We start from the raw sequence: 57,671 nt of genomic DNA on the forward strand, positions 1-57,671 counted from the left end.
CATGTACTAATGGTCCACCTTGTAATCCAGGGAAAATAGCAGAGTTAATTTTTTTAGCAATATCTTCATCATTAGTCATAATCATACCACCTCTAGGACCTCTTAAAGTCTTGTGAGTTGTAGTAGTTACAACATCTGCATATGGGAATGGACTCATATGCTCACCAGCAGCAACTAAACCTGCAATATGTGCAATATCAGCAAAAAGAAAAGCTCCTACTTCATCAGCTATTTCTTTAAATCTTTTAAAGTCAATTTCTCTTGCATATGCTGAAGCACCACATACAATGATTTTTGGTTGAACAATCTTAGCTATATCTAATACTCTGTCATAGTTGATTCTACCATCTAACTCAACACCATAATAAAAAGCTTGATAGTTTTTACCAGAGAAACTAGGTTTAGAACCATGAGTTAAGTGTCCACCATGAGATAGATCCATACCTAAGATTTTATCACCAGCTTTTAATAATGCTGCATAAACTGCACCATTAGCTTGGCTTCCTGAATGAGGTTGAACATTTGCAAATTTACAATCAAAGATTTCACAAGCTCTGTCAATAGCTAATTGCTCAGCTTTGTCAGCAAATTCACATCCACCATAATATCTTTTATATGGATACCCTTCTGCATACTTGTTTGTAAATACAGACCCCATAGCTTCCATTACAGCAGGAGATGTAAAGTTTTCACTTGCAATCATCTCTAAGTGTGTTGTTTGTCTCTCTAACTCTGCTTCTACTATATCAAATATCTCTTTATCTGCTTCTTTTAATCTTGCTTCTGTTATATAGCTCATTGTTTTACCCTTTATTAATTTTCTTCTTCTGCATGTAAATCAATTTCATGCTTAATTGGTTTCATTGCTGGAAATAATAATACATCTCTTATTGAGTGTTCATTTGTTAACATCATAACAAGTCTATCTATTCCTATACCTTGTCCTGCTGTTGGTGCCATTCCATATGATAAAGCATTTACAAAATCTTCATCCATTTCATGGGCTTCATCATCACCTGCATCTTTAGCTGCAATTTGACCTTCAAACCTTTGAAGTTGATCAAGTGGGTCATTAAGTTCTGAGAATGCATTTGCTATTTCTTTACCAGCAATAAATAATTCAAATCTATCAGTTAAGTGAGGTTTTTCATCACTTCTTCTTGCAAGAGGAGATATTTCAACTGGATATTCAGTGATAAATGTTGGATTTATAAGTTTATCTTCTACATATTCATCAAATAATTCACCTTGTAGTTGTCCTAAATTTAAGTTAGTATTTACTTCAAGATTTTTTTCTTTCATATAAGCAATAATTTTATCCTTATCTTCAGTAATATCAGCAGGAACACCACCAATAGTTGTAAGTGACTCAATTAAAGGAACTTCACTAAATTTAGAAAAATCAATTTCAAGGTCACCGTATGGAAGTATAGTTGGTAAATCTAAATGTTCAAAAAGATATTCAAAGTATTCTTTTGTAAGTTCAATCAGATCTTTATATGTTTTATATGCCCAATAAAATTCAATAGATGTAAATTCTGGATTATGAGTTGCATCCATTCCTTCATTTCTAAAGTTTCTATTGATTTCAAATACTGCTTCAAAACCACCTACAATTAATCTTTTTAAATATAATTCAGGAGCAATTCTTAAGAATCTATCAACACCTAAAGAATTATGATGTGTTACAAAAGGTTTTGCATTTGCTCCACCAGGAATTGGGTGCATCATTGGCGTTTCAACTTCTAAGAAACCTTTATCTTCAAAAAATCTTCTCGTAAGACTAATCACTTTTGATCTGATATGAAAAGTTTTTCTAACTTCAGAGTTCATAATGAGGTCTAAATATCTTTGTCTATATCTTAATTCTTTATCTTGTATACCATGATATTTTTCTGGTAGAGGTGAAATTGATTTAGTTAAAATTGTTAATTCATGAACATGAAGAGATAATTCTCCTTTATTAGTAACAAATGGGTATCCTGATACTTCAATAATATCTCCAACCTCTACATTTTTCTTAAATATATCATTATAAAAACCTTCAGGTAAGTTGTCTCTTGCTACATAAATTTGTAGAATGCCTGATTCATCTTCAATTTTAAGAAAAGAAGCTTTTCCCATAAGTCTAAAAAACTTTATTCTTCCTGCAACAGTATATTTTCTATTTTCATCTCTTTTATCTTCTTTTTGGAAAATATCAGTGTTTACATTTAAATATTTACTTATCGTTGTATTTCTTGAACTATCATTTGCATAAGGGTTTACCCCTAACTCTCTTAAAACATTAGCTTTTTCAATTCTTTGTTGTATATATTTATTTTCAAACAATCTTAATTTCCTTCTTCTTTTTTTGATTCTTCTGAAATTGAATTTACAATATTCTCACCAGCTTCTTTTGTGGCTTTTTCAATTTCTTGATTTACTGCTTCTTTTGTAGAGTCTATGGCTTCATTTGTTTTTGTCTTTAGATCTTCAAAAGTTTTTTTAGCTTCTTCAGTTATATTTTGAGTATTAAGGTTTTCATCATCATTAGAAAGCTTTTCTTCTATAGGTTTAGTAAAATCTGCTGGATCAAGTTTAACTATAAAACTTCCTGTATCCACTAATAAAGGGAAAGTCATAGAGTTTGATACTTTTTCATTCATTAAATTTTGGAAAGACTCAATTTGATAAATTGCATAAGTTATAACTGAAAAAATAAAAAACACTTTTGCACTACCAAAAACAAAACCTAAAATTCTATCAAAAATACCAAGTCCACTAGCAGAAAATATATTACTTATTATTATTCCTATTATATATAAAATAATCCAAAAACCAATTAGTCCAACAATAAAACCAATTAAATGAATTGTTGCATTGTTTTCTAAAGCTAAAATAGGTGCAATTAAATTACCAATATCTTCAGACATTCTAGAAGCAATAAAAATACCACCAATAATTCCTATTAAGCCAAAAACCTCTTTTATAAAGCCTTTCATTAAACCTTTAAGCCCCAATAATAGAGTAATACTTAATATCACTATATCAAATGCAGTGAACTCTTGCATATAAATCCTTATATTTATAATCTGGCGCAATTATAACTTAGTTTTTCTAAAATAAAAGTTTAAGAGAAATTAATCTTTTTTTGCTAGAATTCTTTCACTATGAATAATGTAAAACGATATCCAACAAAAAAAATATATGTAGGAGATGTAGCTATTGGAGGAGATGCTCCAATATCTGTACAATCAATGACATATAGTAAGACTTCTGATATAGAAGCAACAGTAGAACAAATAAGAGCCTTGCATTTTGCGGGAGCAGATATTGTAAGATTGGCAGTTCCGGACTTAAAAGCAGCACATGCTTTAAAAAGTATAAAAGAACAAACTTCTCTACCAATTGTTGCAGATATACATTTTAACTATAAGTTAGCTTTAATTGCAGCAGAAGTAGTAGATTGTATTAGGCTTAATCCAGGGAATATTGGAGATAAGAAAAGAGTAACAGAAGTAGTAAAAGCTTGTCAACAAAGAAATTTACCTATAAGAATTGGAGTAAATTGTGGTTCTTTGGAATCTCAATTTGAAGATAAATATGGACAAACAGCACGAGGTATGGTAGAAAGTGCAGATTATAATATTAAGTATTTAGAAGATTTAGGTTTTGATGATATTAAGGTATCTTTAAAAGCTAGTGATGTTCAAAGGACAGTTGAAGCATATAGAATGTTAAGACCTATGAATAATTATCCTTTTCATTTAGGTGTTACAGAAGCAGGAACACAGTTTCACTCAACTATTAAATCTTCAATTGCACTTGGAAGTTTACTTCTTGATGGTATTGGTGATACTTTAAGAGTCTCTATGACAGGTGAACTTGAAAAAGAGATTGAAGTAGGACGAGCAATTTTAAAAGATGCAGGTTTAGTTCAAGAGGGGCTTAATATTATTTCTTGTCCAACTTGTGGAAGAATTGAAGCAGATTTAGTTTCAGCTGTTGCAGAAGTTGAAAAAAAGACAAAACACATTAAAACACCTTTAAATGTTTCAGTTATGGGATGTGTTGTAAATGCTTTAGGTGAGGCAAAAGCTGCTGATGTTGCAATAGCTTATGGTAAAAATGTAGGCTTGATTATTAAAAAAGGTGAAACAATAGCAAAATTACCTACTGAAGATCTTTTAGATAGATTTTTACAAGAAGTTGAAGTTGAAGCAAAAAAAGCAAGTGAAGAGTAAGCGTGGATAGTGTATATAGTATAAATATTGAAAGAGCAGTTTTAAGTTCTATTCTCTTTAATCCAGATGAACTTGAAGATATATTAGGTGTTTTAAAACCAAAAGATTTTTATCTTCCTGCACATCAGAAAATATTTGAAGTAATGGTAAAACTTCATGATGATTCAATGCCAATTGATGAAGAATTTATTAAAAAAAGAGTTGATTCTAAAGATGTTGATGATTCGATTTTATTAGAGATTCTTTCTGCAAACCCTATTACTAACACTTTCGCTTATGTAAAAGAGATTAAAGATAGTTCTGTAAAAAGAGAACTTACTACTTTGGCAACAACTATAAAAAAAGTTTCTTTAGAGGAAGAAATTACTGCAAATGATGCCTTAGATGTAGTTCAAAGTGAATTATATAAAATTTCTACAGATAGTTCAACAAGTGAATTAAAAGATATGGAAGAAATTACAGGAGATACTCTTTCATATATTGAGAGGATGAAAAAACTTGGTGGTAAACATTTAATTGGGGAAACAACAGGTTTTTATGATTTAGATAAAAGAACAACAGGTTTTAATGAAGGGGATCTGGTAATTATTGCGGCAAGACCAGCAATGGGTAAAACAGCACTTGTTTTAAATATGGCTTTAAAAAATGTTGAAGCAGGAAAAGGAGTAATTTTTTTCTCTTTAGAAATGCCTGCTGAACAACTAATGCTTAGAATGCTTGCTGCAAAAACTTCAATACCTTTGCAAAATCTTAGAAAAGGTGATATGGATGATAATCAATGGTCTAACTTAACATCTGCTTTTGAAGATTTAAATACAAAAAAACTATTTGTAGATGATGGGGGAAGTGTAAATATTAATCAATTAAGAGCAAGAGTTAGAAAATTAGCCCAAAATGAAGATAACAATATTTCTTTAGTTGTGATTGACTACTTACAGCTTATGCAAGGAACTGGAAATAAAGATAGACATCAAGAGGTCTCAGATATTTCAAGGGGATTAAAAATGCTTGCAAGGGAGATGAAGATTCCAATTATTGCTCTTTCTCAGTTAAATAGGGGACTTGAAAATAGACCAGATAAAAGACCAATGCTTTCAGATCTTAGAGAATCAGGAGCAATAGAACAAGATGCAGATATTATAATGTTTGTATATAGAGATGATGTTTATAAAGAAAGAGATGAAGCAAGAAAAGAAAAAGAAGCAAAAGATAAAGGAGAAGAGTATAAGTCTACTTTTGTTAATAAACCAGTAGAAGAAGCTGAGATTATTATTGGTAAACAAAGAAATGGTCCTATAGGTACTGTTAAATTAGACTTTCAAAAACAATATACTAGATTTGTGGATAAAGAAAACTCAAATGATGCTCCAATAGAAGTTGTATTTGAGTCTGTATCTGATACAAATAAAGAAACAAATATAGAAGTTCCTGATATATTATAATAATATTTATTATTTATTAAGAAAGCTATTGACATAATTATAAAGTTTATTTTAAAAGGATTTTATAATGAAAAAAGCTTTCTCTTTATTAGAACTTATTTTTGCAATTGTTGTAATAGGAATAATTGCTTCTTATGCTGTACCTAAATATTTAAATACAAAAGATAATGCTCTAGCAACAACAATAAAAAGAGATGTTGTTACGATTATAACCTCTGTTCAAAGTTATTATTTGATTAATGGTACAATAAATAATATTTCAGATGTGATTACTTTAAGTAAGTTAAACTGGGAAGTTTCTGATAATAAAATCACTTTTGCACCAAATGATATTGAATGTATTGTTATGGAATTAGATAATAATGAATTAACTTTAGACATTGATTCTGATTCAAGTAATGTTTGTACAATATTAGAAGAAATGGGTGTTGAGAATGAGACTTTTAATTTAATGTAAATTTAGTAGGGAGAAAGATGGAAAAAGCTTTGTTTTTAGATAGAGATGGCGTTGTAAATATTGAAAAAGAGTACTTATATAAAATTGAAGATTTTGAGTTTTTTGAAGGAATCTTTGAAAGTTTAAAAAAAATACAAAACTTAGGCTATAAAATTTTTATAATAACAAATCAATCAGGTATAGCAAGAGGTTATTATACTATTGAAGATTTTAATATTCTTACTTCTTGGATGATAAAGGAATTTGCTAAAAATGCAATAGAAATATCACAAGTTGAGTTTTGTCCCCACGGTCCAAATGATAATTGTTTATGTAGAAAACCAAAAACAGGAATGATTGATAATATTTTAAAAAACTATGATATTGATTTAAAAAACTCTTGGCTTGTTGGAGATAAAAATTCAGATATTCTTTGTGCTAAAAATGCAGGTATCAAAAATACAATTCAAGTAAAAAGTGGACATTTCTTCTTAGAAAATGAGTCAGAAGCAGACTATATATGTGAAAGTATCAAAGAAATTAATAAAATTATACAAGAATAATATTTCTTTCGATAAAATAATGTTACATTTGTAAAAAAAGTAGTAGGATATTAAATGCAATTAAGTTTAGCAGAAAAAAAAATACTTAGCGATTCCATACGTGATATTAAAGACTTTCCTCAAGAAGGTGTAGTTTTTAAAGATATTACCACTTTATTAAATAATAAAGAAGCTTATCAAGTTTTAATGAATCATCTTGAAAATAGATATAGAAGTTATAATTTAGATTATATTGCAGGTATTGACTCAAGAGGTTTTATTTTTGGAGCAGCGTTGGCTGATAGACTTAAAATAGGCTTTGTTCCTGTACGAAAAAAAGGAAAACTTCCTAGTACAACTGTTTGTGAAAAATATGAATTAGAATATGGTTATGATGAAGTAGAGATTCATCTTGATGCTTTTCCTAAGAAAGATGCAAGAGTTCTTCTTATTGATGATTTACTTGCTACAGGGGGAACAGCAAATGCAGCTTCAAAGCTTATTAAGAATGTTAATGCTAATTTAATTGAAGTTTGTTTTTTATTAAACTTAACATTTTTATCTGGTGCAACAAAAATTGAAAAACATGCACCAGTTTATTCAATATTAGAAATTTAAAGAAAGAATTATGAAAGAAATTTATATACCAAAAATAAGTAAATATGACCCTGACGAAAATGGACACTTTGGTGAATTTGGTGGAAGATATGTTCCTGAAACTCTTATGCCTGTGTTAAAAGAATTAGAAGCAGAATATAAAAAATATAGGTTTAATAAAGAATTTTGGCAAGAAGTAAATGCTTTATTAAAAGATTATGTTGGAAGAGAAACACCTTTATATTTAGCAGAAAATATTTCAGAAGAAATAGGTGCTAAAGTTTATTTAAAAAGAGAAGATTTAAATCATACTGGTGCACACAAAGTTAATAATGTTATTGCACAAGGACTTTTAGCTAAAAAATTAGGGAAAACAAAAGTTATAGCTGAAACTGGAGCAGGTCAACACGGTGTTGCAACTGCTACAATTGCAGCATTATTAGGTCTTGACTGTACTGTTTTTATGGGTGCAAAAGATGTTGCAAGACAAGAATTAAATGTATTTAGAATGAAACTTTTAGGAGCAAAAGTAATTGCAGTTGAAAGTGGAAGTAAAACTTTAAAAGATGCAATGAATGATGCTATTAGGTATTGGGTAACTAATGCTAGAGATACTTTCTATATTATTGGTACTGTAGCTGGTCCCCATCCATATCCTCTTATGGTTAGAGACTTTCAAGCAATAATTGGCTTTGAATCAAGAAAACAGATATTAGAAAAAGAAGGAAAACTTCCTGATTATGTATTAGCCTGTATCGGTGGTGGATCAAATGCTATTGGAATGTTTTCACATTTTTTAGAAGATGAAAGTGTTCAATGTATTGGAATTGAAGCAGGTGGTTTAGGACTTGATACAGATAAACATGGCTGCTCTTTAGAAAAAGGAAGTCCAGGGGTTTTACATGGTCAGTGCTCTTACCTTTTACAAGATGAAAATGGACAAGTATTAGAAGCACATTCAATAAGTGCAGGTCTTGATTATCCAGGAATTGGACCAGAACATTCATTTCATAAGGATAATAAAAGTGTACAATATGATTCTATAACAGATGAAGAAGCTATGAAAGCTTTTGTATGGTTAAGTCAAAAAGAAGGAATAATACCTGCTTTTGAATCAGCTCATGCAATTGCATATTTAAAAAAAGCAAAAGAGAAATTCAAAGAAAAAACAATAATTATAAATTTATCTGGCCGGGGTGATAAAGATATGGTGCAAGCTAAAGAAATCTTGCATTTTGATTAGGAAGATAGATGAAAGACTTTATCCAAAATAATTCAGGCAAATTATTATTTTTATTAGTTGCTTTATTCCTAATCTTTTTAGGTTATAACTTATATTTAGCACCTGTTGAAGGTTTTGAAAATAAATTTATTTACCTTTTAAAAACATACGGTTATATAATTCTTTTTGCTTGGAGTATTTTAGAAGGAGAAATGGGTCTTATTATGGCTGGTCTTTTATCTCATAGTGGACACATGAATTTATATATGGCTATTTTTGTTGCAGGCTTGGGTGGATTTGCAGGGGACCAAATATATTTTTATACAGGAAGATTTAATAAGTCTTATGTGCATAAAAAGTTTAAAGGTCAAAGAAGAAAGTTTGCATTAGCACATATTTTATTACAAAAATATGGTTGGCCAATTATTTTTGCTCAAAGATATATGTATGGTATGAGAACAATTATTCCAATTTCTATTGGATTAACAAGATATAGCGCCAAGACATTTGCTTTTATAAATTTAATTAGTGCTTGGTGTTGGGCAGCTATTACTATTGTTCCAGTTTGGTATTTTGGTGAAGAGATTTTAATTGTGTTAAAATGGGCAAAAGAACACTGGTATTATGCTTTACCATTTGCGATGGTATTCGGTGGAAGCATAGTTTACTATTTCCATGTAATGACAAAGAAAAAGGAGAAATAAATGAAATTAAATTTAATTGAAAAAAATATAAAAAAAGTAAATACTGATTTAGAAATTATAATTGTAGATTCTATTAAAAATTTAAAAGAGAAAGAGATTTTAGAAAACTTAAGCTTCGAAGCAAAAGATGAGGTGTCAGTTTTACTTCCAGAATCAAAAAAGATTTTTGTTGGATGTGAAGCTAATGATTATGATTCTTTAGCAATAGCAATAGCAACAGCTGTTAAAAAATTTAGCTCAACTAAATTTACAAGTGCAAAAGTTAAAGTTGAAAAAGACAGTGTAAAAGCTTTAGTTGAAGGTGCTGCTCTTGGTGCTTACAAATTTGATAAATATAAATCTGAAAAGAAAAAAGAAAAAGAAAAAGAATTAAACTTTTGTATAGAAAAAGTTTCAAAAGCTATTAAGAATAGTTTTGAAGAGTCTTTAGAAATTGCAAAAGCTGTAAATAAAACTAGGGATATGGTAAATACTACTCCAGAGGATTTTTATCCAGATGTTATGGCAAAAGAAGCAAAAGATATTGCAAAAGAAGCAAAATTAGAGTGTGTAATACATGGTGAAAAATATTTAGAAAAAAATGCAATGTTTGCAATGCTAAGTGTTGGTAGAGCATCTAGACATGAGTCTAAACTTATTCATTTATCATATAAACCATCAAATGCTAAGAAAAAAATAGTATTAGTTGGTAAGGGATTAACTTATGATTCAGGTGGATTATCTTTAAAACCAGCAGACTTTATGACAACTATGAAATCAGATAAAAGTGGTGGTTGTGCAGTTCTTGGAATTATGAGTGTTATTTCAAAATTACAGCTTCCTTTTGAAGTTCATGGTATTGTTGGTGCAGTTGAAAATATGATTGGTGGAGATGCTTATAAGCCTGATGATGTATTAAAAGCTAAAAATGGAACTACTATTGAAGTTAAAAATACTGATGCAGAAGGAAGACTTGTATTAGCTGATTGCTTATGTTATGCACAAGATGAAATTAAAGATATTGATTATCTTTTTGACTATGCAACATTAACTGGAGCTTGTGTAGTTGGAGTAGGTGAATATACTTCTGGTATCATGGGTAATAATAATGATTTAGCACAAGAAGTTGTAAATAATGCAAATAAAGCAGGTGAATATGCTACTGTTCTACACTTTAATAGATTTTTAAAGAAAACTATAAAATCTGAAGTTGCAGATATAAATAACATTGCAAGTACTAGATACGGGGGTTCTATTACAGCTGGAATTTTCTTAGAGAAATTTATTGCAAAAGAGAATAAAGACAAATGGATACACCATGATATCGCAGGACCTGCTTATGTAGAAAAAGCTTGGGGATATAATCCCTTTGGTGGAAGTGGTGCAGGAGTTAGAATGACTCTTGAGTTTTTAAAGAATATGAAATAATAATATTGTATACTTTCATTAGGAGAAAAAATGATTAATATAGAGAAGAAACCTAAAATTTTAGTTATTGGTGATCTTATGATAGATTCTTATTTAATAGGTTCTTGTGACAGAATAGCTATAGATGCACCTGTTCCTGTTGTAGATGTAAAAAAAGAAAAATCTGTTTTAGGTGGAGCTGGAAATGTAATTAGAAATTTAGCTTCTCTTGGTGCAGATGTTAGTGTTATGTCAGTTGTAGGTGATGATGATAATGCAAAATTAGTAAAACATCTTTTAGATGAAGTAGGCACAAAATCTTTTTTACTTGAACAAAAGGGACGAAAAACTTCTAAAAAAACAAGAATTCTTGCTGGAACATCACAAATTTTTAGATTTGACCATGAAAGTAAAAATAATATTTCTTTTGAGAATGTGAAAAACCTATATTCTAAATTAGTAGAAAAAATAAATGCTTTTGATGCAATTTTATTAGCAGATTATGGGAAAGGTGTTTTAACAAAAGATTTTACACAAAAAATTATTTCTTATGCTAATAAAAATAATGTAAAAGTTATTGTTGACCCTCATGGAAGTAACTATAGTAAATATGAGGGAGCAACACTAGTTCTTGCTAATATAGAGGAAGCCCAAAAAATTAGTAATATTGAAATTTCGAATGATGATAAGATTTTAGAAGCTCTAAAACTTATAAAAAGTGAATTAAAAACAGAATATGCGATTATAACATTAGCAGAAGAAGGAATTGCAATATTAAATAATGATAAATTATCAGTATTGCCAACAGTTCCTTTAGAGGTTTTTGATATTACAGGTTCTGGGGATACTGTATTAGCTTCATTAGGTTTTGCGTTGGCTTTAAATAATAATATTTATGATTCTGTAGAATTTGCAAACTTAGCTACAGGTGTTGTATTAAGAAAAGCAGGAACTGCAACAGTTTCAATTGAAGAAATACAATCAGATCAAGTATATCTTGATAAAAAACTAATAGAAAAAAATTTAGCTTGTAAAGTAAAATAAAAATATAGGAAGTGATATGAAAAGTAATTATTCGGTTTTATATGCAGAAGACGATGAAAATGTAAGAAAGAACTATGTTCTTTATCTTGAAAATTTTTTTGATAAAATTTATGAAGCAGATAATGGTTTAGATGCCTTAAACTTATATAAAGATAAAAAACCAGATATATTGCTTTTAGATATTACTATGCCTAAATTAAATGGTTTAGAAGTAATCAGAAAAATTAGAGAATTAGATAATACAACACCTATTATTGTATTAAGTGCACATTCTCATAAAGAATATCTTTTTGAAGCAATTAAATTAAATTTAGTAGATTATTTAATTAAACCAATTAATAGAAATGAGTTTAAAGAAGTAATTGAAAATTCGATAAAAAGATTAGAAGATGAATCTTTAAATGAAGATACAAAAGTTGTAATTAATAATAAATGTTATTGGGATTCTAGATCAAGAATTTTATTTTTTAAAGAAAAAATTGTTGATTTAACTAAGAATGAGAGAATACTTTTTGAGTTAATGTTAAATAAAAAGAATCAAATAGTTAAACCTACTGAAATTTCATCATATGTTTGGAATACAAAAAATGATGTAAATGATGCAAGTATTAGAAATTTAGTTAAAAGATTACGAAAAAAACTTCCAGTTGATATCATAGATAGTATTTATGGTAGTGGTTATATTTTAAGTTATTAAATTTGAGATTAATTTAAAAGAGAGTAATATTCGCTCTCAAATAAAGAAATAAAGGTTATTAATGGGATTAGGAGTAGGAATAGTAGGGCTTCCAAATGTAGGTAAATCAACAACTTTTAATGCTTTAACAAAAGCACAAAATGCAGAGGCTCAAAATTATCCTTTTTGTACAATTGAACCAAATAAAGCAGTTGTACCAGTACCAGATAAAAGGTTAGATGAATTAGCAAAAATAGTTGAACCAAATAAAATTCAACATTCTATAATTGATTTTGTGGATATTGCAGGTTTAGTAAGAGGCGCAAGTAAAGGTGAAGGTTTAGGAAATCAATTTTTATCTAATATTAGAGAAGTAGAAGTTATTTTACATATGGTTAGATGCTTTGATGATGGTAATATTACTCACGTAGAAGGTGATGTTAATCCTATCAGAGATATTGAGATTATTGAGACTGAACTTATTTATGCTGATATTACTCAGTGTGAAAAGAAAATTGAAAAACTGAAAAAACAATCAAAAGGTTCTAAAGAAGCAGCAGCTATGTTAGTAGTAGCAGAAGCTTTATTAAAACACTTAGAAGATCTTCAACCTGTTAAAACTTTTGAAGATATTGAAAATGATTTATTTCTTCAAATGGATAAAGAATTAAGATTCCTATCAAATAAAGATGTAATCTATGGTGCAAATATGGATGAAGACTCTTTAATGGAAGGTACAAATGAGTATGTAGATGCTTTAAGAGCACATGCTCAAGAAGTAAATGCAGATGTAATTACTCTTTGTGCTAAGATTGAAGAAGAACTTGTTGGAATGGATGATGAAGAGGCAAAAGAACTTTTAACTGATTTAGGTGTTGAAGAATCAGGATTAGAACAAATTATTCATAAAGCCTTTGATAAATTAGGATTACAATCATACTTCACTGCTGGAAAAGTAGAAGTTAGAGCTTGGACTATAAGAAAAGGAACGAAAGCTCCTCAAGCAGCAGCTGTTATTCATAATGATTTTGAAAAAGGATTTATTAAAGCAGAAGTTATATCTTATGAAGATTTTGTTGCAAATGGTGGTGAATCTAAATGTAAAGAATTAGGTAAATTAAGACTTGAAGGGAAAGATTATATTGTACAAGATGGTGATATAATGCATTTTAGATTTAACACATAATTAGCTATAATAAATATAACTTAATTCATAGGAGAGTAAGTAGTATGAATAATTGTTTAATTGAAAAAATAGAAGCCCTTCCTCCTCTTCCTAAGACAATCTTAGATATTGAAGCGTTTCGACAAAAAAATGAAAAAGAAGCTTTTGAATTATTACAAATTATTGAAAAAGATGCTTTAATAGTTTCAACTCTATTAAAAGTATCTAACTCTGCTATGTTTGGCTTTAGAAGTAAAGTTGAGACTGCAAGTAAGGCTATTAATCTTTTAGGTATAAACTTTACTATTTCAATAGCAATTGGTGGTACTGTTCAAAATCTTTTAAAAACTAATCTTTCTATATATGGTATAGATAATGATGATTTTATGAGAGCTTCAAATTTAGCTACAACTTTGGCTTCACTTTGGCTTACAAAAGTTTCTTTTGATTTAAAAGAGGAGTTACTCTTACCTTCATTATTACAAGAAACAGGTAAGTTTGTTCTTGCTGATGTTATTGAAAGTGAGAAAAAAGCAGAGGACTTTAAACAAGAATTAGCTTCAAATAAAACTATTCCAGAAGTGGAGAAAGAGTTTACTGGAACAACAACTTCTAAAATAACAGCTCAAATTTTCAGACATTGGAAATTAAGTGATAATTTAACAAATGTAATTGAAAATGTTGATTCTTTAGAAAACTGTAATGATGAATATCGTAAAAAATCAGAAATATTAGATGTAATTAAAACAATCTGTGATGTTACAGATCCTATGAGTATAGAAAGTATTGAAAAAGGTATATCTAAAGCAAGAAAATATAACTTAGATATAAAAAGTCTTGAATCTGCTATTGAAAAGTTGGAAGATAGACTTTTAGATGAATAAATTATTTATTCATCAATATCTAATATTTAAAAGTCTATATATCTTTTTTTGCAACTGCTAAATGAATACTTTCAATGGAATTTTCTAGAATATCTTCTTTTTTTCCATGTGTAGCTGTTATAATTAAATCGGGACTTATTTCATCATTTTCAAATTTAATTTTAAGGTTTTCAATATACCCAATTACCTCTTCATATTTTTCATTTTCTTTTAATAATATAGTTATTATAGGACCATTTTCTCTATAAGAATTATATTTTGAGTTTATTTTATGAGCTAGTTTTCTAAAGAATTTATTTGTTTTTATATATCCATACTCTTTATTTAATTTAATTAATGATTTAATATAAAGTTGAATTATTGTTAAATCTTTATCTCCCATTTCTTCAATATCTTTTTTTAGTTTTTCAATATTTTTTAAATTTGTAACTTTATCATTGTAAATAGGAGCACTTTTTAAATAAATAATAATAAGATTAACAAGGTTTTGTTTTATATATTTTTCATTTTCTTTATAAATAGTTTCAAAGATATCTTTATAAACACTTGAATATGTTATTTTTAAGCTATAGTTATCTATTAAATCAATAGTTATTTGTTCATATCCTATATCCCGAGGAATATAATCTTCTTTACAAAGACCTATAATATCAATAAAAGTTAAACCATAAAAAATATCATTTGAAATAAAATTTCTAATATATAAATTTAATTCTTCTGCTTGTAAGTTTTCATTTGTAAAAATGTTAGTTATGATATTTGATAATTTTTCATTTATTTTATTTCTTGAATTTAGCTTTTCTTGTTTATAGAATTTTTCTAATACTCTTTTTCCTAATTGAATATATTTTTCTATATCTATTTCAATTGATAACTTAAGACTATCTATCAAGTTTTTTGCATAGTTCTCTAATATTTGATTATTTATACTAAAAAACTCTTTTTCTAAAAAAATATCACTATTTATTGCAGAATATTTATAATGTAAAAGTTTTGACTTTTCTATATCTTCATCATTTTCAAAATATGAATAATATAATGAGAGTGTTAAGTATATTTTAGAGTAAGATGTAATTAAATGAGAAGAAATCATATTTTTCTCAATATATTTAATAAGACTTTCAATTAGTTCTTTAGGTAAGTTAAAATTATTTTTATTAATAAATTTATTTATGATTACATCACAAATTTTGATTTTGTAGAATTCATAATAATCATTTTTAAACTTTTCTAAATCTATTAATTTTTGAACTAAATTTAAAAGTACTTTATCCTCTAAATCATTTGAAAATAAAACAAATGAATGAATAATTTCTAAGTCTAAGTTAGTAAAATTATCTTTTGTAATAAAAGTCTCAATAATTTTATTAGTTTTGTAATCTTGTTTATTTGTTTTATTATAAATATAGACAAAATTGCTTTCCAATATTATTTTAAAATCATAAATAGATTCAATTTCTCCAATTGTTTCATGTTCTATTATTTTCTTATATAAACTAAAACTGTTTTCTAGTAATTCTTTTTTTTCTAATTTATCAGGAAATTCTTTTTCTATTTTATAAATTAAAATAGATAATAAGTTACTTGCTGAATTTAAAAAAGACAAGTATAATTTATGGTCTTTTTCTTCAAAACTTTTTTTATGTATTAAATAACCATTATATAACTTTTCAAGGTCAAAGTTAAATTGTTCAATAAGATAAGTTATATCTTTATCTTTTGTATCAATGTATTTTATGTGTGAGAAGTTAAAGAGTAAATCTCCTAGTAAAATATTTAAAAGATTGATTTGAGTATCTTTTAATTTTATCGTATATTTTATATTATTAATTGATTCTTGAATAACCTCAGTTATATTTTCAATTATATTTTTTCTATGAACATCTATAGAAAGCATAACACATAGCTTTATAATCGTTTTTATAAAGCAAATATATAAATTGAATGTTGTTAAAAATAAGTTTTCATTTTCTTTTAACTCATTTAGATTGTTTTCAAAGTCTTTAAACCTTTCTTCAAGTTTAGTTAGGTTGTAATTATTATAGCTTATAAAAATCTCATAATTTTTACCAAAAGATAAGAGGTTTACAATATTTACAATTTCTTTATAAATAATTGTATTGTTGTCCGATAATAAATGATTAATTTTTTCTTCACTTATTTCTAAAATATAGTTTCTTAAGTTTATATTCCCCATTAATTCTATTTTGATATCACTAGGAATATCTTGCTCTTTTGTATATAAGTTAATAATATGATTTATTAATGCTCTATAGTCATCTGTTACATCATAGATATATCCAGCGTCTACTTCAATATCATATTTTTTTATTAGATCTGAAACTTTAGAGTCTTTATTTTCTGCTTCAAAGAAGTCTGAGTCAATATATTCTTTTATATTAAACATAAAGTAATACCTTTAATTAATTAATAAAATATTATATAGTTTATAAACTTATAAACCTTGCAATAAAATATTCCATAAGTATTCAATTTCTTTATCTTCAAAAAGAATAAGGTTTTTATTTAATAGTAATTCTTTTATTTTTTTTTCTTCAAAGGTTTTACTGTAACTGCAATAACTATGAGTTGGCATAAAACTTCTAACTAAAGAGTAATGGGAAGTAATAGGTTTTTCACATAGAAAACATTCAAAATCTTGATGTAATCTACCTTCAAAATCAAGTAATTCTAAATAATTTTTACAAATTGCTCTTTTAGGATTTTGTTTTATCATTTCATGACTTACTTTATCTAAAAGATCAAAATAGAAGTTATCTATTGTTTCCACATCTTTTAAATGTGGGTAGAAGAGTTTTATAAATCTTTGCCAACAATATAATTTTTCTGTTTCAAATATCCATTGAAATCCTAATTGAATAACATCTTTTAATCTAGGAATAGTACTTTTTAGATTTGATTCTAGTTCAAAATCTATTTTATATCCTACATTTATATTCGAATGTCTAGCCCCATAAAACCTATATGCTGTATAAACATGATTAGAACTTAAAATAGTTACTATTAAATCATCATCTTTTACATTTTTTGTATCTAATATATAGCCTTGCATTTTCTCTTTTTTCTATAAAATATAGAAAAAATTATAGCAAATATTAAATAGATATTTGCTTCAAATATTTATTATGATAAAATAAATAAATTTAAAAAAATAAAGGGATATTGATGGATTTTAATAACGTTAGTATTGCTAAAGAAGCAAATATTTTATTTGATGGGAATATTACAAGTAGAAGTATTACCTTTGAAGATGGAAGCAAGAAAACTTTAGGAATTATGTTGCCAGGAGAATATGAATTAAACACAGTAAATAAAGCAATTATTGATATTAACTCAGGTGTTTTAGAGGTTATGTTACCTGCGGAAGATTGGGTTAAGTATGTAGCTCCTGCTACAATAGAAATTTCTCAAAATTCTAAATATAAATTAAGAGTAACTTCTTTAGTAGATTATTGTTGTTCTTTTGAAAGAGTATCGTAACAGATACTCTTTTAAGATACTTCTTCTTCCCATAAAATAGATACACCATATTCTTCATGGGGTATTATATATTTAAAATATTCACTTGATCCTTTTTTTCCATGAAGTCTTATTGTTGTTTGTCCTTCTTGTAAAAGTTTTTTCATTTCATATTCTGAAAAGCTTCGTTTATTCCATCTTAAAAAAGCATTTGAGTAAACTCTAAATCTACAAGTAGAATCTGCTGTAAAAACATACTGTTCACTTTCATCATACTCTTTTTTTGCATTTTCACAAGTATATAATTTAATATTTTTCCCTTTTACATTTATTTTTTGGGAAATTACATTACTATTACAGTAAGGGCATTTACCTAAAATTGACATAAAAAACCTTTTTTTATTTATTATATACGATAAATAAAAAATTCATTTAAAATATTTCAAAATGCAATATTATAGAGGAAGGGTTATAATAAACTCTGCTCCTTTATAGTAATTGCCTTCATATTCAAATTTAGTGTTTTTTGCACTAATGGCACCATTCATTCCTTTTGTAATTAAATTATAAGTCATATTTAAACCCAAGCCTGTGCCTTGAGATTGGTGCTTTGTCGTAAAATAAGGGTCAAATACTTTAGGAAGAATGTCTTCTTTTATTCCTCCTGCATTGTCTATAAATTTTATAATAATACTCTTTTCTTTTTTATATACTTTTATAAATAAATATTTTTCATCAATTTTATTTTCTTTTAGAGCATCTTTTGCATTATTAAAAATATTCATAAAACATTGTATTAGTTCATTTGGATATCCTTTTATTTCTAATCCTTTTGGGATATCTAATATTAGTTTTATGTCATGTCTTTTAAAAGATGGGTGTACAAGGTTATAAAAATTATCAAAAGTTTCTTCTATATTAAAATTAATACACTCACGTTCGTTTTTTATAAAGTCTCTAAAATCATCAATTGTTTTTGATAAGTATTGAGTGTTTTTATTTATGATATTACAAGTTTTTTCTACTTCTTCATCATCTAGTTTTTGAAACTGTTTTTGTACTACTAATCCTGTAGCTGCTGAAGAAATTATTGATAAAGGTTGTCTCCATTGATGGGCAATATTTCCTATCATCTCTCCCATAGAAGCCATTTTTTCATTTTGAATAAGTTGTTGTTCCATTTTTTTTATTTTACTTATGTCAATAAAAGAAACAATATAGTTTTCCTCATCTATTTTATTATTTTCAATATCTAATTCTATATAAAAAATATGAGTTTCTGAGTCTTTATTTTTCATAAGAACTAAATTGTCTTTATTTAGATTTTTACATATATACTCAAACCAATTTAAATTACCCATTTTTTCTTGGATATAGCCTTTTTCTTTTTCAAAAAACTCACATACACATTTATGCTCTTTTTTAAACTTTTTAAGACTTTTATAGCCAAAAAAATCCAATAAAGATTTATTTGAAGCTTTTATATTAATTCCATCAGTAATAATTATAAAAGATTTTTGTGAATCTAAAATAAGCTGATTTTTGTGTAATTCATTATTTAGTTTTATTCTAGATAAAATCTCTCTATAAATAAAAATCATTATAAATATAAGAACAGATAAAAGAGTAAATATAAGTTCTTTAAATTCATCTTTCCTATTTTTTATAAAAGTAGCTACTTTAGATATATGAATACTTCCTACAACTTTATTAGTGAATTTATTAAGCAAAGGAATAACTGTCGTTGTCTCATTTATTTCTTCAAAGTAAATTATAAATGGATTCCCTTGTAAAATCTTTTCAGATAAGATAATAAGTTCTTCTTGATTTTTTTTATTAGGAATTATAGGTTTCTTAATTTTATTTAATTTTTCAACAATAATTTTATCAAAATAAAAATTCTCAACGGGACTTTGTATATAATTAGATTTTTCTGAGGTAAAGACTTTTTCATCAACAATAGCTTTATTTACTAAAAAGTTAACTCTATTTACATTAAATGTTTTTAAATAGTTATCAATAAATGAGTAAATATCAAAACTAATTTCTACACTTCCAAGATATTCTTTTTCATTAAAAATAGGGAATACATATCTAAACCCATTATAAATTTTACCTTCTTCAAAGCCTATATAGGGTTTTTTTACTCTGTTTACATACTCTACACTGTTTCTAATACCTAAAAGACTATCTCCATAAAGATTAGGTCTATGCATTCTTAAAAAACTTGTTGAATCAGGGAGATGGAAATGAACTTGCCTAATATTGTATTTCTTTTTTAAATCTTCATAGCTTTTTTTCAAGTGATTATATAGTTTTTTTCTTTCTCTATTTTTTATTAAAGATTTTATATAATTATTATTTATTTCATTTGAAAATATTAATTCAGATAATGATTTGTTGTGATTTAAAATAGATTTGTATTCTAATAAAGTTTGTTCAAGTATATTTTTCTTATATGCTTTTATATCATTATTATATTTTTTATTAATTTGAATATACATAAATATAGAAATAAGTGTAAATATTAAGACTACTATTATTAATAATTTTTTATTAAAACTTTTATGTGAATAACTTTTTATTTTTATATTAAAATAGATTATAGATAAAATAATTAAAATAGATAAGATAATTAATATATTATAAGAGTATCTTATTTCATTAAGTTGATATGTATCAATTTTATCTAAAGGATGAAACATAAGGAAGTGACCCATTGTTTTATTATCTTCATCTTTTAAGTTATAATAACTAATTAGATAATTTACTTCTTCATTCACTAGATATTTTTTTTCTGATATTTGAGAAATGAAATTGTCAATATTTAGTGAATCTAAATATTTTATTAATTTTACATCTGCATCTAGATTTGCAATATAATAGTCTTTTATAAATTTTTTACTAAAAGGTTTAGTAAGCTGCTTTTTATAAGTTTTATCTGCAAGAATTATTGGACTAATATTTTTTTCTTGTAATTTTTTTGAAATAGAATTGAAGTGTGTAATTACTTCTATAAGACCTAAAAATTTTTCTGAGTCATCATAAATTGGAGTTAAAGATTTAAAAGACATATCAAATCTACCAACACTAATACTATTTGTTTGTTTGGGTTTTTCTAAAAATTTTTTTAAGTCATTTCTTATTTTAGATACATTATCACCTTTGTAACTTGTCCAACTTCTTTGTATGGAAAAACCATCTTTATTGATAAGTTGAAACCATACATTTTTAAATTCAGTAGAGTTTCTAAGATTAATAGAATATTGCTTTAAATCAATACTTTCTTGGGCTAGTAGATTATTTAAAATCTCTTTGTTATTAGCTATTCCTAAAGCAATAGTTGCAGTAGTATTTTGTTTTTCTTTAATTAGTGTTTTTACAGTAAGCTCTGTTTTTTCTACTAAGTTTTCATAATTTGTAATTTTAAAAAGATCAATTTTTTGATTTTTTAAATAATTTATAGTGCATGGAATAACAATAAGAGCTATTATGCAGAAAATTAACAATAATTTTTGTTTATACATAATGAAATTGTATCATAAATGTAGTTAATTTTTAAATACGTCTAGTATAAGTTCCTTTAACTCTTTTTTCATACTATCAGTTATATTTTTTTTATTTACATATAAATAAAAAGGGACAGTATTTCTCATTGATTGTTTTAATCTTTTTCTTAAAGTTGAAATTTCATCAATACTAACAAGATTTTCGCAATCATAAAGTAAAAAATCTTTTTCAATACCTATATTAAAAGAGACAGTTTGATAAGTTAAGAAAGTATTCTCTTCTTTCTCCCATTTATTAACAAAAGTATCTAAAAGTTTTTGTAGTTTTATTAGTTTTTTTGAGCTTATATATCCGAAACTTTCTCTAAATTGATATCTTTCAATTGTTGAAAAATCTAGTATTTTGTAAAATTCATTTAAATTTTTCCAAGATGAGTTAAAAAACCTTTTACCAAAAAGTACTTCTTCAAAACAGTATTTAAACTTTTCTTCTGTATGTGTTAAAGATTTCTTATTTTTTAAATAAAAATATTCATTTTTAAATAAAGAGATTAACCAATTTTCATCCAATAAGGAAATAATATCTAGTTTTTTTGAAGGATTAGTTTCTTTTTGAAACTTCCATAACATTGAAATATGATTAAATATTTTATCTTCTACTTCTTCTTTTTCAAAATATTTTGAAGATAAAAATTGAACTACATTTTCTAAGAGAGCATCAGTTTTTGCAATTCCATGATTATATATTACTTTTTTATATAGATTAAATCTCATTTCTAGCATATGCTCTATATCAATTAGTGACATATCAAAAAAACTTAAATAAAAGAATTTATCTTTCTCAACCAAAACAGCTTGTTTTGTAATTCTTATATGGTCATTTGCTCCAGTTATATAACCACTTGCTAACATATCTCTATTTATATAATCTAATCTATCAGCATCAACTGTTGAATCAATAATTCTATGTAGAATTGAAAAGTCAAAACCTTTATATATCTTATTTTCAAGAATATAAAGACTCAAAGTTTTTAATAATTTAATAAGCTCTTTTTCTTCATAATCATTAATAAAATCAATTAATTCAAAATCAAAAAGAAGTTGAAGTAATTCTTTCCCTATGGCTTCATGTAAGACTAAAGACGAGTTTTTAGTAATCTTTTCATAAAGTAAAATAAACTCTTCTTCTTTTTTATTTAAAGTATCATTTTTAATAAGAAGTTTATTATAAACATTTTTTAAAGCATATTCTATTTGATGTGAAAAAGGAAGATGTCCTACATCATGCATAAGACCAACAATTCGAACAGCTTGTAAAATTATTATATAAACAGCTCTATCTTTTTTATTTTTTGTAGGAATTGTAAAGTCATATAAAGCTTTATTGTCAAAATATTTTAAATCATCAAGATTAATATTTAGTTTTTCTTCTTTTACAATAAATTTTAATACTTTTTTTAACTCTTTTAGAAAATGGTTTTTAGTCTCTTTATTTGCATTTAGTAATGAGTTTTTAAAAATATAAGAACTTAAGTGCATTGTTCCTAAGGAGTGAATAAATCTTTTTGTAGTAATAGAAGGATAAGAAAAATAAGCTAAAGCATTTTGTGTAATAAACTGTAACCTATTTAAAATTTTTGTTTGTAAAATTTTATCTTCTAATTTTGTGTATGGAATATGATTATAAATTGTATCGTTTATTAATCTATTTTGTATTGTATTTCCTTTCAAATATTCTTTCTGTAAATTCTGCAAATTTACCACGAACAGCTTTATCTAGCTCTATTGCAAACATATTTATCTCACTATGGGTTTCTCTTGTTTGTTTTAAAAGAGTTGTTAAACCGTTATTATATTTATTTAAATATAAATTATCGATTTGTCTATTTGAACCAATTACAATAGCCATACAAGATTCATCAAGCCTACTAAGTATTAATTGTGTGGTTTTTTCTGAAGAATTTTGCCATTCATCCATAATAACAATTGCACTTGATAGTGTTCTTCCTCTTGCTTCTCCTGGCCATAAAGTTTCAATACAATATTTTGATGTAAGTTCTGCAATTTTTGATTCAATAGACTCTTTATTTTCTCTACTATCACTTTTTTTAAGATGTTTTTTTGCTATAAACTCTAAAGTATCTTGTAAAGCCATATTATAAATTCTAAACTTTTCATCATTTCCAGCTAAATAACCTATATCAGCACCTTTATCTAGTGATTCAATAGAATTTCTTACATAAACAATTTTATCATAACATCCTAAGTCAATCAATCTCATTGCACTTACAATAGACATTAAAGTTTTTCCAGATCCTGCTTTTGCATCAATTACAAGTAAATCAAACATATTTGTTAAAATAGCTTTCATAAAAAGTTTTTGTTTTAAGTTTACAGGTTTTACTTGTAAAGTTTTAAAATCTGTTTCATCTAAAATATTTATTTTATTATTTATAATAATTGCATGGCAAGAGTTTCCATCTTCACTTTCAAAAATATAACAAAAGTTTTCATAAGTATATTCTTTGTCATATTCTGTAATATCTCTTCCTTCTAAAGAGTTAAATAAAGAAGAATCAATTTTTAAATATTTTATAAACTCAAAAGTTGGAACTGTAGATTTATCATCATGTAGTGTTTCAGCTTTTAATCCTTTGAATAGTGCAAAAGTTCTTGCATAAACATCAAGTGATAGAAAAATTGCTTGGTAACCTTTATAATAGTCTTGAGCAATTGCTGCAACTTCTATTATTCTTTTATCATTACTTTCACTTAAATGGGTTTGTTCGATTTCTGACTCATAATGATCTTTTGAGATTATATGAAGAGTAAGTTCCTCATTATAAAGTTTTACAACTTTAAAGCCTAGTTTATAATCAACCTCTTTTATTTTCATCTTTGCTAATAGTCTTGCAAATTCTCTAGAATAAAAACCTAATTCATTTGGTAATTTTTTTTTGTCTTCAAGTTCTAATAAAACAGTTTCAGGAATAACTATTGTATTTGTACTATTATCAGAAATTCTATTTAAGTTTTGCACATTTTGCAAGATGATATTAGTGTCTAGTACATAAATTTTATCTTTCATAAAAAAATTATATCATTACTTGGTTGCATTTTAATGACATCTTTTGTCTATTTTTTAATTAATTATAAGGTAATTTTATTGTAAATACTGCACCTTTATAGTTTTCATTATTATATGAGTATTTAGTATTTGAAACAGAAATTTCTCCATTCATATTTTTAACAATAATTTCTTCACTCATATATAATCCTATTCCTGTACCTTGTGATTGGTGTTTTGTCGTAAAGTATGGTTCAAAGATTCTACTTATTATTTTTTCTGGAATTCCTCCTGCATTATCTTTTATATAGATATATAGACCATCTGTTTTTTTATGAACATTAATAAAGATATATTTTTTATACTCAAGGTCTTTTTTTATTAATTCATCTCTTGCATTATTTAATATATTTATAACTACTTGAATAAACTCATTTTCAAGGTTTATAATTTGTTCATCATAATTGTTTTTTATTATTTCAATATCTTTATTGTGAAATTGAACATAAACTAGAGATATTGCTTTATCCAAAGCTTTTTGGATGGAAAACTCTGTTTCTTTTTTATCTGTTTTAAAGAAATTTCTAAAATCATCAATAGTTTTAGAAAGATATTGAGCTGACTTATTAATACCATCTAAACTCTCTATTAAAAAGGAATCTTTTAAAAGATCCATCTCTTTTTGTAATTTTAACCCTGTTGCTGTAGTTGTTATTGCTGACAAGGGTTGTCTCCATTGATGGGCAATGTTTCCAATCATCTCTCCCATTGCAGCCATCTTTGATTGTTGTGCTAAAATATTTTGTTGACGCGTGTTTTCTATAAGGTGCTGTTTTATTTCAAGTTTGTAGTTTCTAAACTTTTTTTGTAATATTTTTGAAAAATATATTGAACTTATAAGTAAGGTAATTGATAATATAAAAGATATCTCTAAGGTTTTATAAAAAGCTTTGGTAAACTCTTCATCTAGTTTTTCTTTCTTATTTTCTATGGCTTTTTTCAAATCATCTTCATAAAAACCAGTTCCTATTATCCAAGACCAATCATTTAAACCTTTAACAAAGCTAATCTTTTTAATTGCTTCTTGTCCATCAGGTTTTATATTTTGAATATATTCATAAAACCCTTCACCATATTTTGAGATTTCTATTAAATCTTTTATTACTTTTGTTATTTCTACTGTATCATTGTTTGTTTTTGCATCTTTACCTATAAACTCTTCTCTAATATGACTTAAATAAACAGAATCATAAGTTATAATAAAAATATAGCCACTATTATCAAATCTTAATTTTCTTATTTGCTTTAATATATTCTCTTGAACTTTTTTTTCAAAATCTTCAATATATTCTCCTGTTCCAATAAACCAATCAAAGGCTTCAAAACTTTTTATAAAACCAAGTTTTTTCTTCATTTTATATGGATTTTTTGGATTATACCAGTACCAAGAGTAATATGTTTCATCATACTTTGATAAGATTTTTTTCATATCTTGAAGTATATAAGTTCCCTTTGAGTCTTGATGATTTATAAAATTTTGACCTTCAAGTTCTTCATTAAATGGTAATAAAAGGTTTTTCCCTGTTTTTTCATAAACAAAGAAGTATCCTCTTCCATCATTAAACCTAATACTTCTAAGAGCATCAATAATAATATTTTTTATAAGTTCAGGGTCTTTATCTTTATTGTTTTCATAAATAGTTTTTGCTATTGAGTGAGCATTATTAACAGCAGCTTTCAAAGAATTTCTTAATTGCTTTTTAGAGTTTTGTTTCTCTTTTAAAATATAATCATAAGTATTGTGAACTCTTTGTTTTATTAGGTTCTTATTTTTTTGAATATATTCTTGTGTAATTCTATTTTTTTCTCTTTCAAAAGTAGAGTTTTTATCAATAAATTGTAAAATTATTATTATTATTGATATAATGATTACAAAAATTGAGGGAGAATATTTTATGATTTTTAATAGTTGTTTTTCATTTTGGAATTTCATATTTTGTCTTAGTCTTTAATTAGTATAAAAAAGTAATAAAAATTATCATAATATAACTTAACTTTGTTATAATTTGATAAAAAGATTAAATACAATGAATTGTGATGTTACTGAAATTTCCATGTATGATATATATAAAGTTTTCCAGAAAAATAAAGATTGTAAAGAAATAATATTTAAAGTTGTTAATCCAGATTTATTTGACGATAAATACTCAGGAGAGAGTGTTTTGATAAATAATAAAAATTGTTTTTATAGACCTTATAAAGCTTGGATTGATTTAGCTGAAAAATTTTTTTATAAATTGATGACTCCCAAATTTTTAGATGAAAAAACAGTTCAACTAACTTTTAAAAAGCTTGAGAATAACAGTTTTCATAAGATAGATAATATTGAAGAAAAATATGGGAAAGATTCTTTATTTTCTCGAATAAATAAAAATGAAGAACCTGAAATATTGATCACTTATTTAAAAGCTTTACAGAATGTAACTTTGTCTAAAAGAAAAAGAGTTCTTAATTTAGGAGTTAATAAAGCAGAAGAGTTTGAGTTAATAAAAAAAGCTTTTGAAAAAGAGTTTTTTGAGGGTGAATTTATAGGGATTGATTATTGTAAAACAGCAATAAATGAAGCTAAAAATAGGTTTTTAGAATATAAAAATATTAAGTTTTTTTCTCATGATATAAATAATTTAGATGAATTAAACTTAGGAAAATTTGATTTAATAATTTCAATAGGAACTTTACAAAGTTCAAATTTAAGTTTAAATAAAACTTTTATGAATATAGTTCAAAATTATCTAGAAAAAGATGGTGCACTTATTTTGGGCTTTCCAAACTCAAGATGGATAAATGGGGAGGTTATTTATGGAGCAAAAGTTCCAAATTATAATTTTAGTGAAATGTCTTTACTTTATAAAGATGTTGTATTTTGTAAAAAATATTTACAACAAAAGAAATTTAGAGTTACTTTAACAGGAAAATATTATACTTTCTTAACAGCAACTTCAATAAGGTAAATACACACTTTATACACAAAAATAAAATAAAATTACACAAAAAATAGGAAATTTATGGAAAAACAAAAATCAATAAATTCATTAATAGTATTAATAATGTTTTTAATAGCAAGTTTTGCAAGTTTAGGTTCTTTGTTCTTTAGTGAAATAATGGAGTTTGTTCCTTGTAGTATGTGTTGGTATCAACGAATTTTTATGTATCCTTTGGTATTTATTTTTTTAATATCTTTATTATATCCAGATGATAAGTTGTTTAAATATTCTTTTATTTTGGTTTTTATAGGATTACTTTTTTCAATTTATCATAACTTATTAATGTGGAAAATTATTCCAGAAAGTGTAGTACCTTGTAAACAAGGAGTACCTTGTTCTACTGAATATATACAATTTTTAGGTTTTATAAATATACCTTTTTTATCATTAGTTTCATATCTTTCGATTCTTATTCTTTTGATAATAGGTCAAAAAAAATTAAATAATAAAGGAAAATAGATGAAAAAACTTTCAATACTTTTTTTTGCTTTTTTAGCAACATTTTTATTTACAGCTTGTAATTCAAATGATGAAGCAGTAAGTGTAAAAGAAGATAGTAGTAGTTTTGAGGAATTAAAGAAAATTAGCAATAAGACATATACTTTAAAAACAGTAGATGATAAAACAATTACTTTAAAAGTTGAAAATGAACAATTAACTTCAAAGCAATTAGAAGGAAAATTTGTTTTAATAAATTTTTGGGCAACTTGGTGTCCTCCTTGTATAAAAGAGATGCCAACACTTAATAAGATTTATGAAAAGTATAATGATAAATTTGAAATAATTGGAGTTTTATTTGAAAAAAATAAAGATGAAAAACAGTTAAAAGAGTTTATTTCAAAGCATAATATTAAATTTCCTATTGTAGTAGGAGATGAAAATTTTAGAATGGCAAAAGCATTTGATGATATCAAAAAAATTCCAGAGTCTTTTTTATATTCTAAAGATGGAAAATTTATTAAAAGATTTATAGGTGAAATTGGGGAAAAAGAGTTAGAAAAATATCTTAGTAAATAGAGTATGAAGTTTTTTTTAGTATACTATTAATTATTTTTTAGGGATTTATGTATGGATAATTTTTTTAAAATAGTTAAAGAATCAAACTTCAATTTAACTACAATATTTCAAGAAGCACCAAATGAAAGTTTATTAATATTATTTATTTTTGCTTTGATATTAATTTCATTAGTCTTTTTTGTACGGCATAGTATAATTAAGGCTAAGGTAATAAAAGACATTTTGTCTATCAATGAGCTTAAAACATTTGATGAATATATAGAAAAAATAGATTTTATTATTGAACAAACTCCAAAAAGAGGTGTTAAAGCTGTTGAAACTTTAAGTAAGAATAGAGACAAAGTTTTATCAAAAGCAATAACTCTTTTAAATGATCTTCAAATAAAAGAAAAAATAAATAATTATCAGTATTTAAGTGATAATTTTTTAATGTTATCAACAAATATTAAAAATAAATACAAAAATGAAACTCTTTCAAACTTTTTAAAAGATAAGTCTTTAGAACTATTAAATGTTAACCTTTATTCTCAAATAGAAATTTATTATAAGAATACTCACTTTAATGAAAAAGAATTTAATAATATAAATGCTATTGTAAGTTATGCTAATAAGCAGGATAACCCTTGGTTAATTTTAGATGGATTAATTGATACCTTTAAAAAGCTTTCTTTCTCTTATAATCTAGAGCTTTTTAAATTTATAGAAAAATTAGAAAAAGAAAAATCAAAACAAATTTATGAGTTTTGTAAAGATAAAATTGACAATTTATTTACTTCAAGAAAAGATGAAATATCAGTAAATATTTTAGATTATTTATATGAAAAAGAAGAAAAAGAAAAAGTTTATGATTATATAAAAACTTTAGAACTTCAATCTTATTTGCAACAATTGTATTATTTGTATTTTGATAAGAAACAAGATTTGGATTTAGATTTATCTTTTATTGCAAATCCTATTGAAATACAAAATGATTATAAAAACTATATTGACAATTCTTTAACTTCAAATTGGAGAGATGAAAAGCATATTGAATATGTTTCTCGGGCAAAAGGAGTACTTGAAGTTTTAGGACATGAAGAGTTTAGAAGTCTAATAGAAAGAGTTGATAGAATTAAAACAGATATTGAAAATAATAAAAAAATTGAAGAAGCATTAAAAATTGCTAAAAGAGCAGAATCTATTGCAATAGAAGCAAAATCTTTTAATCAAAACTCTTCTAAGAAAAATAAAACTGAACTTGTAGTTCAGCCAAAAGCAGATTAGGAAATGATTTGGAATTAGTAATTATTTTAATATTTTTAGCAGCAATTTTCTTTTTAGTTTTATATTTTAGTTCTTCAGATAAAAAAGAACATAAATCTCAAGCTATAAAAAAAGAAGAACTTATTTTAAAATATGAAAAAGAGATGAAAGAACTTGTAGATAAGTACAAAAATAATAATGAAGAATTATCAAAACAAAAAATACAATATTTAAAAAAAGCTAGTAATGAACTTCATAATAATATCTTTTTTGATGAGTCTGAGGCAAAAGCTTTAATCAAAAAACTTGCTTCTTTTTAATTAGAATTCTGCACTAGCTATCCAATTATCAGGCTCTTCTAAAAATACAACAATTTCTTCTAAAATTTTTCTATGTTTTGTTTCTTCATTTGCAATTTGGATAAAGATTTCTCTTTCTTCTTTATTATCAATCTCTTTAGATTTTTCAATATAAAAGTTATGGGAATTTTCTTCTCTAGCAATAGCATCCTTATAAAATCTTATTTGTTCTTTGTTAAAGTTTATATTGTGTTTCTCTTGTTTTAAAGTTTCAAAAATAGTTTTTGTATCAGTAAGTAAATTTAATTCATTTAAATTTAATTTCTCTTTTTTCATCATATCTTTGAAAATATTATAATGTTTAACTTCTTCATCTGCAAGCATAGAAAAAATTCTTTTTAATCCTGGGTTTGGTGACATGGAAGCTAATTCTCTGTAATAAGCCTCACCTTCTTTTTCTACTTTCATTGCATATTGATAAACATTCATTTTATTTCCTTTATAAAAAATAATTATAATTACTTAATAATATCAAACTATATTACATAAAGTCAATTTTATTCATAAGCTTCACAAGTAGGAGGAAAGTTTTCAAAAGATTTTTTTATTGAATTATTAATAGAGTTTTTATATTTACTTGTTTGAGAAATTGAAGCAAATTGTATAAAGTCTTCTGCCCATTGTAAAGTTTTTTCTTTTTTATAAATAAAAGCAACATTTTTATTGAGTTCAAATTTGCATCTTCTAAAGATAGTTTGAGCATAATTATTTATATAAATAAACTCTTTAGGATTGATTTTCTCTCCCCAAGCGAAAAATACAAACTTTCCTTTAGGGATTATATTTTTACAATCTAAATACATAATATCTCTATCAAATTCAGTATTTTGCTGAGAATAATAAATTTCTAAATCTGAATCAAATTTCATTAATAATGATGATGCATCTATATTTTTTTCAACTAAATTAAATAAGTTTATGACTTCAACTATTTTACCTTCAAATTTATTTTTCATAGCCTGCTTAAAGATTGTTAAATAGTTTTCAATTTTTAATTCTACTAACTCATCATATTTATCAAAGTCTTGATTTAGTAAAAATGTATTGGAATCACAATCAATAGGTGTAACTATTGGACTATATAATATAATTGTTCCAATAATATTCTTTTTTTTATCTTTGTTTGTTTTAATTAATTGTTTAAATTGTTTAGTATCAATTTCTTCATCTTCTTTATTAAGATAAAGATAACTAGAAGTCAAAAAAACTTCTTCATATTTTGTTTCTAATACTCCAAAATACTGCATATATTTCCCTTGTTTTCAATTGTGTTATAATATCCTAAGCTTGCTCATAATTATGTTAAAGAAGTCAAAAGCTTAAATAAGACTAAAATACTCCTATTTGTTTTATAGACTAGTTTTTTGTTAAGAATCTTCTGTTAAAATTTCTCTACATTAAAAAATTTTGATGTAAACTACACAGCCAAAACGCAAATTGAGAGTAACTTAAGTATTTATTCTTCTCCTTCGCTAAAGTTACTCTCTTTTTGTTTATTAACTAAATTCAAGTATTTTTTCTAATTGTTCTAATTTCTTAATATGATAAGTTGCTTTAGAAAAATCATGACTTTTAGTAAATTCATTATGAACTATAATACAATCAATTCCTGCATTATAGGCAGAACTTAGTCCTCTTTGGGAATCTTCAACCACAATTGTTTCTTCTTTTTTTGCATTAAATCTTTTTAATCCTGCTAAATAAGGATCAGGGTAGGGTTTTGCTCTTTTGTATTCTTCAACACAAAGAGTAAAATCCATAAAATCTACAATGCCTCTATTTTTATGAATTAAATCAAAATCAACTCTTCTTGAGGTTGTAATAATTGCCATTTTATAATTTTTTGCTAGGTCATTTAATATCTTTTGAACATTTGGGATTTCTATATTTTTTGTTAATAAAAAATCTTGATAAATTAAATCTCGTTTTTCTCTTTGTTTATCAACAATATTTTGAGCTATATTTTGTTCAAAGGCTAATTCCCAAGCTGTTCCACCTCTAGCCATAATTTCTAAGTATCTATCTAGTTCAAGAGTTATTCCTACTTCTTTTAAAGCTAAAACATTAGCTTCATAGTACCAGTTTTCAGTTTCTACTAAAACTCCATCATTATCAAAAAGTATAAACTTTTTCTTCAAATTTTACCTATCATCATATTTTTCAAACTCTTCATCATAGAAACAACCAAGTTGGCAGTGTGTTACTTTTATATCTGAATTATTTATTGTTGATCCAACTTTTCTTAGGCTTGCACCTTTATCTCTTGCAGTATACCAAGCTATTTCACATTCAACTTTTTTTTCTTGAGCAAAGTTTTTAGATAATTTATCATATATGTTATCATCAAGTTGTGAAAATTTAATTTTACCAAAAACACCCAATTCACAGTTTGTAATTTTAATATTCATTGATTTTGTTACTTCTGCCATATCTTTTGGTTTCATACCAATAAGTCTAGCTACTTTAAATGCTTTTAGACATGAAAGTTTACCATCTTCATCTAAGTTTGTCAGCAACAAGTCTTTTTGAACATTGTCAAGTTTTTTCATCTTCGTTTTAGTACCTTAAAAGTTTTTTTGGATTATACAATTATAACATAACATTTGTGTAGCAATTGTCATAAATGTATAACTTTTATACTTAAAATATAAAATAAATGAATTAAGAAAACAGAGCAAGGAGAGACGCTCTGTTTTAAAGGAGACAATTCACAAAATATTAAAAAAAGTAGTTAAGTTTACTTATTTAATATTTAAATTATATAGGCTGAATATTAACAAGGAAGAAACAAAAAGTTAATAAGAAATTAATGATTTTCTAATAGTTCCCATTTACTTTTTGGTGCAGTATAATTTTCAAAATTCTCATAAATATCTTCTATTTTATCACTAACAATAATTGAGTTATAATGCTCTTTTAACATAAAACCTTCCTTTACTGCATTTTTTAAAAAAAGAAGTAAGTTATCATAATAGTTGTTTATATTATAAAAAGCACAAGGTTTAGATGAATATCCTACTTGAATAGAAGTAAGTATTTCAGATATTTCTTCTAAAGTTCCACAACCTCCAGGATAAGCTATAAAAGCATCAGCTAAGCTTTCCATCTTTTCTTTTCTTTCTCTCATTGTATTTACTTTATATATATTTAAAAGTTTTTCATTTTCTAATTCTTTTTTGGCTAAATCATGAGGAATTACTCCATATACATTAATTCCTTTTTCTAAAGCTGTATTTGATATTATGCCCATTAATCCAGCTTTACTTCCTCCATACACAATGGAACAATCTTTTTTACTTAAGAACTTTACCATTTGTATAGCCTCTTGTTCATATATTTTGTTTTTACCAAAATTTGAACCACAATAAATTGCAATATTCACTAAATAATTCCTTTCTTTTTATTTTCATAAGGTTTAAATAGAATTAATAATCTTGGAAGTAAAAGGATATCTGAACTTAAAACTGTAACCATTACAACAACAGTTAATAAGCCAAAATATATAGTAGGAATTAAATTTGATAATACAAGAATAGAAAAACCTATAATTATTACAAGTGAGGTATAAGTCATTGCATAACCAATACTTTCATGGGATCTTTTCATTGCTTCAATATAATTATGGTCTTTTTTATACTCTTCATGAAATCTATGTATATAGTGAATTGTATCATCAACTCCTATACCTATAGAAATTGCTGCAATTGTAATAGTCATAATATCTAAAGGAATTTCAAGCCAGCCCATTATCCCAAAGATAATAGAAATAGGAATTATATTTGCTAAAAGAGCAATAATAGCAATTTTAAAAGACCTAAATAAAATTAAGAACATAATAAAAAGTATACTTATAACAAAGCCTAAAGTTTTTATTTGAGAATCAAATAATGATTGAAGCATATTATTATATAAAATCATTAAATTTGATAATCTAAATTCCACATTGGAACTATTTATTACTTCAGGAAGTTCTGTATTGATTTTTTTTATAAGTTCATCTCTTCTTAACTTTGGATTTGAATCAATAATTCTGGTATTTATTCTTGCTTGATTATGTTCAATATTTATATAAGGACTTAATATCATTTTTTTATATTCTTCTGGTAATTCTTTATATAGTAGTGCTAAACTAATACCATCTAATTCTTTATTATTATTTAAAGTTTTTCCAACTTTTAAAAGAGTAGCCAGAGATTGTACTTTACCTATTTCTTCAATGTTTTCAAGATAATTATGAACTCTTAGTATAGTGTCCATTTTATCTTTTGTAAACCAGTATTGTTCTTCATCTTTAGTTTGCGCAAATTCATCTTCAAATGAGGAAAATTCATCGTCAACTACAGGTTCATCAATTTTTTCTTCTTTCTTATCTTTAAAAGTTATTATTATATCTAAAGGGGTTGTCCCTCCTAATTTTTCATCAATAACTTTCATTCCTTTATAAATTTGTGTTGATTCTTTAAAATAGTTAATGAAACTATTTTCTACAAGAAGTTTTGATGCCCCTGTTAGAGAAAAAAACATAAGGATTGCTGCTATTAATATAATCATAGAACCTTTTTTCTCAACGGCTTTTTTACAATAAGAAATTAAATTTAATTTGAGTTTAGGTGTTTTATTGATATCTAGTTTCTTTAATAAAATTAAAATAGTTGGGAATACAATAAATGAAATAAATAAAGATATTAAAATACCTGTACTCATCATCCATCCTAAATTTTTAACTGGTTGGATACCTGATAAAACTAAAGAACCAAAACCAGCAACAGTGGTAATAATTGCAAAAAATGAAGGACTTAATTTTGATAATAAAGTAGTAATTACTAGTTTGTATTGACTTGCATGTTTATATTTTCTATTTAACTCATTGTATCTTACAATTAAGTGAAGAACTATAGAAATTGTAATTATTAGTTGTAATGCAATAAAATTTGAAGATATTACAGTAACTTCCCAAGAAAAATATCCTAATGCACCTGTTGTAGAAATAACTGATAAAGTACAAATAAATAATGGAAGTAAAATCCAAATAACTTGTCTAAAAATAATCCATAAAACTATCATAAGGATAACAATTAAAGATGAACCATATATTATTAGGTCATTTTTTACAAAGCTGATTATATCATCAGCAATCATATTTACTCCACCTAAAAATAGTTTCCCTTCATTTTCATATTTTTCTATTATTTTTCTAATATCTTGAATATCTTTGTTATTTTGTTGCCTTTGTTCATCTCTAAATTTCTTAAATTCTATTTCTATCTTTTCTAATTCATTTAATTCTTTTTTTGTAATAGAATTTGCTTTCTTTTTTTCTAAAAGAGTGTTTCTTTTTTCAATAAAATCAAAAAATTCTTCATTTATTTTTAAATTTAATACTATAGCTGTTGTCTTAAAGTCTTTACTAACTAAAGAATCTCTATATATCTCTGAATTTAAAAACTCTTTTTTTACTAATTCTTTATTGACATCTTGATTGTTTTCAAGAGTTTTAATATTTCCAATCAATTTAGATATTTCTTGAACAGGTGATTGAAGTAGGGGAACATTTAATATTGAAGTTATTGAGGCAATATTTTCAATTTGTAAAAAATCATCTGAAATGTTTTTTATTATTTTAAGTGTTTTTTCTGATAATAAGTCATCTTTAGGTGTAAAGGATACAATTAAAAAATCTGGATTGTGATATAGTTTTGATACTTCCCTTGAAAATTGTAAATCCTTATCATTTTCAAGAAGTAAAGTTTCAGCAGAAGCATCAATTTCTAACTTAGTAGAATAATAAGCTAAAAAAGCAATCCCTATTAGTAAAAAAACTAAAGATTTAACAGGGTGCTTAATTACGGAAGAATCAAATACTTTTTTTATCATTAATTTTATTTTTTAGGTTGTTTACAAGCTCATCAAAAGTTTTATCTTTTAGAAATCCTGCAAATTGTTGTCTATATGTTTGGATAATACTAACACCTGCTAAAGACACATCGTAAATTTTCCAATCTTCTTTAGTCTTTTGATAAAATTTATAGTCAATCTGATAATTATCACTTTTACCTACAATCTCTGTATTTAAAATAGCTCTATTTTTTTTAGGCTCTTGTAAGCCTATGATTTTTACTTTTTCATTAGTATATAGATTTAACTTATCAATATATGAGTCTTTTAAGACTTTTTCAAAAAGTTTTATAAAGTTATTTTGTTTGTTAGAATCTAATTCTTTCCACTTTTTACCTAAAGATAATCTTGACATTAATTCATAATCAAAGTTTTCATTCATTATTAAAATAATTTCTTTAGCTTTTTCTTCATGAGTAAGTTTATTCTGTTTTAAAATATTTAAAACTGCTTCAATATTTTTACTCATAGTAGATTTTATTTCATCTTTTGTTATTGAAAAAAGAAGTGTTGTTGATATAATAAAAGATATAATATATTTTTTAAGCATTAGTTATTCCTTTATTTCTTTTTCTCTTTTTTGATTATATGTATCTCTTAAAAATGGATATAAATCAATAGCATCTTTTGTTAAAGTTTCATATCTATTTGGATTTAAAGAGGTATCATTAATTACATTTGTAATTGATAAAATATATTTTTCTCTATCTTTAACTTTGAAAACCTTATCGTCATAAACATTTGATGTAGTTAAAGGATTAACATATCCATCAGCAAGTAAACCTATTGTATCTCTTAAATTAGAAGGTCCAAAAAATGGTAATACTAGATGAAAGCCTTCTCCTATACCGTAGTGTCCTAATGTTTGTCCAAAGTCTTCTTTTTTTGCATAAAGTTGTAGCTCTTCTGAAGCAGGGTCCATAAAACCAGCTAATCCAAAAGTTGTATTAACTGCAAATCTTCCTAACTCTTGTAAGGCTGAATCAAATTTTAGTTGCAAAATATTGTTTACAAATCTAATAGGAAATGTTAAGTTATTAAAAAAATTTGAAATTCCAACTCTTGCTGTTTCAGGAACAACAATTGCATATCCTTTTGCAGTAGGTTCTAAAATATTTAAATAAAAAAAGTCATTAAAAGATGTCATTGCTCGATTATAACCAGATAAAGGGTCAAACTGTTTTTTTTCTTCAATGATAAATTCATTAGAAAAGTCATCATTAAAATTGTTTTCTTCTATCTCTTGAGCGAAACTGATATTTAGTATTATAAAAAAAAGAACAAATATTTTTTTCATTTTTAATTTTCCTTATTAATAAAAGCTATGATTATAGCTAAAAATTATATTCAAAAGCTTAATTAAAAAGATTATTATTCATTATTTCAATAAATTGTAAAGGATCTACAAGAATAGAATGAACTCTTATTGAAAAGTGAAGATGTGGTCCTGTGCTTCTTCCTGTATTACCACTTAGTGCAATAACTTCACCTTGCTTTACAAAATCTCCAACTTTAAAGTTCATTTTACTTAAATGATAATAACAAGAGTAAATCCCTTGCCCATGGTCAATGATTATAGAATTACCTGCATAAAATCTATTTTTTGCCAAAACAATTTTTCCATCATTTGTTGCTTTTATAGGTGTCCCTACAGAGGCCCTAAAGTCAGTACCACTATGATAGGATTTTAGTTTTCCATTATAAACTCTTTTTCTCCCAAAATCACTAGTGATTTTACTATTTAAAGGGTATATGAATTTTTTATTTATATATGATAAATTTGTTTTTTTATTATATATATTCATCGCTTCTTGATATTCAATATTAGTTCTTTTTTTGTTTTTTTCATTTAATGTGACTTTTGAACTATCAACATTTATAACTTCACTTTTATATTTACCATCAATAACAGTAATAGGAATCCCTTTAAAAATCTTTTTGTTTTCTTTTATATAGGATATTATTATTTTATAGTTTTTAAGTTTTTTATAGTAAGAGATAGGTACTATTGCATAATAAGTATCATCTTTTAATTTATTAAAATCTATATTGTGTTTATCTAATGTTAATTTAGGCTCTGAAATATTTTTTTCTTTTAGTTTTATGAGTATAGTATTTGCATTTTCTACAGTCTTATTAAAAGTTAAAATAGTAGCCCCTAAATAGAGGTTAATAAAAATTAATATTAAGCTTATCTTTTTCATAAAACTAATAATATCAAAAAAATATTATTATTCTCTTAGAGAATTGTTATAACAAAAAGGATATAATACGCGAAAAATAAAGAATAATATTAAAAATGGAGTAATTTATGGGTAGAGCCTTTGAATATCGAAAAGCAGCAAAAATGAAAAGATGGGGAAATATGTCAAGGGTTTTCCCAAAACTAGCAAAAGCAATCGAAATTGCAGCAAAAGCTGGTGGTGGTGATCCAGAAATGAACCCAGCATTAAGAACAGCTATTTTAAATGCAAAAGCACAAAATTTACCAAAAACAAATATTGAAGCAGCTATAAAAAGAGCAACAGGAAAAGATGCAAAAAATTATACGGATGTAAACTTTGAAGGAAAAGGTCCTCACGGAGTACTTGTATTTGTAGAATGTGCAACAGATAATAATACAAGAACTGTTGCAAATGTTAAAATGCATTTCAATAAAAATGGTGGACAAGTTGTTCCAACAGGTTCTTTAGAATTTATGTTTGATAGAAGAGCTATTTTTGAATTTGATAAGCCTGATATAGATTTGGAAGAATTAGAATTGGAATTAATTGATTCTGGGCTTGAAGAACTTGAAGAAGAAGATGGATTATGTATAGCACTTGCTGATTATACAGATTTTGGAAATATGAATACAAAGTTTGAAGAACTTGGAATTGAACTAAAAAAAGCAGAATTAAAAAGAATCTCTAACAATCCTCAAGTATTTACAGAAGAACAACAAGAAGAAATAGGTAAACTACTTGAAAAACTTGAAGATGATGATGATGTTCAAGCAGTATTTACAAATATGGAATAAGTAAAAGATATTGGCATTTGAAAAAGAAAACTATATCATATAACAAGTTTATTACAAATACTATATTAATTTCAATAAGTGTAGTTGTTGTTTTATTTGTTATATATGGTACTTATATTCAATCAAGTAGTATTGAAAAAAGTATTAGAAATGATGCAAAAGTTGTATCTAGTTTAGTTTTCCAAAATTTATACACTGTAATGAAAAATGGTGGTGACAAAGAAAATATTAATCAAATGATATTAGAGTTAGAAGAATCTATCCCTGATATTGAAATTAAGATTTTAAATCCAGATTCTTTACCAAAAGATTTTAAAGTAAATAGAGAGAATCTAAAAGTATCTACTCATGTTAAAGATGGACAATATGTTGAATTAAAATCTTCGATATATTATAAGGAAGAGTGCTTATCTTGTCATCAAAAAGTTAAAATAGGTGATTTAGCAGCTGTGACTCAAATAGATTATCCTATTTTAAATTTAAAAATATCTCTTAAAGAAATAGTTTTATTAACTACTTTTTTATTTTTGATAACAATAACTGTATTTTTTTCAATATGGTATATGTTATTAAAGAAATATTTCGTTCAACCTATAAATAGTTTAATTGAACAAATAAAAAAGATTACAAGCCATGAAGATTTAGAAAATAAAGTTTATATTGATACTTCTTTAAAAGAAGTAAAAGAATTAGAAAAAACTTTTAATGAACAAAATAAAAAGATTGTAGAATCATATAAAGATTTGGAATATATTAGTAATACAGATTCTTTAACTAAAGTTTTAAATAGAAAACGTTTTGATGAATATTCAGAAATGCTTTCTAAAACTTGTAAAAGATACAATAAAATCTTTTCTTTAATGTTAGTAGACCTTAATGGCTTTAAACTTATAAATGATACTTATGGTCATCATATTGGAGATGAAATTTTAGTTTTATTTTCTACTCTTGTTAAAAGTACAATAAGAGAAACTGACCAGTTTTTTCGTACAGGGGGAGACGAGTTTATAATTTTATTTCCTAACACAGAAATAGAAAATATTCAAATTATTATAGATAAAATCAATGATAAATTTGAAGAAACACCTTATAGTAAAAAAGATTTAAAAATAATAATTAGTGCTTCTTTTGGTGTTTCTCAATTTGGTATAGATGGAGTTGATATTGACCAATTAAAGGCAGTAGCTGATGAAAGAATGTATAAAGATAAACAAAAAAACAAACAAAAAAGAAGTTAAATTTTTATAACATAAATTCCTTCAAAGTCTACACATACGGTTTCCTTCTCAATAATTTGAGATTTAATTCTAATAGAGGCACTTTTTTTTAGTTCTAGTTTTTCTTTTAATTTATAAATTTCTTTTTCATCTGGTAAAGTTGTTATACAAGTAAAATCTTTTGTTACAGGTGCTCTATAAGATATATTACTTTTTATAATTGCTATCATGCTATTTTCTAGACCTACTATCTCTTTAACTTTAAGATAACATACGCTCCAAGCTGATATTGTAACAATAGTACTTAAACTTCCTGCAAAACCAGTTAGCTTATCATTTATGTTTGGTTTTAATGGTGCACTTGTAATCAAATGTTTTTTTGTAATTTTATTAATTTTAAGTTGCATAAATTTTGTTAGTGGTATTTCATCATGTAATTTATTTTCAAGTTCAACAAGCATAAAAAATCCTTTATTTTTTTTATATAAAAAAATTATGTACAAAGTTTAAATTTATGTACAATTATTGTACAAAGACAAAACTTTATGATGAGGGTCTTTTTCTATTTTTTATATATACATTATTATAGCAAAACTATAAAAAACTTAACTTTTTTAGGAAAAAACAAGAGATATTTATTACTTTTAGTAACTTTTAATCTTAGAATAAAAAATTGTCTAATGATTTACAAAAATTGTACAATTAACTAAATAAACATTGTGGTATACTATAATAACAAATTTAATAGGAGATGTAGATGAGTTTATTAGCTACTTATAAAGCACATACAGAGGAAAGATTAAACGAAGGTGGATTACCACCATTAGCATTAACTGCTGAAGAAACTGCTGAGCTTGTAGAATTACTAAAAGCTAACCCAGTTGAGGAAGCGGAATATTGCTTAGAATTATTTAAGAATAAAATTAACCCAGGTGTTGATGATGCAGCATATGTAAAAGCAGCATTTTTAAATGACATCGTACAAGGTAAAGTTGCATGTTCAGTTATCTCTAAAATAGAAGCAATTGAAATTTTAGGAACAATGATGGGTGGATTTAATGTTTCTCCATTAATCGAAGCATTAAAAGTTGAAGAAGTTGCAGAGGCAGCTGCTACACAATTAAAAAATACAATCTTAGTATATGATGCATTTAATGATGTAAAAGACTTAATGGATGCTGGAAATGCAAAAGCTAAAGAAGTTATTGAATCTTGGGCAAATGCAGAGTGGTTTACAAATAAACCAGCATTAGAAGAAGAAATTAAATTAACTGTTTACAAAATTCCAGGTGAAACAAATACAGATGATTTATCTCCTGCAACTGTTGCATTTACAAGACCTGATATCCCATTACACGCAACTGCAATGTTGCAATCAAGAATGGAAAAACCATTAGAAAAAATGGAAGAATTAAGACAAAAAGGTAATCCTTTAGCATATGTTGGTGATGTTGTTGGTACTGGTTCTTCAAGAAAATCAGGTATTAACTCTGTTCAATGGCATATGGGTAGAGATATTCCAGGTGTTCCAAATAAAAGAACTGGTGGTGTTGTAATTGGTTCTATTATTGCTCCAATTTTCTTCAATACTGCAGAAGATTCAGGATGTTTACCAATTGAAGCTCCAGTTGATGAGTTAGAAACTGGTGATGAAATTATTGTTAAGCCTTACGCTGGGCAAATTACTAAAAATGGTGAAGTAGTTTCTGAATTTAAATTAGCTCCAAATACTATGACTGATGAAATGAGAGCAGGTGGTAGAATTCCTTTAATTATTGGTAAAGGTCTTACTGCAAAAGCAAGAGAAGTATTAGGATTAGGAGCTTCAGATATGTTCTTAGCTCCTGAGCAACCAGCTGATTCTGGAAAAGGTTTTTCTCAAGCACAAAAAATGGTTGGTAGAGCTTGTGGTATTGAAGGTGTTAGACCAGGTATGTATGTTGAACCAATCGCAACTACTGTTGGATCACAAGATACAACTGGACCAATGACAAGAGATGAGATTAAAGAACTTGCGGCATTATCATTTGGTGCTGATATGGTTATGCAATCATTTTGTCATACAGCAGCTTATCCAAAACCAGCAGATATCAAATTAAGACATACTTTACCTGATTTCATTAATTCAAGAGGTGGTGTTACACTTAAGCCAGGTGATGGTGTTATTCACTCTTGGTTAAATAGATTATGCTTACCAGATACAGTTGGTACTGGTGGAGATTCACATACAAGATTCCCAATTGGTATTTCATTCCCAGCTGGTTCTGGTCTTATTGCATTTGCAGGTGTTACTGGTATGATGCCATTAACTATGCCAGAATCTGTATTAGTTAAATTCAAAGGTGAAATGCAACCAGGAATTACTTTAAGAGATTTAGTTAATGCTATTCCTTATCAAGCAATTCAAGATGGATTATTAACTGTTCCTAAGAAAAATAAAAAGAATGTATTTGCGGGTACAATTATTGAAATTCAAGGTTTACCACAACTTAAAGTTGAGCAAGCATTTGAATTATCAGATGCAGCAGCAGAGAGATCAGCAGCAGCTTGCTCTGTTCAATTAGATAAAGAACCAATTATTGAATACTTATCTTCAAATATTGCATTAATTGAAAAAATGATTGAAGAAGGTTATGAAGATTCTAGAACTCTTCAAAGAAGAGCAGATAAAATGAAAGAATGGTTAGCTAACCCAGAATTAATTCAACCAGATGCTGATGCAGAATATAAAGCAGTAATTGAAATTGATTTAAATGAGATTAAAGAGCCAATTTTAGCTTGTCCAAATGATCCAGATGATGTTGATACTTTATCTAACATTTTAGCAGATTCAAATAGACCAACTGAAAAAATTGATGAAGTATTTGTTGGTTCTTGTATGACTAATATTGGACTATTTAGAGCACTTGGTGAAGTTCTTAAAGGTGAGGGTGAAGTTCCAGCTAAATTATGGGTTGCTCCTCCAACAAAAATGGATGAAGCTCAATTAACAGAAGAAGGATATTATGCAATTTTTGCAGGAGCTGGTGCAAGATTAGAAATGCCAGGTTGTTCTTTATGTATGGGTAACCAAGCACAAGTATCTGAAGGTTCTGTTGTATTCTCAACAAGTACAAGAAACTTTGATAATAGACTTGGTAAAAACTCAAAAGTTTATTTAGGTTCTGCAGAAATGGCAGCAGTATCTGCACTTCTTGGAAGACTTCCAACTGTAGAAGAGTATATGAAAATCGTACCTAATAAAATTACTGAGAAAAACAAAGATGGAGTTTATAAATACTTAAACTTCCACCAAGTAACTCCTGAACAATTAACTGGATTAATGACATCTAGATAATAATTAAAATAAAAGAATAAAGAGTTTTCTCTTTATTCTTTATTTATTAAACTCTCTTCTCTTATGAATATTCATTTACTATTAACAAATATAATAATATAATAAAAACTACCATTTTAATTAAGGAAAGACGTGTCGTCAAAAGAAGAAAAGAAAAATTCAATTATTGAAAATGCATTAAAACTTTTTTCTAAAAAAGGTTTTTATAATACAACAATACCTGATATTGCAAAAGCTATGAGTATGAGTGTTGGAAATATGTATAATTATTTTAAATCAAAAGAAGAACTTGCAAAATTTGCTATTAAGTATTCAACTAATATTTTGGCAACTGATTTGAAAAAAATAAATGAAATGGATGCATCTTCAAAAGAAAAAATATTTTTATTTACTAAAAAATATTTAGAGAATGTTCAAAAATCTCCTGAAATTATTGAATATTTTTTAAGAGTATATTTATCAAATAGAGAAGTTTTTCAAGAAGGATGTGAAGGTTTTTTATGTGTAAGTGAATTTGTAACAGAAGTTATGATTTTACTTGATGAGGGAGCTGCTAAAAAAGAGTTTAGACAACAAGATTTCTTTCCTGCTTTTGCAATGATTATGGGAGCATTAGGTGGTTTTGCTTTTCTTTCTGGAGAGCAAGTTCTTGATAAAGATATAATAAGCTATTCAGATGATGTGGCAGAAAATATCTATAGAGCATTAAAGTATGAAAAATAATGAAAGGAATAAACCAAAAATAGTTTGGCTTCAAGCTATAACTTGTAATGGAAATACTCACTCATTTTTAAGTGCAAATGTAAATAGATTAAAACTATTTTTAAATAGTTTTGATTTGATCTATCACCCTTCTTTAACTACTGATATTTTACTAGATGATTTACTAAAAAAAGATGAAGAAATTGATTTTTTACTTGTAGAGGGTGCAATAAGTTCAAATAAAGAGTTTTTTCAACTATCAAATCAAACTACAAATGAAATTTTAAAAAAGCTTGTTTTAAAGTCAAAATATTTAATAGCTGTTGGTTCTTGTGCTTCTTATGGTGGAGTACATAAAAAGTTTGAGCAAAACAATAATATTTTGGGTTTACAAGAAGCTTTATTTGAACATGATACTTCAACTTTAAAACATCCAATCGTTAATCTTACTGGTTGTCCTGTTCATCCAGAGTGGATATTTCAAACACTATTTTCTCTTAAAGAATATAAGCAAATAGCTTTAGATGAAAAAGGAAGACCAAAAGAGATTTATTCTTATTTAGCCCATCACGGTTGTACAAGAAATGAGTATTTTGAGTGGAAAGTAGAAGCTAATTCTTTCGGATTAAAAGAAGGCTGTCTTTTTTACGAACAAGGTTGTCGTGGTCCAATGACTCACTCAAACTGTAATAAAATTCTTTGGAATGATGTAAATAGTAAAACAAGAGCAGGAATGCCCTGTATTGGCTGTACAGAGTTTGATTTTCCTAGAAATAATATGCTTGAAACAAAAAAGAATATTGGTATTCCAGATGAAGTTCCTTTAGGTGTTAGTAAAAGAGCTTATTTATCTATTGCTGGAGTAGCTAAAACTTTTAAAATAGATAGATTAAATGAAAAGATTATTAAATGAAAACTGTAGATATAGTAGAAAGAATAGAAGGTGAAGCAAAACTTGTTTGCCAATGGAATAAAGAAAAAATATCTGATGTAAAAATACAGTTTTTAAATTTTAGAGGCTTTGAGTTTATATTAAAAGATAAGCCTGCTCTAGATGCTTTAGTTTATACTCCAAGAATTTGTGGAATTTGTGGACAAGCTCATTTGAAAGCTACAGTTGAAGCTTTAGAAAATATTTACAAAAATCATAATGAAGAACTAATTTTAACTAAAAAAGCAAAATTACTTAGAGAAATAGGTTTAAATATTGAGATTATAGATTCACATATAAAATGGTTTTATATGTTTATAATGCCTGATATAGTTAAATTTTCTCAAAATAATTTAGCAGAATATACACCTTTAAAAGGGAAAAAATGGTTAGAAGCCTCAATGATTGCTAGTGAAACTATTAAATCTTTAGCACTTATTGGAGGACAATGGCCTCACACTTCTTATATGATACCTGGAGGAGTTATGAGTGATCCTACTTTATTAGATTTAATTTCTATGCAAAATTATATGGATCAAGCTATTATTTTTTTTGAAAATAGTTTAGTTGGTATTAAACTAGACAACTACCTTGATTTCAAAAAAAGTGAAGATTTATATAAAGTAAAAGGTGATTTAAAAGATTTTATAACAATCTCTTTTGAGAATGAATTTGAAAAAATTGGTAAATCCTATAATAGACATTTAGTTTTAGGTGATTCTTTATCTTTTGAAAAAGGAAAAATAAATAGAAAATTAACTAAAAATATTAGTTATGAAAATATTGAAGAACTAACATTAAATAGTTTTGATATTGATAAATCAAAAATATCAAAAGAAGCATATACTTGGTCAAAAACTGCACTATATTCAAATAACTTTTATGAAACTGGTCCACTTTCTCGTGCAATAGTACAAAATAGAGATTTTGTAAATGATATTCATAGAAAATATAAAGATTCAATGTTTACAAGAATTTTAGCACGAATGGATGAATTAGGTTTTTTACTTTTTAAAACAAAAGAGTTAATTAAACAAATAGATATAAATGAGGATTCTTTTATTAAACCAAAAGTTTCTCTTAGTGATTTTAAATATGGATTTGGACAAAGTGCAGTAGAAGCTTGTAGAGGTTCTTTATATCATGATATTGAAATTGAAAATGGAATTATTTCAAAATATGATGTGATTACACCCACTGTATGGAATCTAGGCCCAGGGATAGAAGATAAACTTTCAACTTCACAAAAAGCAATAATAGGAACAGACTCTTTAGCAAAAGCAAAACTGATTTTACGAAGCTTTGATGTATGTTCTGTTTGTACAACTCACTAATTCTGTTTCACTTTGAAACATTTTAATAAAATATAAAAAAAGCTTTAATCTTTAATGGTCTTATGCATTTTTAGAACCAAATTTTCTCTATAGGCCCATATAAATGAATATTCATTTTTTAGATGCTATCTTAATGCTATCAATTTAATTGAGATTGTTATTTTTAATAATTTGACATTAAGTAATAAAAAGTTAATTTTCTTAAAGAAATAAATGAGTATTCATTTAATAAATAAAAAGGAGAAAGGATGGTTGATTCTCAAGAAATGGTTAAAAAAGTTTTTACCACAAATTCTGCAAGAATTAATACTAATAAAGGTGATGCTTATTATAATTCGCTTTTTGAAAAAGCAAAAAGTAGATTAGCTGCATTAAGAAAGCAACCTGCACTTAAAGATATCGATTTAATGGAGGTTGTAGAAAGTGAAGGTGTAAATAGAAGAGACTTTATGAAGTGGGCAAGTGCAACAACTGCAACACTTATGTTACCTCCTATGTTTACTCCTTTAGTTGCCCAAGCAACAGAACTTATGAATAGAGTTCCTGTTGTTTGGATTGAGTTACAAGACTGTGCTGGTAACTCAGAAGCTATTTTAAGGTCAGCTACTCCAACTGTAGATGATTTACTTTTTGATGTACTATCTTTAGAGTATCATCATACATTACAAGCTGCTTCAGGTCATCAAGCTGAACATCAGTTAGAAGATGCAATTCATACTTTTAAAGGGAAATATTTACTATTTGTTGAAGGTGCAATTCCAAAAGCAATGAATGGACAATATGGAACAATTGGTCCTGGTGGTGAAACATTTGAAGATAATCTTAAAAGATTATCAAAAGATGCTGCTGCTGTAGTTGCCGTTGGTACATGTGCTACATTTGGAGGTATTCCAGCTGCTGCTCCAAATCCAACAGGTGCCGTTGGTGTTATGGATATTGTAAAAGGTAAGCCAATTATTAATATCCCTGCCTGTCCAGCAAATCCAGCTAATATGGTTGGTGTAGTTTTACATTATGTATTAACAGGTCAAATTCCTGAGTTAGACTCATTATTAAGACCTAAATTTGCATTTGGGTATAGAATTCATGATAACTGTGAAAGAAGAGCACACTTTGATGCAGGTGAGTATGTAGAAGAGTGGGGTGATGATGGAGCTAAAAATAACTGGTGTCTATACAAAATGGGTTGTAAAGGACCAATGACATTTAACAATTGTTCTATTATTAGATATAACGAAGGTGCAAACTGGCCTATTGGTGTTGGTCGTGGTTGTATTGGTTGTTCTGAACCAGATTTCTGGGATAAATATGCATATGAAAGACCAATGGCAGATGCAAATATTAAAGCTCCTACTGGTGGAGTAGAAAAAACTGTAGATGAGTTCGGTCTAGGGCTATTAACAGCTACATCAATTGGTATTGGTGTACATGCCGTAGCAAGTGCAGTTGCAGGAAAAAGAACAGTTCATAGTGAAGATGAGGAATAACAAATGAGTAAACACGTAGTAATAGATCCAATAACAAGAATTGAAGGCCATCTTAGAATTGAAGCTGTAATTGATGATAATAATGTTATTCAAGAAGCTTATAGTTCTTCAACGATGTTCAGAGGTATTGAAGAAATTTTAAAAGGTAGAGACCCAAGAGACTGTGGTCTTTTAGCTATGAGAATTTGTGGTGTATGCACAGGAACTCATTATCAAAGAAGTATTGAAGCAGTTGAACATGCATTTAACGTAACTATTCCAAAAAATGCAAGACTTGTAAGAAACCTTATGCAAGGTGGATTATATATTCATGATCATATTGTTCACTTCTATCATTTACATGCTCTTGACTGGGTAGATATTACAAAAGCTTTAGAAGCAGACCCAAAGAAAACTGTAGAAGAAGCACAAAAATGGGCTAAACTTTCAGGTCAAAGACCATGGAATGCAAGTGAAGATAATTATGCTGCAGTTCAAGAAAGAGTTACAAAGTATGTAAAACAAGGTAGACTTGGAATTTTTGGAAATGCATATTGGGGAAGTAAAGCATATAAATTAACTCCAGAGCAAAACCTAATTGGTCTTTCTCACTATTTAGATGCTTTAGAATTACAAAGAGAAGTAGCAAAAGCACAGGCTATTTTTGGTGGTAAAAACCCACACCCTCAATCAATTGTAGTTGGTGGAGTAACTTGTGTTCAAGATATCAAAAATCCAGTTAGAGTTGCAGAGTTTAAAGACATAATTCAAAAGGCTCTTAAATTTACAAAACAAGCATATTTACCTGATGTTTATATGGCTGGAACAATGTATGCTGATGAAGCACTTGAGGGTGTTGGTGGAGGACTAGGTAATTTTATGTCTTATGGTGATTTTAATTTAGATGATTTACCTTTTTATAATTCTGCTAAACTATTTCCATCAGGTATTGTTATGAATAAAGATTTATCAAAAGTTTATGAGTTGGACCAAACAAAAATCACAGAAGATGTAACTCATGCTTGGTATGAAGGAACAACAAACAAACACCCATATGATGGTGTTACAGATCCTAAGTATACTGGATTTAGGGAGAAGAAAGATGGTATTGCCTATTTAGATACTGAAAATAAATATTCATGGATTAAATCTCCATTATATGATGATGAAAGAATGGAAGTTGGTCCCTTAGCAAGAATGGTTGTTGCTGTAGCAAAAGGTGATGAGAGAATTTCCAAGTATGTAACTAAATTCTTAAAAAATGGAAACCTTCCAACAAAAGTTCTTTTCTCAACAGTAGGAAGAACAGCAGCAAGAGCTATAGAAACAGAATTGATGTGTGATGTCCTTATTGAGTGGTGTGATGAGTTAGCAGCTAATGTAGCAAGTGGTGATTTATCTACTTGGACTGAGTTTGATTTTGATAAAGTAGCAAAAGATGCTCAAGGGTTTGGTATGGCAGAGGCTCCAAGGGGTAGTTTAGGTCACTGGGTTAAAATAAAAGATGGAAAAGTTATAAATTATCAAGCAGTTGTACCTTCAACTTGGAATGCAGCACCAAAAGATTACAAAGGAAGATTAGGAGCTTATGAAGCTTCACTAGTTGGAACAAAAGTTGTTAATCCTGATGAGCCTTTAGAGATTATTAGAACAGTACATAGTTTTGACCCTTGTATTGCTTGTGCAGTTCATATAGTAGATACTAAAGGTAAAGAATTGGCAGTTTATAAAGTAGATCCTGTAGGAGGATGCCGTGCCTAAAATGAAGCGGGTTGAAAGAATGACCCCAATCATGCGAATCATTCACTGGACGAATGCTATTTGTATGATTGTTGCGGTTGCAACCGGGCTATATATCGGATATCCATATTATCAAACATTAATTGCTGACCCAGCAGTTGATAAATATGTGATGGCATGGAATAGATGGGGGCACTTCATTGCTGCAATTATCTTTGATGTTACAGCAATCTTAATTGGTTATTTATATCTTTTTTCTAGGTTTGAAAAACCTTATAAAAAGATTTTACCAACAAAGAAAAACTTTATAGAGTTTTGTGAAGTATTCTTTAATTTAATGACATTTAATAGAAGAAAAAGATTTGATTCAACACATAGTGATTCTTATAACATTATGTTCTTTACACTTTTTCATATTCTATTAGTATTTATGTTATTAACAGGACTTCAGTTGTATGTTCATGGTTTAGCATCTGGAACTAGTTCAATTGGAGCTTGGTGGCCTTGGATGTTACACTTTGCAACTGATTGGACTTTATATGTATTTGGTGGAAATATGGGAGTTAGAATTGCTCACCATACAGCTATGTATTTATTAATAATGTGGGTTATGTGTCATATTTATTATCAGGTATGGAGAACAATCTTCTGGAGAGAAGGTGATATCAATATTGTATTTGGGGGAACAAAGTTTGTTAATAAAAATATTGTTAACTCAAAAGGTGAAATTGAAAAAAATGATTGATATATCAAGGGTTATTTTAACCCTTGATAGTAAAAAACTTATTAAAACTATAAAATTAGCTTTAATAAGTTTTTTAAATTAGTAGGAATATATATGAAGAATATTGTAGTTGGGGTTGGAAATGTTTTGTTTAAAGATGAGGGGGTAGGGATTTATGCTTCTAAATTTTTACAACAAAACTATGAATTTAATGATGATTTAGAGATAATAGATGGTGGAACTTTAGGTTTTAAACTAATGACATATTTTCAAGAATATGACAATGTTATTATTTTAGATACTGTTTCTGTTGAAGATGAAGCAGGATCTATTTATAGACTTCCGTCAGAGGTTTTACTTGGAATGGGACAATATAGAAAAACAGCCCATGAAGTTGAAATTGTAGAGATGTTAGAGATTTGTTCTGTTTTGGATAAACATGCTACAGTTACTATTTTAGGTATTATTCCTGAAGATATTGAAGCAGTTGAAATAGGATTAACTTCTACTTTGGAAGATAAGTTTGATGATTTTATTTCTCAAGCTTTAGAAGAGATTGAGAATATTGGTGTAAAAGTAAAGAAAGTTGATAATAAAGACTTAAAGATTATTGCACAAGAACTAATTGGAAGTTATAATGGTGAACATTTAACTAGAATTCCAAATGAGGAAGATACAACATGGAATTAATTTATAAAATAGATTTTAATACAACAAACTTTTATTTTAAGCATATCATTGATGATTTAATAGAAGATACAAAAATTAAAGCTACATGTAAAATGTATAGGGGTTTTATTCTTTTAGTTTGTTCTGATGAAGTAGAGGAAATAGAAAACTTTTTTAAGGTACTTGAAGAAAAACTTCCTTTATCAATATTTATTTCAAATGCAGAAGTTTTAGAACACTTTGATTATGATTCATTTTTTGAACTAGAAGAACAGGATGTAAAGTTAAATCTTTCACTTCTTACAAATGATGAAATTACGAAAACTATAAATGAAAATAATATTGACTTTACAAATGATATTGATAAGATAAAAAAAGGTGGGGTATCAAGATTTGAAACTCACAATGGCTTAAAAGATTTATTTTTGCCATCTGTAAAATTAAGAGAAGAGTTTGAATCAAAAGGTTATGAAGTAAAACTTTTAATTACAAATATAAATAATATCTCAAAACTAGTAGATATTACACAAAAAGATTTACAACTTTTATGCTCAATAGAAAGGCCTCTTATAAAATTAAAATTTAAACTTTTACAAAATGCAAAAGGAGAGTTTTCAAATACTAGATTTATTTATGCCAAAATTGCAGATGATAAAGAAACTTTACTTTTTTCAAAAGCTTTAAAAGACAAAGGTTTTGATTATATACTATATGTCAATGATGAGGTTTACCAAGATGGCTTAAAAGTTACATATAATAAAGAACAAAATATTATAATTTGTGGAGAAAAGGGATTATTCCCTAAATATGATTTTGATTTAAAAAGAAGAGTTAATTCAAGTAAAGACTATTTTGAGGAGTATGGATCTGTTTATAAAGCATGTATTGCACAATTTAATAAAAGGTTAGTTTCTACTATTGGAGTATATTTTTCATATAAAAGTGATGAATCAGCTATTAAAATAAATAATGCAAAATTAGGAGAGAGAAATATAGTTTTTATTCCAAATGTTTTAAATAATATAGAAAAGTGCATTGATGATATTAGAAGTATAGATGAAAATACCAATAGATTAATTGACAATTATAAAAAAAGCTTTCCAAAATATTTTGAAAAAAAGTTTATAGATAAAGATGCAGATGGTTTTGAAGCTATTTTAAATATGCTTGCATACTGTTTAGGAATGAAAGATTATAAACAGTTTGAAGATACAGCTTTAATGTTTGGTGGTAAAAGTGGACTTCAAATTGATATGAAAGTTATGCAAATAGATGGAAAGAACTATTTAGATTATAGAAAAATTATCCAAAGTACTTTAAGTTATAAGATTGCGGGAGTAGAGGATACATTATTAGCATACTCTTTTTATGAATCATTGTGTGATTTTATTTCAGATAATGTTACAGAAATTCAAAGTGATTTTAATGCAAAAGATATTATTCTTTGTGGTGATATGTTTGCTAACTCAATTTTACTTTCTAAACTAAAGAAAAAGCTAAATACTATTAATATACTTATTCCAAAAGAATACCCTATAGATTACTAAAAAATTTACAATAAATTGGCTTAAAGTTACAAAATGAGTCAATTTATTCTAAAAAAATGAATAATCATTCATATTTTTGATTATGGTCAAGAAACTTTAACTTTTAATAGTATAAAATTTCATTAAATATAAAATGAATAATCATTCATTTAAAGAAGGATGAATTTTGCAAGAGCAAATACTATATGAAAAATTAAATAAAAGATTAAATGATTTAGAAAAACTTCCTAGACTTAAAGAAAATAAATCTATAGAGAGTCACTTAGATGAAAAGGGTGTTTCAAGAAGAGATTTTATGAAGTGGGCTACAGCAATTACTGTAATGCTTGCACTTCCAGGTTCTTTTACACCATTAGTTGCAAAGGCTGCAAAATTAAGTGATAGACTTCCTATTATCTGGTTACACATGGCTGAGTGTACTGGATGTAGTGAATCACTTTTGAGAACTGATGCTCCTACAATTGACTCCTTAATTTTTGATTATATTTCTTTAGAGTATCACGAAACCTTAATGGCAGCAGCAGGATGGCAAGCTGAGCATAATTTAGAACATGCAATTGAGGCTTATAAAGGGCAATATATTTTAATGGTTGAAGGTGGAATTCCATCAGGAAATAGTGCACATTATTTAACTATTGGAGGTCATGGGCATACTGGTGAACATTCTGCACAACTTGCATCAAAAAATGCAGCAGCAATATTTGCTATTGGCACATGTTCTTCTTTTGGAGGGGTTCAAGCAGCAATTCCAAATCCTACAGGAGCAGTTGCTTTATCAAAAGTTACAAATAAACCAGTTATAAATGTACCAGGTTGTCCTCCAAGTGAAAAAAATATTGTAGGAACTTTATTACACTATATTCTTTATGGAACACTTCCTGCCCTTGATGCCTACAATAGACCAAAATGGGCTTATGGAAGAAGAGTACATGATTTATGTGAAAGAAGAGGTCACTTTGATGCTGGAGAATTTGTAGAAGAGTTTGGAGATGAAGGTGCTAAAAAAGGTTATTGTTTATACAAAGTAGGGTGTAAAGGACCTTATACTTTTAATAACTGTTCAAAAAATAAATTTAACTCACATATGTCTTGGCCTATTCAAGCAGGTCATGGGTGTATTGGGTGTTCTGAACCAGATTTTTGGGATACGATGGGACCATTTGAAGAACCGGTTGCAAATAGATTGTATAGCACAGTATTTAAAGGTCTTGGAGCTGATGCAACAGCAGATAAAATTGGTGTTGGATTATTAACAGCTACAGGTATTGGTATTGCAGCACATGCAGCTATTTCTAAATTTAAAAATCCAAAAGATGGTGAGGAGTAAAATATGGCAAATAAAAGAGTAGTAGTAGACCCAATTACAAGGATTGAAGGACACTTAAGAATTGAGGTTGAAGTTGATGAAAACAATGTTATTCAAAATGCTTACTCTACATCAACACTTTGGAGAGGTTTAGAAACTATTGTTAAAAATAGAGACCCAAGAGATGCAGGTTTCTTAATGCAAAGAATTTGTGGTGTTTGTACTTTTTCTCACTATAGAGCAGGGATTGAAGCTGTTGAAGATGCACTTGGTATTGTTCCTCCTTTAAATGCAAAATTAACTAGGTCTTTAATGAATATGGCTTTATTTATGCATGACCATGTTGTTCACTTTTATCATTTGCATGGTCTTGATTGGGTTGATGTTGTTTCAGCACTTGATGCAGACCCTGCAAAAGCTTCTAAAGAGGCATTTAAATATGCAGAATTACCAATTGCTACTGGTGAAAATGACTTAAAAAAAGTTAAAAAAAGAGTAAAAGAGTTTGTTGATAAAGGACAATTAGGGCCTTTTGCAAATGCTTATTGGGGACATAAAACTTATAGATTAACTCCTGAGCAAAACTTAATTTTATTGTCTCACTATTTAAAAGCTTTAGAAGTACAAAGAGATTTAGCAAAACTTATGGCTATGTTTGGTGGTAAACAACCACACCCTCAAAGTTTAACTGTTGGTGGTGTAACTTGTGTAATGGACTTAATGGACCCAAGTAGAATGGGTGAGTACTTAACTTTATTTAAAGTTGGTTCAGAATTTATTGAAAATGCCTACCAAGCTGATGTTATTATGGCAGCAAAAATGTATAAAGATGAAGCATCTGTAACAGAACAAGCTGGTGTTATGAACTTTATGTCTCATCAAGAGATGCAATTAAATAAAACAGAGTTTTTATTTGATACTGGTATTATTGAAAATGGAGATTTATCAAAGGTATTTGATATTAATGAAGATTTAATCACTGAAGAAGCAACTCACTCTTGGTATGCTGATAATGAAGCTTTGCATCCATATAATGGTAAAACAAACCCTAATTATACTGGATTTAAAGATATGGATACAGTAGGTCCTGATGGAAAAATGATTCACTCTAAAGTAATCGATGAAAATGGTAAATACTCTTGGATTAAATCACCAAGATATGATGGTAAACCAATGGAAGTTGGTCCACTAGCTTGTATTTTAATTTCTTATGCAAAAGGAAATGAAAAAATTGTTCCTCTTGTAGATGATTTCTTAGCTAAAACAGGACTTCCAAAAGCAGCGTTATTTACAACTTTAGGAAGAACAGCAGCTAGAATGATTCAAGTAAGAGCAATTGCTAAACATGGATTAGAGGCATTTAATACATTAATTGAGAACTTAAAAGTTGACCAAGACACCTTTACTTCATATAAAATTGACAAAGATAAAGAGTATAGAGGAAGATTTATTGGGGATGTTCCAAGGGGTATGCTTTCTCACTGGATTAGAATTAAAAATGCAGTTGTAGAAAACTATCAAGCAGTTGTTCCGTCAACTTGGAATGCAGGGCCAATTGATTCATTAGGACAAATAGGACCTTATGAAGCAAATTTAGTGGGACTAAAAGTTCAAGACTTAACTCAACCTTTAGAGATTATTAGAGTTATTCACTCTTTTGACCCTTGTATTGCTTGTGCAGTTCATGTAATGGATAAAAAAGGTAATGATTTAGGTACATACAAGGTAGATCCATTTTATGGACTATCTTGTTAAGGAGCAGTCATGATTAAAAAACATTATGAGTTTTCATTTTGGGTTAGAATCACTCACTGGGTAAGAGCTATAGCTATTGTAGTTCTTACTTTTACTGGGTTTTATCTTGCAGTTCCTTTTATAGCTCCTGCACTTAATCAAGGAGAACCAAATAACTATTTATATGCTTTAATGAGATCATGGCATATTATTTTTGGATTTCTTTTAATTGCAGTTACAATTGGAAAGTTTTATTTATTTATTTTTGATAAACAAAGTAAGATAGAAAGAGTCTCTTTTTTGGATTTTATTAATCCAAAAGTATGGGTAAAACAAATTAAATATTATCTATTAATTGGAAAACATGCAAGACTAAAAGGAGTATATAATCCTTTACAGTTTGTTGCATATTTAGGTGTTTATATCACACTTATCGTAATATGTATTACAGGTTTAGTTTTACATATGCATGTTTATCATGAAGGGTTAGGGGGATTTTTATATGAGTTTTTAAGACCTTTAGAAGTTATGATGGGTTCTCTTGCAATGGTTAGAGAAATTCATCATATAGCTATGTGGTTTTTTATTGTATTTTTACCAATTCATATTTATCTTGCTATATTTAACTCTGTTTATGGAAAAAGTGGAGCAATGGATTCTATTGTTTCTGGATATAAATGGGAAGAAGAACATTAATGAATGTATTAATATTAGGAATAGGGAACATATTGTTTCAAGATGAAGGAATAGGGGCTCATTTTATTCATTATTTAGATGAAAAATATGAATTTGAGGCTAAAGATTCTACTGTTAGCATTGTAGATGGTGGAACATTAGCTCAAAGACTTATTCCTCTTATAGTAAAGTATGATGAGCTTATTGTAGTTGACTGTATTGATGCAGATGATTCAATGCCTGGTGATGTTTATTTTTTTGATTATCACAAAGCCCCTTCAAATATCAATTGGCAAGGAAGTGCCCATGAAGTAGAGATGCTTCAAACACTAAATATGATTGATATGAATAAAGATTTACCTCAAACGAATGTATTAGGAGTTATTCCCAAAAGAGTAGCTGATGATACTACCTTTGAATTAAGTAAAGAGATAATTAGTGCTGTCAAGCTAATGGAGGAAGTGGTAGTTAAATATCTTAATAAATTAGATATTCAAACTAAAATAAAAAATGAAACAACAATAGAACATATTGCTCAAGTTTCTTTTAAAAGAGATATTATAAATGGTCCTAAAATTTAAATTATGATATATTTTCTTTGAAATAAATATAAAGAGTTTGAAATGCTAACATATAAAATTAGAGTAAAAGGTATTGTTCAAGGAGTTGGATTTAGACCTTTTATTTTTAATTTAGCCTTAAAATACTCTATAAATGGTTGGGTAAATAATGATGAAAAAGGAGTAAATATTCTTATTTTTTCATCAAAAGAAAATACAGAAAATTTCATAAGAGAATTAGAAGAAAAACCACCACCCTTATCAAAAATAGACTCTATTGAAATAGAGGAATTAAACTCAACAAAAATTTATACAAAATTTGAAATTAAAAAAAGTAAAATAAATAATAATAAATCAACAATTATAAGTCCAGATATAGCAGTTTGCCAAGATTGTATTGATGATATAAATGATGAATCAAATTTTAGAGAAAATTATGCTTTAACAAACTGCACTAACTGTGGACCAAGATACTCTATAATTAAAACAGTTCCTTATGATAGATGTAATACTTCAATGGCAGAATTTACTCTTTGTGAAGCTTGTGAAAAAGAGTATAAAGAGCCTACTAATAGAAGATATCATGCTCAACCTATTGCATGTGAAAAATGTGGCCCAGAAGTTAGCCTTTATGATGGGAATAATAAAAAAATCTTTTCCTCTTTAGAAGCTATAAAAGAAGTAGCAAAATTAATTAATTCTGGAAAAATAATAGCTATCAAAGGACTTGGAGGTTTTCATTTAGTTTGTGATGGAACAAATGAGGAGTCTGT

At 26.8% G+C, this 57,671-nt stretch carries 54 protein-coding genes (1 of these 54 running past the window's edge); 34 read left to right on the top strand and 20 right to left on the bottom strand.

The window, feature by feature from the left end:
• The 3 genes from CP965_RS00005 to CP965_RS00015 form a co-directional block, all read right to left on the bottom strand.
• On the bottom strand, positions 1 to 799 hold a 799-nt coding region (locus CP965_RS00005; protein WP_129059979.1), incomplete at its 3' end, for a serine hydroxymethyltransferase.
• Positions 800 to 813: 14 nt separating this feature from the next.
• Entirely contained in the window at positions 814 to 2,331 is a 1,518-nt protein-coding gene (gene lysS / locus CP965_RS00010) for a lysine--tRNA ligase (RefSeq protein ID WP_129059980.1), read from the bottom strand.
• 2 nt (positions 2,332 to 2,333) lie between these two features.
• Positions 2,334 to 3,053: a CvpA family protein gene (locus CP965_RS00015; protein ID WP_129059981.1), complete on the bottom strand. Its 720-nt coding sequence runs from the start codon at positions 3,051 to 3,053 to the stop codon at positions 2,334 to 2,336.
• A 99-nt stretch (positions 3,054 to 3,152) separates the two neighbouring features.
• On the opposite strand from CP965_RS00015, the gene ispG reads away from it, so the two are divergent.
• The 12 genes from ispG to CP965_RS00075 all read left to right on the top strand — a co-directional run bounded on the left by ispG (position 3,153) and on the right by CP965_RS00075 (position 14,324).
• Positions 3,153 to 4,226 (top strand): flavodoxin-dependent (E)-4-hydroxy-3-methylbut-2-enyl-diphosphate synthase, encoded by a 1,074-nt coding sequence (gene ispG / locus CP965_RS00020; RefSeq protein WP_129059982.1) that lies wholly within the window; start codon positions 3,153 to 3,155, stop codon positions 4,224 to 4,226.
• 2 nt (positions 4,227 to 4,228) lie between these two features.
• Positions 4,229 to 5,668, top strand: coding sequence for a replicative DNA helicase (locus tag CP965_RS00025; RefSeq protein WP_129059983.1), 1,440 nt, complete (start codon positions 4,229 to 4,231; stop codon positions 5,666 to 5,668).
• Positions 5,669 to 5,735: 67 nt separating this feature from the next.
• Positions 5,736 to 6,125: a type II secretion system protein gene (locus CP965_RS00030; RefSeq protein ID WP_129059984.1), complete on the top strand. Its 390-nt coding sequence runs from the start codon at positions 5,736 to 5,738 to the stop codon at positions 6,123 to 6,125.
• A 17-nt stretch (positions 6,126 to 6,142) separates the two neighbouring features.
• Positions 6,143 to 6,667 (top strand): D-glycero-beta-D-manno-heptose 1,7-bisphosphate 7-phosphatase, encoded by a 525-nt coding sequence (gmhB, locus tag CP965_RS00035; RefSeq protein WP_129059985.1) that lies wholly within the window; start codon positions 6,143 to 6,145, stop codon positions 6,665 to 6,667.
• A 54-nt stretch (positions 6,668 to 6,721) separates the two neighbouring features.
• Entirely contained in the window at positions 6,722 to 7,264 is a 543-nt protein-coding gene (locus tag CP965_RS00040) for an adenine phosphoribosyltransferase (RefSeq protein WP_129059986.1), read from the top strand.
• A gap of 10 nt (positions 7,265 to 7,274) precedes the next feature.
• Positions 7,275 to 8,486: a tryptophan synthase subunit beta gene (gene trpB / locus CP965_RS00045; RefSeq protein ID WP_206732222.1), complete on the top strand. Its 1,212-nt coding sequence runs from the start codon at positions 7,275 to 7,277 to the stop codon at positions 8,484 to 8,486.
• Positions 8,487 to 8,494: 8 nt separating this feature from the next.
• On the top strand, positions 8,495 to 9,169 hold the full coding sequence (locus tag CP965_RS00050) for a DedA family protein (protein ID WP_129059987.1): 675 nt from the start codon (positions 8,495 to 8,497) through the stop codon (positions 9,167 to 9,169).
• The gene (locus tag CP965_RS00055) at positions 9,170 to 10,576 is read left to right on the top strand and encodes a leucyl aminopeptidase (protein ID WP_129059988.1); all 1,407 of its coding nucleotides are present in this window, start codon (positions 9,170 to 9,172) and stop codon (positions 10,574 to 10,576) included.
• Between the two features lie 30 nt (positions 10,577 to 10,606).
• The gene (locus tag CP965_RS00060; protein ID WP_129059989.1) at positions 10,607 to 11,599 is read left to right on the top strand and encodes a bifunctional heptose 7-phosphate kinase/heptose 1-phosphate adenyltransferase; all 993 of its coding nucleotides are present in this window, start codon (positions 10,607 to 10,609) and stop codon (positions 11,597 to 11,599) included.
• A gap of 16 nt (positions 11,600 to 11,615) precedes the next feature.
• On the top strand, positions 11,616 to 12,296 hold the full coding sequence (locus tag CP965_RS00065) for a response regulator transcription factor (protein WP_129059990.1): 681 nt from the start codon (positions 11,616 to 11,618) through the stop codon (positions 12,294 to 12,296).
• Positions 12,297 to 12,357: 61 nt separating this feature from the next.
• The gene (gene ychF / locus CP965_RS00070) at positions 12,358 to 13,461 is read left to right on the top strand and encodes a redox-regulated ATPase YchF (RefSeq protein ID WP_129059991.1); all 1,104 of its coding nucleotides are present in this window, start codon (positions 12,358 to 12,360) and stop codon (positions 13,459 to 13,461) included.
• Between the two features lie 44 nt (positions 13,462 to 13,505).
• Positions 13,506 to 14,324 (top strand): HDOD domain-containing protein, encoded by an 819-nt coding sequence (locus CP965_RS00075; protein ID WP_129059992.1) that lies wholly within the window; start codon positions 13,506 to 13,508, stop codon positions 14,322 to 14,324.
• A gap of 34 nt (positions 14,325 to 14,358) precedes the next feature.
• On the opposite strand, the gene CP965_RS00080 is transcribed toward CP965_RS00075, so the two are convergent.
• Together CP965_RS00080 and recO are read right to left on the bottom strand one after the other, a co-directional pair.
• Complete coding sequence (locus CP965_RS00080; RefSeq protein ID WP_129059993.1) at positions 14,359 to 16,731, bottom strand: hypothetical protein; 2,373 nt, start codon at positions 16,729 to 16,731, stop codon at positions 14,359 to 14,361.
• A gap of 48 nt (positions 16,732 to 16,779) precedes the next feature.
• A complete protein-coding gene (gene recO / locus CP965_RS00085) occupies positions 16,780 to 17,397 on the bottom strand; it encodes a recombination protein RecO (RefSeq protein WP_129059994.1) in 618 nt (205 codons plus the stop codon).
• Between the two features lie 113 nt (positions 17,398 to 17,510).
• Here recO and ppnP point away from each other — a divergent pair, with 113 nt between their 5' ends.
• Complete coding sequence (gene ppnP, locus CP965_RS00090; RefSeq protein WP_129059995.1) at positions 17,511 to 17,825, top strand: pyrimidine/purine nucleoside phosphorylase; 315 nt, start codon at positions 17,511 to 17,513, stop codon at positions 17,823 to 17,825.
• Between the two features lie 11 nt (positions 17,826 to 17,836).
• On the opposite strand, the gene CP965_RS00095 is transcribed toward ppnP, so the two are convergent.
• The 5 genes from CP965_RS00095 to CP965_RS00115 form a co-directional block, all read right to left on the bottom strand.
• Positions 17,837 to 18,190, bottom strand: a complete 354-nt coding sequence (locus CP965_RS00095) for a hypothetical protein (RefSeq protein WP_129059996.1) — start codon at positions 18,188 to 18,190, stop codon at positions 17,837 to 17,839.
• A 69-nt stretch (positions 18,191 to 18,259) separates the two neighbouring features.
• The gene (locus tag CP965_RS00100) at positions 18,260 to 21,331 is read right to left on the bottom strand and encodes a cache domain-containing protein (protein ID WP_129059997.1); all 3,072 of its coding nucleotides are present in this window, start codon (positions 21,329 to 21,331) and stop codon (positions 18,260 to 18,262) included.
• 24 nt (positions 21,332 to 21,355) lie between these two features.
• Positions 21,356 to 23,044: an HD domain-containing protein gene (locus tag CP965_RS00105; RefSeq protein ID WP_228712642.1), complete on the bottom strand. Its 1,689-nt coding sequence runs from the start codon at positions 23,042 to 23,044 to the stop codon at positions 21,356 to 21,358.
• Complete coding sequence (locus tag CP965_RS00110; protein WP_129059998.1) at positions 23,019 to 24,401, bottom strand: PhoH family protein; 1,383 nt, start codon at positions 24,399 to 24,401, stop codon at positions 23,019 to 23,021. Before CP965_RS00110 ends, CP965_RS00105 begins: the two co-directional genes overlap by 26 nt.
• 58 nt (positions 24,402 to 24,459) lie before the next feature.
• The gene (locus CP965_RS00115) at positions 24,460 to 26,373 is read right to left on the bottom strand and encodes a sensor histidine kinase (protein WP_129059999.1); all 1,914 of its coding nucleotides are present in this window, start codon (positions 26,371 to 26,373) and stop codon (positions 24,460 to 24,462) included.
• A gap of 94 nt (positions 26,374 to 26,467) precedes the next feature.
• Between CP965_RS00115 and CP965_RS00120 the strand changes: the two genes are divergently transcribed.
• The 5 genes from CP965_RS00120 to CP965_RS00140 are packed head-to-tail and all read left to right on the top strand — an operon-like array spanning position 26,468 to position 30,003.
• Positions 26,468 to 27,391: a class I SAM-dependent methyltransferase gene (locus tag CP965_RS00120; protein WP_129060000.1), complete on the top strand. Its 924-nt coding sequence runs from the start codon at positions 26,468 to 26,470 to the stop codon at positions 27,389 to 27,391.
• A 54-nt stretch (positions 27,392 to 27,445) separates the two neighbouring features.
• Entirely contained in the window at positions 27,446 to 27,883 is a 438-nt protein-coding gene (locus CP965_RS00125) for a disulfide bond formation protein B (protein WP_206732223.1), read from the top strand.
• Complete coding sequence (locus CP965_RS00130; RefSeq protein ID WP_129060001.1) at positions 27,884 to 28,441, top strand: TlpA family protein disulfide reductase; 558 nt, start codon at positions 27,884 to 27,886, stop codon at positions 28,439 to 28,441.
• A 51-nt stretch (positions 28,442 to 28,492) separates the two neighbouring features.
• Entirely contained in the window at positions 28,493 to 29,704 is a 1,212-nt protein-coding gene (locus CP965_RS00135; protein WP_129060002.1) for a hypothetical protein, read from the top strand.
• A gap of 8 nt (positions 29,705 to 29,712) precedes the next feature.
• Positions 29,713 to 30,003 (top strand): hypothetical protein, encoded by a 291-nt coding sequence (locus tag CP965_RS00140; RefSeq protein WP_129060003.1) that lies wholly within the window; start codon positions 29,713 to 29,715, stop codon positions 30,001 to 30,003.
• Here CP965_RS00140 and CP965_RS00145 read toward each other — a convergent pair whose 3' ends face one another.
• The 9 genes from CP965_RS00145 to pgp3 all read right to left on the bottom strand — a co-directional run bounded on the left by CP965_RS00145 (position 30,004) and on the right by pgp3 (position 38,141).
• Positions 30,004 to 30,471 (bottom strand): ferritin family protein, encoded by a 468-nt coding sequence (locus CP965_RS00145; protein ID WP_129060004.1) that lies wholly within the window; start codon positions 30,469 to 30,471, stop codon positions 30,004 to 30,006.
• A 68-nt stretch (positions 30,472 to 30,539) separates the two neighbouring features.
• Positions 30,540 to 31,289, bottom strand: a complete 750-nt coding sequence (locus CP965_RS00150; protein WP_129060005.1) for a hypothetical protein — start codon at positions 31,287 to 31,289, stop codon at positions 30,540 to 30,542.
• A 249-nt stretch (positions 31,290 to 31,538) separates the two neighbouring features.
• A complete protein-coding gene (locus CP965_RS00155) occupies positions 31,539 to 32,180 on the bottom strand; it encodes an HAD family hydrolase (RefSeq protein WP_129060006.1) in 642 nt (213 codons plus the stop codon).
• A 3-nt stretch (positions 32,181 to 32,183) separates the two neighbouring features.
• The gene (locus CP965_RS00160) at positions 32,184 to 32,591 is read right to left on the bottom strand and encodes a ModE family transcriptional regulator (RefSeq protein WP_129060007.1); all 408 of its coding nucleotides are present in this window, start codon (positions 32,589 to 32,591) and stop codon (positions 32,184 to 32,186) included.
• Positions 32,592 to 32,848: 257 nt separating this feature from the next.
• Positions 32,849 to 33,424, bottom strand: a complete 576-nt coding sequence (locus tag CP965_RS00165) for an LOG family protein (protein WP_129060008.1) — start codon at positions 33,422 to 33,424, stop codon at positions 32,849 to 32,851.
• Positions 33,424 to 35,916, bottom strand: a complete 2,493-nt coding sequence (locus CP965_RS00170) for an efflux RND transporter permease subunit (RefSeq protein ID WP_129060009.1) — start codon at positions 35,914 to 35,916, stop codon at positions 33,424 to 33,426. The genes CP965_RS00165 and CP965_RS00170 overlap by 1 nt, the downstream gene beginning before the upstream one ends.
• Entirely contained in the window at positions 35,897 to 36,487 is a 591-nt protein-coding gene (locus CP965_RS00175) for a Tgt2/MlaC family protein (protein ID WP_129060010.1), read from the bottom strand. The genes CP965_RS00170 and CP965_RS00175 overlap by 20 nt, the downstream gene beginning before the upstream one ends.
• 3 nt (positions 36,488 to 36,490) lie before the next feature.
• Entirely contained in the window at positions 36,491 to 37,234 is a 744-nt protein-coding gene (locus CP965_RS00180; protein WP_129060011.1) for an MlaA family lipoprotein, read from the bottom strand.
• A 58-nt stretch (positions 37,235 to 37,292) separates the two neighbouring features.
• A complete protein-coding gene (gene pgp3 / locus CP965_RS00185; RefSeq protein ID WP_129060012.1) occupies positions 37,293 to 38,141 on the bottom strand; it encodes a peptidoglycan metallopeptidase Pgp3 in 849 nt (282 codons plus the stop codon).
• 107 nt (positions 38,142 to 38,248) lie between these two features.
• Here pgp3 and CP965_RS00190 point away from each other — a divergent pair, with 107 nt between their 5' ends.
• Together CP965_RS00190 and CP965_RS00195 are read left to right on the top strand one after the other, a co-directional pair.
• Positions 38,249 to 38,956, top strand: a complete 708-nt coding sequence (locus CP965_RS00190) for a YebC/PmpR family DNA-binding transcriptional regulator (protein ID WP_129060013.1) — start codon at positions 38,249 to 38,251, stop codon at positions 38,954 to 38,956.
• 17 nt (positions 38,957 to 38,973) lie between these two features.
• Positions 38,974 to 40,194, top strand: coding sequence for a GGDEF domain-containing protein (locus CP965_RS00195; protein ID WP_129060014.1), 1,221 nt, complete (start codon positions 38,974 to 38,976; stop codon positions 40,192 to 40,194).
• Here CP965_RS00195 and CP965_RS00200 read toward each other — a convergent pair.
• Positions 40,191 to 40,634, bottom strand: coding sequence for a YiiD C-terminal domain-containing protein (locus tag CP965_RS00200; RefSeq protein WP_129060015.1), 444 nt, complete (start codon positions 40,632 to 40,634; stop codon positions 40,191 to 40,193). The genes CP965_RS00195 and CP965_RS00200 overlap by 4 nt on opposite strands.
• Positions 40,635 to 40,930: 296 nt before the next feature.
• Here CP965_RS00200 and CP965_RS00205 point away from each other — a divergent pair, with 296 nt between their 5' ends.
• From CP965_RS00205 to hypF, 14 genes are all read left to right on the top strand, one after another.
• Entirely contained in the window at positions 40,931 to 43,510 is a 2,580-nt protein-coding gene (locus CP965_RS00205; RefSeq protein ID WP_129060016.1) for a bifunctional aconitate hydratase 2/2-methylisocitrate dehydratase, read from the top strand.
• Between the two features lie 132 nt (positions 43,511 to 43,642).
• The gene (locus CP965_RS00210; RefSeq protein WP_129060017.1) at positions 43,643 to 44,233 is read left to right on the top strand and encodes a TetR/AcrR family transcriptional regulator; all 591 of its coding nucleotides are present in this window, start codon (positions 43,643 to 43,645) and stop codon (positions 44,231 to 44,233) included.
• The gene (locus CP965_RS00215; protein WP_129060018.1) at positions 44,223 to 45,125 is read left to right on the top strand and encodes an NADH-quinone oxidoreductase subunit B family protein; all 903 of its coding nucleotides are present in this window, start codon (positions 44,223 to 44,225) and stop codon (positions 45,123 to 45,125) included. Before CP965_RS00210 ends, CP965_RS00215 begins: the two co-directional genes overlap by 11 nt.
• On the top strand, positions 45,122 to 46,477 hold the full coding sequence (locus CP965_RS00220; protein ID WP_129060019.1) for a nickel-dependent hydrogenase large subunit: 1,356 nt from the start codon (positions 45,122 to 45,124) through the stop codon (positions 46,475 to 46,477). Before CP965_RS00215 ends, CP965_RS00220 begins: the two co-directional genes overlap by 4 nt.
• Before the next feature lie 248 nt (positions 46,478 to 46,725).
• Positions 46,726 to 47,964 (top strand): hydrogenase small subunit, encoded by a 1,239-nt coding sequence (locus CP965_RS00225; RefSeq protein ID WP_129060020.1) that lies wholly within the window; start codon positions 46,726 to 46,728, stop codon positions 47,962 to 47,964.
• Between the two features lie 3 nt (positions 47,965 to 47,967).
• The gene (locus CP965_RS00230) at positions 47,968 to 49,704 is read left to right on the top strand and encodes a nickel-dependent hydrogenase large subunit (protein ID WP_129060021.1); all 1,737 of its coding nucleotides are present in this window, start codon (positions 47,968 to 47,970) and stop codon (positions 49,702 to 49,704) included.
• Position 49,705: 1 nt separating this feature from the next.
• A complete protein-coding gene (locus CP965_RS00235; protein ID WP_129060789.1) occupies positions 49,706 to 50,428 on the top strand; it encodes a cytochrome b/b6 domain-containing protein in 723 nt (240 codons plus the stop codon).
• 93 nt (positions 50,429 to 50,521) lie between these two features.
• The gene (locus CP965_RS00240) at positions 50,522 to 51,097 is read left to right on the top strand and encodes a HyaD/HybD family hydrogenase maturation endopeptidase (RefSeq protein WP_129060022.1); all 576 of its coding nucleotides are present in this window, start codon (positions 50,522 to 50,524) and stop codon (positions 51,095 to 51,097) included.
• Positions 51,088 to 52,623, top strand: a complete 1,536-nt coding sequence (locus tag CP965_RS00245) for a Kae1-like domain-containing protein (protein WP_129060023.1) — start codon at positions 51,088 to 51,090, stop codon at positions 52,621 to 52,623. Before CP965_RS00240 ends, CP965_RS00245 begins: the two co-directional genes overlap by 10 nt.
• 166 nt (positions 52,624 to 52,789) lie before the next feature.
• Entirely contained in the window at positions 52,790 to 53,950 is a 1,161-nt protein-coding gene (locus CP965_RS00250) for a hydrogenase small subunit (RefSeq protein ID WP_129060024.1), read from the top strand.
• 3 nt (positions 53,951 to 53,953) lie between these two features.
• On the top strand, positions 53,954 to 55,684 hold the full coding sequence (locus tag CP965_RS00255; protein ID WP_129060025.1) for a nickel-dependent hydrogenase large subunit: 1,731 nt from the start codon (positions 53,954 to 53,956) through the stop codon (positions 55,682 to 55,684).
• A gap of 9 nt (positions 55,685 to 55,693) precedes the next feature.
• Complete coding sequence (gene cybH / locus CP965_RS00260) at positions 55,694 to 56,359, top strand: Ni/Fe-hydrogenase, b-type cytochrome subunit (protein ID WP_129060026.1); 666 nt, start codon at positions 55,694 to 55,696, stop codon at positions 56,357 to 56,359.
• Positions 56,359 to 56,919, top strand: coding sequence for a HyaD/HybD family hydrogenase maturation endopeptidase (locus tag CP965_RS00265; RefSeq protein WP_164970966.1), 561 nt, complete (start codon positions 56,359 to 56,361; stop codon positions 56,917 to 56,919). Before cybH ends, CP965_RS00265 begins: the two co-directional genes overlap by 1 nt.
• A 42-nt stretch (positions 56,920 to 56,961) precedes the next feature.
• Positions 56,962 to 57,671 carry the 5' portion of a carbamoyltransferase HypF gene (gene hypF / locus CP965_RS00270; protein WP_129060028.1) on the top strand. 1,519 nt of this gene lie beyond the right edge of the window, so 710 of the gene's 2,229 nt are visible here — the first part of the coding sequence; the start codon lies at positions 56,962 to 56,964; its stop codon lies beyond the right edge, outside the window.

Origin of the sequence: Halarcobacter mediterraneus (assembly GCF_004116625.1) — a bacterium.
GTDB lineage: Bacteria > Campylobacterota > Campylobacteria > Campylobacterales > Arcobacteraceae > Halarcobacter > Halarcobacter mediterraneus.

Coding starts and splice junctions, on each gene's coding strand:
- CP965_RS00015 (WP_129059981.1), bottom strand. CDS start 3,053: ATGCAAGAGTTCACTGCATTTGATATAGTGATATTAAGTATTACTCTA.
- ispG (WP_129059982.1), top strand. CDS start 3,153: ATGAATAATGTAAAACGATATCCAACAAAAAAAATATATGTAGGAGAT.
- CP965_RS00030 (WP_129059984.1), top strand. CDS start 5,736: ATGAAAAAAGCTTTCTCTTTATTAGAACTTATTTTTGCAATTGTTGTA.
- gmhB (WP_129059985.1), top strand. CDS start 6,143: ATGGAAAAAGCTTTGTTTTTAGATAGAGATGGCGTTGTAAATATTGAA.
- CP965_RS00040 (WP_129059986.1), top strand. CDS start 6,722: ATGCAATTAAGTTTAGCAGAAAAAAAAATACTTAGCGATTCCATACGT.
- trpB (WP_206732222.1), top strand. CDS start 7,275: ATGAAAGAAATTTATATACCAAAAATAAGTAAATATGACCCTGACGAA.
- CP965_RS00050 (WP_129059987.1), top strand. CDS start 8,495: ATGAAAGACTTTATCCAAAATAATTCAGGCAAATTATTATTTTTATTA.
- CP965_RS00055 (WP_129059988.1), top strand. CDS start 9,170: ATGAAATTAAATTTAATTGAAAAAAATATAAAAAAAGTAAATACTGAT.
- CP965_RS00060 (WP_129059989.1), top strand. CDS start 10,607: ATGATTAATATAGAGAAGAAACCTAAAATTTTAGTTATTGGTGATCTT.
- CP965_RS00065 (WP_129059990.1), top strand. CDS start 11,616: ATGAAAAGTAATTATTCGGTTTTATATGCAGAAGACGATGAAAATGTA.
- ychF (WP_129059991.1), top strand. CDS start 12,358: ATGGGATTAGGAGTAGGAATAGTAGGGCTTCCAAATGTAGGTAAATCA.
- CP965_RS00075 (WP_129059992.1), top strand. CDS start 13,506: ATGAATAATTGTTTAATTGAAAAAATAGAAGCCCTTCCTCCTCTTCCT.
- CP965_RS00080 (WP_129059993.1), bottom strand. CDS start 16,731: ATGTTTAATATAAAAGAATATATTGACTCAGACTTCTTTGAAGCAGAA.
- recO (WP_129059994.1), bottom strand. CDS start 17,397: ATGCAAGGCTATATATTAGATACAAAAAATGTAAAAGATGATGATTTA.
- ppnP (WP_129059995.1), top strand. CDS start 17,511: ATGGATTTTAATAACGTTAGTATTGCTAAAGAAGCAAATATTTTATTT.
- CP965_RS00095 (WP_129059996.1), bottom strand. CDS start 18,190: ATGTCAATTTTAGGTAAATGCCCTTACTGTAATAGTAATGTAATTTCC.
- CP965_RS00100 (WP_129059997.1), bottom strand. CDS start 21,331: ATGTATAAACAAAAATTATTGTTAATTTTCTGCATAATAGCTCTTATT.
- CP965_RS00110 (WP_129059998.1), bottom strand. CDS start 24,401: ATGAAAGATAAAATTTATGTACTAGACACTAATATCATCTTGCAAAAT.
- CP965_RS00115 (WP_129059999.1), bottom strand. CDS start 26,373: ATGAAATTCCAAAATGAAAAACAACTATTAAAAATCATAAAATATTCT.
- CP965_RS00120 (WP_129060000.1), top strand. CDS start 26,468: ATGAATTGTGATGTTACTGAAATTTCCATGTATGATATATATAAAGTT.
- CP965_RS00125 (WP_206732223.1), top strand. CDS start 27,446: ATGGAAAAACAAAAATCAATAAATTCATTAATAGTATTAATAATGTTT.
- CP965_RS00130 (WP_129060001.1), top strand. CDS start 27,884: ATGAAAAAACTTTCAATACTTTTTTTTGCTTTTTTAGCAACATTTTTA.
- CP965_RS00135 (WP_129060002.1), top strand. CDS start 28,493: ATGGATAATTTTTTTAAAATAGTTAAAGAATCAAACTTCAATTTAACT.
- CP965_RS00145 (WP_129060004.1), bottom strand. CDS start 30,471: ATGAATGTTTATCAATATGCAATGAAAGTAGAAAAAGAAGGTGAGGCT.
- CP965_RS00150 (WP_129060005.1), bottom strand. CDS start 31,289: ATGCAGTATTTTGGAGTATTAGAAACAAAATATGAAGAAGTTTTTTTG.
- CP965_RS00160 (WP_129060007.1), bottom strand. CDS start 32,591: ATGAAAAAACTTGACAATGTTCAAAAAGACTTGTTGCTGACAAACTTA.
- CP965_RS00170 (WP_129060009.1), bottom strand. CDS start 35,916: ATGATAAAAAAAGTATTTGATTCTTCCGTAATTAAGCACCCTGTTAAA.
- CP965_RS00175 (WP_129060010.1), bottom strand. CDS start 36,487: ATGCTTAAAAAATATATTATATCTTTTATTATATCAACAACACTTCTT.
- CP965_RS00180 (WP_129060011.1), bottom strand. CDS start 37,234: ATGAAAAAAATATTTGTTCTTTTTTTTATAATACTAAATATCAGTTTC.
- pgp3 (WP_129060012.1), bottom strand. CDS start 38,141: ATGAAAAAGATAAGCTTAATATTAATTTTTATTAACCTCTATTTAGGG.
- CP965_RS00190 (WP_129060013.1), top strand. CDS start 38,249: ATGGGTAGAGCCTTTGAATATCGAAAAGCAGCAAAAATGAAAAGATGG.
- CP965_RS00200 (WP_129060015.1), bottom strand. CDS start 40,634: ATGCTTGTTGAACTTGAAAATAAATTACATGATGAAATACCACTAACA.
- CP965_RS00205 (WP_129060016.1), top strand. CDS start 40,931: ATGAGTTTATTAGCTACTTATAAAGCACATACAGAGGAAAGATTAAAC.
- CP965_RS00215 (WP_129060018.1), top strand. CDS start 44,223: ATGAAAAATAATGAAAGGAATAAACCAAAAATAGTTTGGCTTCAAGCT.
- CP965_RS00220 (WP_129060019.1), top strand. CDS start 45,122: ATGAAAACTGTAGATATAGTAGAAAGAATAGAAGGTGAAGCAAAACTT.
- CP965_RS00225 (WP_129060020.1), top strand. CDS start 46,726: ATGGTTGATTCTCAAGAAATGGTTAAAAAAGTTTTTACCACAAATTCT.
- CP965_RS00230 (WP_129060021.1), top strand. CDS start 47,968: ATGAGTAAACACGTAGTAATAGATCCAATAACAAGAATTGAAGGCCAT.
- CP965_RS00235 (WP_129060789.1), top strand. CDS start 49,706: ATGAAGCGGGTTGAAAGAATGACCCCAATCATGCGAATCATTCACTGG.
- CP965_RS00240 (WP_129060022.1), top strand. CDS start 50,522: ATGAAGAATATTGTAGTTGGGGTTGGAAATGTTTTGTTTAAAGATGAG.
- CP965_RS00245 (WP_129060023.1), top strand. CDS start 51,088: ATGGAATTAATTTATAAAATAGATTTTAATACAACAAACTTTTATTTT.
- CP965_RS00255 (WP_129060025.1), top strand. CDS start 53,954: ATGGCAAATAAAAGAGTAGTAGTAGACCCAATTACAAGGATTGAAGGA.
- cybH (WP_129060026.1), top strand. CDS start 55,694: ATGATTAAAAAACATTATGAGTTTTCATTTTGGGTTAGAATCACTCAC.
- CP965_RS00265 (WP_164970966.1), top strand. CDS start 56,359: ATGAATGTATTAATATTAGGAATAGGGAACATATTGTTTCAAGATGAA.